The 41,941-nt window shown below is 70.2% G+C and carries 37 protein-coding genes; 25 read left to right on the top strand and 12 right to left on the bottom strand.

All coding sequences use genetic code 11. The annotated features are described in order from the left end of the window. Positions 1-218 precede the first annotated feature (218 nt). Positions 219-1,130 carry a carbohydrate kinase family protein gene (locus tag ACWGJB_RS11910; protein WP_453380051.1) on the bottom strand — a complete coding sequence of 304 codons (912 nt, stop codon included), beginning with the start codon at positions 1,128-1,130 and terminating at the stop codon, positions 219-221. Further along, a complete protein-coding gene (locus ACWGJB_RS11905) occupies positions 1,127-2,311 on the bottom strand; it encodes a LacI family DNA-binding transcriptional regulator (protein ID WP_453380050.1) in 1,185 nt (394 codons plus the stop codon). The genes ACWGJB_RS11910 and ACWGJB_RS11905 overlap by 4 nt, the downstream gene beginning before the upstream one ends. Positions 2,312-2,693: 382 nt before the next feature. Between ACWGJB_RS11905 and ACWGJB_RS11900 the strand changes: the two genes are divergently transcribed. Continuing rightward, on the top strand, positions 2,694-3,125 hold the full coding sequence (locus tag ACWGJB_RS11900) for a Rieske (2Fe-2S) protein (RefSeq protein WP_453380049.1): 432 nt from the start codon (positions 2,694-2,696) through the stop codon (positions 3,123-3,125). Between the two features lie 26 nt (positions 3,126-3,151). Here ACWGJB_RS11900 and ACWGJB_RS11895 read toward each other — a convergent pair whose 3' ends face one another. Next, the gene (locus tag ACWGJB_RS11895; protein ID WP_453380048.1) at positions 3,152-4,099 is read right to left on the bottom strand and encodes a hypothetical protein; all 948 of its coding nucleotides are present in this window, start codon (positions 4,097-4,099) and stop codon (positions 3,152-3,154) included. A gap of 889 nt (positions 4,100-4,988) precedes the next feature. Here ACWGJB_RS11895 and uvrC point away from each other — a divergent pair. The 12 genes from uvrC (at position 4,989) to pgi (ending at position 20,923) form a co-directional block, all read left to right on the top strand. Further along, a complete protein-coding gene (gene uvrC, locus ACWGJB_RS11890) occupies positions 4,989-7,241 on the top strand; it encodes an excinuclease ABC subunit UvrC (protein WP_453380047.1) in 2,253 nt (750 codons plus the stop codon). Next, on the top strand, positions 7,238-8,302 hold the full coding sequence (rapZ, locus tag ACWGJB_RS11885) for an RNase adapter RapZ (protein WP_453380046.1): 1,065 nt from the start codon (positions 7,238-7,240) through the stop codon (positions 8,300-8,302). Before uvrC ends, rapZ begins: the two co-directional genes overlap by 4 nt. Further along, positions 8,299-9,366, top strand: a complete 1,068-nt coding sequence (locus ACWGJB_RS11880; protein WP_453380045.1) for a gluconeogenesis factor YvcK family protein — start codon at positions 8,299-8,301, stop codon at positions 9,364-9,366. Before rapZ ends, ACWGJB_RS11880 begins: the two co-directional genes overlap by 4 nt. Next, positions 9,357-10,346, top strand: a complete 990-nt coding sequence (gene whiA / locus ACWGJB_RS11875) for a DNA-binding protein WhiA (RefSeq protein ID WP_360481844.1) — start codon at positions 9,357-9,359, stop codon at positions 10,344-10,346. The genes ACWGJB_RS11880 and whiA overlap by 10 nt, the downstream gene beginning before the upstream one ends. Before the next feature lie 168 nt (positions 10,347-10,514). Beyond that, a complete protein-coding gene (locus tag ACWGJB_RS11870; protein ID WP_453380044.1) occupies positions 10,515-13,469 on the top strand; it encodes a M14 family zinc carboxypeptidase in 2,955 nt (984 codons plus the stop codon). A 274-nt stretch (positions 13,470-13,743) separates the two neighbouring features. Beyond that, positions 13,744-14,754 carry a type I glyceraldehyde-3-phosphate dehydrogenase gene (gene gap, locus ACWGJB_RS11865; protein ID WP_351694911.1) on the top strand — a complete coding sequence of 337 codons (1,011 nt, stop codon included), beginning with the start codon at positions 13,744-13,746 and terminating at the stop codon, positions 14,752-14,754. Between the two features lie 151 nt (positions 14,755-14,905). Continuing rightward, positions 14,906-16,117: a phosphoglycerate kinase gene (locus ACWGJB_RS11860; RefSeq protein ID WP_453380043.1), complete on the top strand. Its 1,212-nt coding sequence runs from the start codon at positions 14,906-14,908 to the stop codon at positions 16,115-16,117. 6 nt (positions 16,118-16,123) lie between these two features. Then, the gene (gene tpiA, locus ACWGJB_RS11855) at positions 16,124-16,900 is read left to right on the top strand and encodes a triose-phosphate isomerase (protein ID WP_453380042.1); all 777 of its coding nucleotides are present in this window, start codon (positions 16,124-16,126) and stop codon (positions 16,898-16,900) included. Between the two features lie 142 nt (positions 16,901-17,042). Then, complete coding sequence (gene secG / locus ACWGJB_RS11850) at positions 17,043-17,273, top strand: preprotein translocase subunit SecG (protein WP_351733361.1); 231 nt, start codon at positions 17,043-17,045, stop codon at positions 17,271-17,273. A gap of 210 nt (positions 17,274-17,483) precedes the next feature. Further along, a complete protein-coding gene (locus tag ACWGJB_RS11845) occupies positions 17,484-17,819 on the top strand; it encodes an RNA polymerase-binding protein RbpA (RefSeq protein ID WP_003976875.1) in 336 nt (111 codons plus the stop codon). A 119-nt stretch (positions 17,820-17,938) separates the two neighbouring features. After that, positions 17,939-19,198 (top strand): MFS transporter, encoded by a 1,260-nt coding sequence (locus ACWGJB_RS11840; protein WP_453380041.1) that lies wholly within the window; start codon positions 17,939-17,941, stop codon positions 19,196-19,198. Between the two features lie 72 nt (positions 19,199-19,270). Then, positions 19,271-20,923, top strand: a complete 1,653-nt coding sequence (pgi, locus tag ACWGJB_RS11835) for a glucose-6-phosphate isomerase (protein WP_453380040.1) — start codon at positions 19,271-19,273, stop codon at positions 20,921-20,923. Positions 20,924-20,993: 70 nt separating this feature from the next. On the opposite strand, the gene pgl is transcribed toward pgi, so the two are convergent. The 5 genes from pgl to tkt are packed head-to-tail and all read right to left on the bottom strand — an operon-like array spanning position 20,994 to position 27,637. Next, the gene (gene pgl, locus ACWGJB_RS11830) at positions 20,994-21,776 is read right to left on the bottom strand and encodes a 6-phosphogluconolactonase (protein ID WP_453380039.1); all 783 of its coding nucleotides are present in this window, start codon (positions 21,774-21,776) and stop codon (positions 20,994-20,996) included. Continuing rightward, positions 21,773-22,876, bottom strand: a complete 1,104-nt coding sequence (gene opcA, locus ACWGJB_RS11825; protein WP_453380038.1) for a glucose-6-phosphate dehydrogenase assembly protein OpcA — start codon at positions 22,874-22,876, stop codon at positions 21,773-21,775. The genes pgl and opcA overlap by 4 nt, the downstream gene beginning before the upstream one ends. Further along, on the bottom strand, positions 22,873-24,396 hold the full coding sequence (gene zwf, locus ACWGJB_RS11820) for a glucose-6-phosphate dehydrogenase (RefSeq protein WP_453380037.1): 1,524 nt from the start codon (positions 24,394-24,396) through the stop codon (positions 22,873-22,875). The genes opcA and zwf overlap by 4 nt, the downstream gene beginning before the upstream one ends. Before the next feature lies 1 nt (position 24,397). Next, positions 24,398-25,516 carry a transaldolase gene (gene tal, locus ACWGJB_RS11815; protein WP_453380036.1) on the bottom strand — a complete coding sequence of 373 codons (1,119 nt, stop codon included), beginning with the start codon at positions 25,514-25,516 and terminating at the stop codon, positions 24,398-24,400. A 33-nt stretch (positions 25,517-25,549) separates the two neighbouring features. Next, the gene (gene tkt / locus ACWGJB_RS11810; protein ID WP_453380035.1) at positions 25,550-27,637 is read right to left on the bottom strand and encodes a transketolase; all 2,088 of its coding nucleotides are present in this window, start codon (positions 27,635-27,637) and stop codon (positions 25,550-25,552) included. A 379-nt stretch (positions 27,638-28,016) separates the two neighbouring features. Here tkt and ACWGJB_RS11805 point away from each other — a divergent pair, with 379 nt between their 5' ends. The 4 genes from ACWGJB_RS11805 to ACWGJB_RS11790 all read left to right on the top strand — a co-directional run bounded on the left by ACWGJB_RS11805 (position 28,017) and on the right by ACWGJB_RS11790 (position 31,370). After that, a complete protein-coding gene (locus tag ACWGJB_RS11805) occupies positions 28,017-28,970 on the top strand; it encodes a heme o synthase (protein WP_453380275.1) in 954 nt (317 codons plus the stop codon). Between the two features lie 69 nt (positions 28,971-29,039). Next, positions 29,040-29,360 carry a hypothetical protein gene (locus ACWGJB_RS11800; RefSeq protein WP_453380034.1) on the top strand — a complete coding sequence of 107 codons (321 nt, stop codon included), beginning with the start codon at positions 29,040-29,042 and terminating at the stop codon, positions 29,358-29,360. A 147-nt stretch (positions 29,361-29,507) separates the two neighbouring features. Then, on the top strand, positions 29,508-30,614 hold the full coding sequence (locus ACWGJB_RS11795; protein ID WP_453380033.1) for an amidohydrolase family protein: 1,107 nt from the start codon (positions 29,508-29,510) through the stop codon (positions 30,612-30,614). Positions 30,615-30,632: 18 nt separating this feature from the next. Continuing rightward, positions 30,633-31,370, top strand: coding sequence for a nucleotidyltransferase domain-containing protein (locus tag ACWGJB_RS11790; RefSeq protein ID WP_453380032.1), 738 nt, complete (start codon positions 30,633-30,635; stop codon positions 31,368-31,370). Here the strand turns inward: ACWGJB_RS11790 and ACWGJB_RS11785 are convergent. The 4 genes from ACWGJB_RS11785 to ACWGJB_RS11770 form a co-directional block, all read right to left on the bottom strand. Continuing rightward, positions 31,325-32,344, bottom strand: coding sequence for a COX15/CtaA family protein (locus tag ACWGJB_RS11785; RefSeq protein WP_453380031.1), 1,020 nt, complete (start codon positions 32,342-32,344; stop codon positions 31,325-31,327). The two genes, ACWGJB_RS11790 and ACWGJB_RS11785, sit on opposite strands and share 46 nt — an antisense overlap. Before the next feature lie 208 nt (positions 32,345-32,552). Next, positions 32,553-33,323 (bottom strand): ABC transporter permease, encoded by a 771-nt coding sequence (locus ACWGJB_RS11780; RefSeq protein ID WP_453380030.1) that lies wholly within the window; start codon positions 33,321-33,323, stop codon positions 32,553-32,555. Next, positions 33,320-34,243, bottom strand: a complete 924-nt coding sequence (locus ACWGJB_RS11775; protein WP_453380029.1) for an ABC transporter ATP-binding protein — start codon at positions 34,241-34,243, stop codon at positions 33,320-33,322. The genes ACWGJB_RS11780 and ACWGJB_RS11775 overlap by 4 nt, the downstream gene beginning before the upstream one ends. 46 nt (positions 34,244-34,289) lie before the next feature. Next, positions 34,290-35,093: an aminoglycoside N(3)-acetyltransferase gene (locus ACWGJB_RS11770; protein ID WP_453380028.1), complete on the bottom strand. Its 804-nt coding sequence runs from the start codon at positions 35,091-35,093 to the stop codon at positions 34,290-34,292. Positions 35,094-35,265: 172 nt separating this feature from the next. On the opposite strand from ACWGJB_RS11770, the gene ACWGJB_RS11765 reads away from it, so the two are divergent. From ACWGJB_RS11765 to ACWGJB_RS11730, 8 genes are read left to right on the top strand one after another with little or no spacing between them, the layout of a single operon-like run. Continuing rightward, entirely contained in the window at positions 35,266-36,000 is a 735-nt protein-coding gene (locus ACWGJB_RS11765; RefSeq protein ID WP_453380027.1) for a helix-turn-helix transcriptional regulator, read from the top strand. Beyond that, positions 35,997-37,418 (top strand): Fe-S cluster assembly protein SufB, encoded by a 1,422-nt coding sequence (sufB, locus tag ACWGJB_RS11760; protein ID WP_359175812.1) that lies wholly within the window; start codon positions 35,997-35,999, stop codon positions 37,416-37,418. The genes ACWGJB_RS11765 and sufB overlap by 4 nt, the downstream gene beginning before the upstream one ends. A 56-nt stretch (positions 37,419-37,474) precedes the next feature. Then, positions 37,475-38,659, top strand: a complete 1,185-nt coding sequence (gene sufD, locus ACWGJB_RS11755) for a Fe-S cluster assembly protein SufD (protein WP_453380026.1) — start codon at positions 37,475-37,477, stop codon at positions 38,657-38,659. After that, positions 38,656-38,976, top strand: coding sequence for a non-heme iron oxygenase ferredoxin subunit (locus tag ACWGJB_RS11750; RefSeq protein ID WP_360481787.1), 321 nt, complete (start codon positions 38,656-38,658; stop codon positions 38,974-38,976). Before sufD ends, ACWGJB_RS11750 begins: the two co-directional genes overlap by 4 nt. Before the next feature lie 7 nt (positions 38,977-38,983). Continuing rightward, entirely contained in the window at positions 38,984-39,748 is a 765-nt protein-coding gene (gene sufC, locus ACWGJB_RS11745; RefSeq protein ID WP_453380025.1) for a Fe-S cluster assembly ATPase SufC, read from the top strand. Next, a complete protein-coding gene (locus ACWGJB_RS11740) occupies positions 39,745-41,001 on the top strand; it encodes a cysteine desulfurase (protein ID WP_365799009.1) in 1,257 nt (418 codons plus the stop codon). The genes sufC and ACWGJB_RS11740 overlap by 4 nt, the downstream gene beginning before the upstream one ends. Positions 41,002-41,019: 18 nt before the next feature. Next, complete coding sequence (sufU, locus tag ACWGJB_RS11735; RefSeq protein ID WP_360481778.1) at positions 41,020-41,490, top strand: Fe-S cluster assembly sulfur transfer protein SufU; 471 nt, start codon at positions 41,020-41,022, stop codon at positions 41,488-41,490. Beyond that, positions 41,487-41,819 carry a metal-sulfur cluster assembly factor gene (locus ACWGJB_RS11730; protein ID WP_037743875.1) on the top strand — a complete coding sequence of 111 codons (333 nt, stop codon included), beginning with the start codon at positions 41,487-41,489 and terminating at the stop codon, positions 41,817-41,819. Before sufU ends, ACWGJB_RS11730 begins: the two co-directional genes overlap by 4 nt. Positions 41,820-41,941 lie beyond the last annotated feature (122 nt).

Here is a 41,941-nt window from a genome sequence, read left to right as displayed (position 1 = left end):
CCGCTGGGGCGCCGGGGGGGGGTCGGCGCGCCGGGCCGCGGCGCCAAACCAAACCCCCCCCGCCGCCGCGGGCCCGACAGCCCCGGGGCGCCCCCCCCCGCTCGTTCCATCATCAGCCGCCCGATCCTCGCGGCGGCGACGAACCTTGACTCATCAACAGCGGAATCAGCGCGGTGTCAGCGGGACCCTTGAACAGGCGACGGAGAGCCGAACGTCCCTTACAAGTCCCCTAGTTCGGAGGCGTACGGCGGCTCCGCACCCGCCCGGGAGCAGGTGATCGCGGCCGCCCGCGCCGCGAATCGCAGCAGCCTGGTCCAGCCGTCGGCGCCCAGTCCCGCAAGCGCCTCGGCGGACAGGGCGTCCTGGGCGGCGAGTCCATGCAGCAGAGCCGCGTTCACGGTGTCCCCGGCACCGATCGTGTCCACGACGTCGACCTCCTCACCAGGAATGGCGTACACGGTGCCGTCGGGGGTGAAGGCGCTGAGACCGTCACCGCCGTGGGTGATCACCACTGCGGAGGGGCCCGACGCCAGCCACTCGCGCGGGGTACCGCCCAGCCACAGCGCGTCCTCCTCCGAGAGCTTGAGGAGAGTCACCGAGGGCAGCCAGCTCTTGAAACGCGCCCGGTAGGCGTCCGGATCCGTGATCAGACCTGCCCGGATGTTCGGGTCGAGGGCGGTGAACAGACCCTGCCCGGCCGCACCGCGCATCAGCTCCTCGTAGGCGCTCGCCCCCGGTTCCAGGACGAGCGAGAGCGTGCCGAAGGAGACGGCACGGGTCGTGGCGGGCAGGCCGGTTGGTGAGGTGAACAGACGGTCGGCGGTGCCGTCGACGTAGAAGGAGTAGGAGGCGGAGCCCTGTGCGTCGATCGTGGCGGCCGCGAGAGTGGTCGGCTCCGTGCCACGCACCACGAGGGAGACATCGACTCCCGCGCGCCGCAGCCCGTCCAGCAGGGCCTCGCCGAAGGCGTCGTGCGAGGTGCGGGAGCAGAACGCGGTGGGGGAGCCGAGGCGGCCGAGGGCCACGGCGGTGTTGTACGGGCCGCCGCCGAGCGCCGGCTGCAGGGCCGCGAGGGCGCCCGCGCCCTGCGGTACCAGGTCGATCAGTGCCTCACCGGCGACGACGATCACGAGACGGTTCCTTCCTCGGGGTACTCGGAATGCTGGTGGTGCTCTGACTGCTCGGACTGCCAGGACCGCCGGACCTGCTGGGAGCGTGCGGACCGCTGACGCGACCCCGCCGACGAGGCTGACCGGACCGACCGGGTCCGCGCGGTCGCCGCCGCCCCGCCGTCCTCCTCCTGACAGCCGCACGACGTCCGATGCACGAAGGTGCACGGAAGCCGTACGGTCCTGGCCGCCCGGTCCTTTGCGGACAGCCGTTCGAGAAGCACGCGGACCGCCTCGGCGCCGATCTCCCTGCTGGGCTGGGCGACGGCGGTGAGACGAGGCGAGAACAGATCGGCCCAGGCGAAGTCGTCGAAGCAGCACAGGGCGATGTCGTCCGGCACGGAGAGGCCGTGTGCGCGCAGGGCGCGCAGGGCGCCGATGGTCATCGCGTTGTTGGCGGTGACGAGCGCCGTGGGTGGCGCGGTGAGCGCCATCAGGGCGGCGGTGGCCCGCTCGGCTCCGGCGGACTCGGAGTTGCCGGGGACGACCAGACCGTCATCGAAGGGCAGCCCGGCGGTGGCGAGCCCCTGCCGGTAGCCGGTGATCCGTTCACCGGTGGTGCTGAGCCCGGGCAGCCCCGCGACCAGGCCGATCCGGCGGTGCCCGAGACCGGCCAGGTGGGTGACGAGCCGGGCCGTCGGTTCGGTGTTCTCGGCGCAGACCTGGTCGAAGCGCGGGGCGCTGTCCGCACGGCCGTCGATCACCCGGTCGAGGAGGACGGCAGGTACGGCGTGCCGGTCGAGGTAGGCGAGGAGCGCGCGCGGGTCGGCGGAGGGGGCGACGATCATGCCGTCGACGCGGCGCTCGTGCAGAAGCTGGACGACCTTGCGTTCATGTTCGGGGTCGTCGTGCGGATCGGCGATGAGCAGGCTGTAGCCGTGCTCCAGGGCAGCGGCCTCGACACCCTGAAGGATCTCCGTGAAGTAGGGGTTGCTGATCGCGGACACCGCAAGCCCGATCGAGCGGGTGCGGGAGGTCACCAGGGAGCGGGCGAGGGTATTGGGCGTGTAGCCCAGTTCCTCGATGGCGTCGAGCACCGCCTGACGTGTGTGGGGCAGCACGGGACGCGTCTCGTTCAATACATGGGAGACGGTCGCGACGGAGACGCCGGCACTCCGGGCGACGTCGGCCATGGTGGGCAAGGGGCTCCCCTCCTTCGCTTCCCGCTCTTCGGCAAGGCTCTGCGGTGCCCTCCCGGGCTGCGGTGTGCCTCGGCCGGGAAGTTACTCCATCCGGAACCGTCGCGTAAACGCTTACGCAAGCGTTTACGTCCGATCGGGTGAACTCTCCCCAGAGCATGCGCACACCTTCTCCGCCCGGACCGTCGGCGGTGCCGGGTGAGCCGCCCAAGCCCCACCGGCCTCCACCTCCGGCCCCGGGTGCCCCCAACCTCGCCAGCACCTCGTTCATACCCCGACCCACCTCGAAAGCTGGACGATCTGCCCGGGTATCGTCGCTCTGCCCCGCCACGGCCACCGCTGCAATCGATACACCCCACCCCACCCCACCCCGCTGGAGCCCCTGATGCCCGCCGCCCGATCCTCCGCCAGCCGCCGTACCGTCCTGCGGGGAGCGGCGGTCACACCGGTCGCCGGGCTCGGGCTGGCCGCCTGCTCGGCTCCCGGCGGCGGAGCCTCGGCGGACGCGACGCCGACCGCCCCGGTCGACCTCGGGGCCGAGAGCGAGGTCACCAAGGGCGGCGCGAAGCTCTACCGGGAGCACAACGTCGTCGTCAGCAGGTCCGCCGACGGTGCCCTGAAGGCGTACAGCACGATCTGCACGCACGCGGGGTGCCCGATCAACAAACTCCAGGGCACGACGCTGGTCTGCCCCTGCCACGGCAGCGAGTTCGACGCGGTCACCGGGAAGGTGGTGCGGTCACCGGCCACCGAGCCGTTGAACGAACTGCCGGTCAAGGCCCCGAACGGCCGGCTCGTGGCAGGCCCGGGCGCCTGACCCGAGGGAGACGGTTCAGCGCCTGGTCATTCCCAGTCCCAGCCGATCCCGAGAAGGCCCGGCCGTACCCGGGGCTCGACCAGGTGGACGGAGCGGTGCAGCCCGCTCAGCGGGAGGGCCTGCCGGCCACTGCGCGGGGCCGCCGCCGAGTGCTGGGCGAACCGGTGGCAGTGCGTCGGCAGCGCGTCCGCGGTGAAACGGACCTGGAGGGTGTACTGGCCGCCGGGAAAGCCGAAGTCGCGGACGTACTCGCGGGAGACACCTGCCGTGCCGTCCTCCACGGCGTAACGGAAGAGAAAGGTGTCGCCGGAGCGCAGGCGGGTGCCGAAGAGGAGTTCGGCGACGAGCAGGCCGGTCTCCGGGTCCGAACGGACGCGTCCGGTGCGGCAGTTCTCCAGGGCGCGCACGGTCATGTGCTGCGGGGTGCAGCCGGGGTCGCCGTGGTGGACGGCCACGAAGCGGTCGACACCGTCCCGGTGGGCGCGCACGATGTGCTGCGACTCACGGGCGGCCAGCTCGCGGTGGGCGCCGATCCGCACGCGCTCGTGGTGTCCCAGGGTGTGCAGACCGCCGTCGAGGGACCAGCCGAGTTCGGACTGCAGCCGGTCCAGGACGTCGGAGGCCTCGATCAGGGAGCGGTAGGAGCGGGCGGCGGGGCGGCGTACGGCGGGGCCCTGGTCGGCATCGGCGAGCAGCCGGATCAGGGACTCGTCCGGGAGCTGGAGTATCTCCTCCAGCGCCCGGACGGCCCGCAGTGACTCCGGGCGCTGCGGGCGACGGGCTCCCTGCTGCCAGTAGCTCAGGCTGGTGACGCCCACTTTGACCCCGTAGCGCGAGAGATGGTGCTGTACGCGCTGGAGCGGCAGCCCGCGGGCGGCGATCGCGGCGCGCAGGGCCACATGGAAGGGGCCGCCCCGCAGGGCCGAGTCCAGTTCCGCGGTGGCGACGTCCGCGTGCTGTGTGCCGTGCCGCATGCAGGAGGGCCTTTCTCTTGGGGTTCACCACGGCTGGTCAGGCCGTTGGCGGGGGTCCGGGGCCACCCCGTCGGCGTCGGGGCGGCCGCACCTGGGTACGCCGCGTCCGCAGGCCGCTGCTCAGGGCCCCGAGTTCCCCCGCATTGAAGCGTGTTGACCAATCCCCGACAACACCTTCGGCCGGCCGAGGGCGTCCACCTGGCCGAGGCGTGACCTCGGCGCCGGAAGGATCGCGCGGGGGAGAGGGCGCCGTGGCTGCCCGGGGGGACCGAAGCGTGTTCGCACGCACGGCGCCGATTTGGGGAGGAAGCCGCGCAAGGTCCGTTGCGATCGGCCCGGCGGTTCCGTGCCGGTCACGGGCCGGGTATGGGCCGGGTATGGGCCGGGCACGCGTTGGCGGAGTGCCGGGTCGGCTCGCGATGCCACCGAGGTGGCCGATTCCGAGATGCGCTTCCGGAGCGGGCAGGGCTGGCCGCGCCAGGAAGCGCGGGTCCCTCGCTCTGACAGCGGAGAGCCGCACGGCGACGGGGCTGCACCGCGACGGAGGCTGCACCGCGACGAGGGCCGCACGGCCGCCCCGGGGCAGATGCAGATGCCGCCGGCCCCCTTGCCGTTGCCGGTCCCGCCCCCCTGGCCCCAGCGCCCCAGCCGGTACGCCGCCTCCGGACACCCGGCAGCCCCCCGCCCTGTCAGCCCCCGGACGCGCACCGGCCCAACCCGGTCCGACCGACCCAACCCGGTCCGACCGGTCCTGCCGGTTCGACCGGTTCGACCGGTCCTGCCGGTTCGACCGCTCCCGCCCATCCAACCGGTCCGGCGGCCCACCGGCCCCGTCGGGGTTGTCCACAGGCTCGTCGCGGTGTCGGTGCGCGCCAGTAGGGTGTGAGACATGGCCGACCCCTCCAGCTACCGCCCCAAGCCGGGACAGATCCCGGACTCTCCCGGGGTGTACAGGTTCCGCGACGAGCACCGCCGGGTGATCTACGTCGGAAAGGCGAAGAGCCTGCGCCAGCGCCTGGCGAACTACTTCCAGGACCTGGCGGGCCTGCACCCCCGCACCCGGACGATGGTCACCACCGCCGCGTCCGTGGAGTGGACCGTGGTGTCCACGGAGGTCGAGGCGCTTCAGCTGGAGTACTCCTGGATCAAGGAGTACGACCCCCGGTTCAACGTCAAGTACCGCGACGACAAGAGCTACCCGTACCTCGCGGTGACGATGAACGAGGAGTTCCCGCGCGTCCAGGTGATGCGCGGTCACAAGAAGAAGGGCGTTCGCTACTTCGGGCCGTACGGCCACGCGTGGGCGATCCGGGACACCGTCGACCTGCTGCTGCGCGTGTTCCCGGTGCGCACCTGCTCCGCCGGGGTGTTCAAGAACGCCACCCGCACCGGCCGCCCCTGCCTGCTCGGCTACATCGGCAAGTGCTCCGCCCCCTGCGTCGACCGGATCTCCCCGGAGGACCACCGCGACCTGGCCGAGGATTTCTGCGACTTCATGGCCGGCCGCACCGGCACCTACCTCCGCCGTCTGGAGAAGCAGATGATGGAGGCCGCCGAGGAGATGGAGTACGAGCGGGCCGCCCGCCTGCGCGACGACATCGAGGCCCTGAAGAAGGCCATGGAGAAGAACGCGGTCGTGCTCGCCGACGCGACCGACGCCGACCTGATCGCGGTCGCCGAGGACGAGCTGGAGGCGGCCCTCCAGATCTTCCACGTGCGCGGCGGGCGCGTGCGCGGTCAGCGCGGCTGGGTGACGGACAAGGTGGAGGACGTCACGACCGGGGCGCTCGTGGAGCACGCCCTCCAGCAGCTCTACGGCGAGGAGAGCGGGGACGCCGTCCCGAAGGAGGTGCTGGTCCCGGCCCTGCCCGAGCCGGTCGAGCCGGTCCAGGAGTGGCTCACCGGCCGCCGCGGGTCGAACGTCTCGCTGCGCATCCCGCAGCGTGGCGACAAGAAGGCCCTGATGGAGACCGTGCAGCGCAACGCCCAGCAGGCGCTCGCCCTGCACAAGACGAAGCGTGCCTCCGACCTCACCACCCGTTCCCGGGCCCTGGAGGAGATCGCCGACGCCCTGGACCTGGACAGCGCTCCGCTGCGCATCGAGTGCTACGACATCTCGCACCTCCAGGGCGACGACGTCGTGGCTTCCATGGTCGTCTTCGAGGACGGCCTGCAGCGCAAGAGCGAGTACCGCCGCTTCCAGATCAAGGGCTTCGCCGGCCAGGACGACGTGCGCTCCATGCACGAGGTGATCACCCGTCGCTTCCGCCGCTACCTCGCCGAGAAGGAGCGGACCGGCGAGTGGGCGGAGGAGGACGGCACGGATAGCCCCGTCCCGGACGCCGGCGCACCCTCGGACGCCGATGCGCGTACGGATGCCGGCGCCCTCACAGCCTTCGGCGCACCCACGCCTTCCTTCGGCGAACCCACACCTTCCGGCGCATCCCTGGCCGCCGGTACTCCCACGACCGCCAGCACCTCCACGGCCGACGCCGCCGACGCCGCCGACGGCGACAACGGCCCGATCAACGGATTCAAGGACGACGACGGTCGGCCCAGGAAGTTCGCCTACCCGCCCCAGCTCGTGGTCGTCGACGGTGGCCAGCCCCAGGTCGCGGCGGCCAAGCGGGCGCTCGACGAGCTGGGCATCGACGACATCGCGGTCTGCGGCCTCGCCAAGCGCCTCGAAGAGGTCTGGCTGCCCGAGGACGACGACCCCGTGGTCCTGCCCCGCACCAGTGAGGGTCTCTACCTGCTCCAGCGTGTCCGCGACGAGGCGCACCGCTTTGCCATCACCTACCAGCGCACCAAGCGCGCCAAGCGATTCCGCTCCGGCCCGCTGGACGACGTTCCGGGCCTCGGCGAGACTCGCAAACAGGCGTTGATCAAGCATTTCGGCTCGGTGAAGAAGCTGCGATCCGCCACAATCGAGCAGATCCAGGAGGTGCCGGGGATAGGCCGCAAGACGGCCGAGACCATCGCCGTGGCCCTCGCCCAGGCGGCCCCGGCCGCGCCTGCCGTGAACACGGCGACCGGAGAGATCATGGATGACAGGGAAGACGAGGCGCCCGAGACGACGGCGGACGCCTCGGGGGAGCCCGTACCCGCGGGTGCCCCGGACGATCGGGGGCAGGAGAGATGACCGAGCGCGACGCACAGCCCACAGCCCGGCGAGATCCGGCGCTCAGCGAAACACAGGGCGCGCGCGAAACACAGGGCGCGCCCAAGGAAACGCACAACGAGGCGGGCCAGGATCAGCCGCAGCAGACGGAAGCGGAAGCGGTCCAGGAAAACGGAGCAGAAGTGAGTACCGATGCCACTCCGGCCGGAGTGCCTGAGGCGGCCATCCCCGAGCTGGTGATCATCTCCGGCATGTCCGGAGCGGGCCGTTCGACGGCGGCCAAGTGTCTGGAGGACCTCGGCTGGTTCGTCGTGGACAACCTCCCACCAGCCCTCATCCCCACCATGGTCGAGCTGGGCGCCCGCTCCCAGGGCAACGTGGCCCGGATCGCGGTCGTCGTCGATGTGCGCGGCCGGCGCTTCTTCGACAACCTGCGCGAGTCCCTCGCCGACCTCGACAGCCGGGGCGTCACCCGCCGGATCGTCTTTCTGGAGTCCTCGGACGACGCGCTGGTCCGCCGCTTCGAGTCGGTGCGGCGCCCGCACCCCCTGCAGGGCGACGGCCGGATCGTGGACGGCATCGCCGCCGAGCGCGAGCTGCTGCGCGAGCTGCGCGGCGACGCCGACCTGGTGATCGACACCTCCAGCCTGAACGTGCACGAGCTGCGCGCCAAGATGGACGCCCAGTTCGCCGGCGAGGAGGAGCCCGAGCTGCGGGCCACCGTGATGTCGTTCGGCTTCAAGTACGGCCTGCCGGTCGACGCCGACCTGGTCGCCGACATGCGGTTCCTGCCCAACCCGCACTGGGTGCCGGAGCTGCGCCCGTACACCGGCCTCAACGAGGAGGTGTCGGCGTACGTCTTCAACCAGCCGGGCGCCAAGGAGTTCCTCGACCGGTACGCCGAGCTGCTGCGGCTGATCGCGACCGGGTACCGGCGCGAGGGCAAGCGTTATGTGACCATCGCCATCGGCTGCACGGGCGGCAAGCACCGTTCGGTCGCCGTCTCCGAGAAACTCGCCGCCCGTCTGGCCGCCGAGGGAGTGGAGACCGTAGTCGTGCACCGGGACATGGGGCGCGAGTGACCGGACGCTCTCCACGGCTGAGCAGGCTGCGCCGGGTCGTACCCGAGTCCCGTTCGGGCCGCCCCGTCGAGGCCCGCGGCGCCCGGCCGCGCCGGCGCGGTACCCAGCCCAAGGTGGTCGCCCTGGGCGGCGGCATGGGCCTGTCCGCCTCGCTCGCCGCGCTGCGCCGGATCACCGGCGACCTCACCGCCGTCGTCACCGTGGCCGACGACGGCGGCTCCAGCGGGCGCCTTCGTGACGAACTCGGTGTGCTTCCTCCGGGTGATCTGCGCAAGGCACTCGCCGCGCTGTGCGGTGACGACGACTGGGGCCAGACCTGGGCCCGGGTCATCCAGCACCGCTTCCAGTCCAAGGGCGACCTGCACGAGCACGCGGTCGGCAATCTGCTGATCGTCGCCCTGTGGGAACAGCTCGGCGACCACGTCCAGGCCCTGGACCTGGTCGGCAAGCTGCTCGGCGCGCACGGGCGGGTGCTGCCCATGTCCGCCGTGCCGCTGGAACTGCAGGCCCTGGTCAAGGGGCACGATCCGGAGCGGCCGGAGGAGGTGGACATCGTCCGGGGGCAGGCCACGGTGGCGCTGACGCCCGGCGAGGTGCAGTCCGTGCACCTGGTGCCGCACGGCCCGCCGGCGGTGCCGGAGGCCGTCGCGGCGGTCCTGGACGCGGACTGGGTGGTACTGGGCCCCGGGTCCTGGTTCTCCTCGGTGATCCCGCACCTGCTGGTCCCCGATCTCCTCGACGCGCTCACCGAGACCAAGGCCCGCAAGGTCCTGTCGCTGAACCTCGCACCGCAGCCGGGTGAAACCGAAGGCTTCTCCCCGCAGCGTCATTTGGAGGTTTTGGGCCGACACGCCCCTAAACTCGCCCTGGACGTGGTGCTGGCCGACGAGGCCGCCGTGCCCGACCGCGACTCGCTCACCGAAGCCGCCAAGCGGCTGGGAGCCGCGGTCGAGCTGGGCCCCGTGGCCCGGACCGACGGATCACCCCGGCATGATCCGGAGCTGTTGGCCGCCGCGTACGACCGTATTTTTCGGATGCATGGAAGGATCGGCCCATGGCGATGACGGCAGCGGTGAAGGACGAGATCTCCCGGCTACCCGTCACCCGGACCTGCTGCCGGAAGGCCGAGGTCTCCGCCATCCTGCGGTTCGCGGGCGGCCTCCACCTGGTGAGCGGGCGCATTGTGATCGAGGCGGAGCTGGACACCGCGATGGCGGCTCGGCGCCTCAAGCGGGACATCCTGGAGATCTTCGGACACAGCTCCGAGCTGATTGTGATGGCGCCCGGCGGACTGCGCCGCGGCTCGCGCTATGTGGTGCGCGTGGTTGCGGGCGGCGACCAGCTGGCCCGCCAGACCGGGCTCGTGGACGGGCGGGGCCGCCCGATCCGGGGCCTGCCTCCGCAGGTGGTCTCCGGGGCGACCTGCGACGCGGAGGCGGCCTGGCGCGGCGCCTTCCTGGCGCACGGTTCGCTGACCGAGCCCGGCCGCTCGTCCTCCCTGGAGGTGACCTGCCCCGGCCCGGAGGCCGCGCTCGCCCTGGTCGGGGCGGCCCGTCGGCTGTCCATCGCCGCGAAGGCCCGTGAGGTGCGCGGGGTGGACCGGGTGGTCGTCCGGGACGGTGACGCGATCGGCGCGCTGCTCACCCGCCTCGGCGCGCACGAGTCCGTGCTGGCCTGGGAGGAGCGCCGGATGCGCCGCGAGGTGCGGGCCACCGCGAACCGCCTCGCCAACTTCGACGACGCCAACCTGCGCCGCTCGGCGCGCGCGGCCGTCGCCGCCGGTGCCCGGGTCCAGCGGGCCCTGGAGATCCTCGCCGACGAGGTCCCCGAGCACCTCGCGGCGGCCGGCCGGCTGCGGATGGAGCACAAGCAGGCCTCCCTGGAGGAGCTGGGCGCGCTCGCCGACCCGCCGCTCACCAAGGACGCCGTCGCGGGCCGGATCCGCCGCCTGCTGGCGATGGCCGACAAGCGCGCGTCCGACCTGGGCATCCCGGGCACCGAGGCCAACCTCAGTGAGGAGATGGCCGACAACCTCGCAGGCTGAGTCACCGTCAGCACACCGGTGCCGACGACCCCTTCGGCCGTCGGCACCGGTGTTTGCGTCTCTTTTAGGCCACCGTGAACTGTCTGTGAGGCGCCCTTGACTCGATCATGGAGTGTCATGAGCCTGGCAGGGGTTCGCCGCCGTGGCGGACCACTGCTAGGGGGGTTCATGAGACACAGAGCGAGATCGATCCTCGCTGTCGGCGCGCTCCTGATCGGCGGAGCCGCACTCGCACCCATGGCCCAGGCGCAGACCGGGGGTTCGGCGAAGCCCGACCCCGACGAGGTCAAGGTCTTCCACGCCGACGTCACCAAGAAGCAGATTCCCCTGCTGCTCAAGGCCGGCCAGGACGGCCATGAACTCGGCGACCAGGTCAGCGGATCCGGCAAGACCGAAGTCGAGGTCTATCTCACCGACGGGCAGGCCCGGACCCTGGAGAAGCAGGGTGTCGACCTCACCGAGCACACGCTGTCGGCCAAGGCGGAGACGCGGGTCGCGGACGCCTCCCAGGGCGTGTTCCGCCCGTACGGCGGCAGCGGCGGGCTCAAGGAGGAGATCCTGCGGACCGCGCAGGCCAACCCCGGCCTCACCAAGGTCGAGTCCATCGGCAAGACGCTGAACGGCCAGGACATCCTCGCGCTCAAACTGACCAAGGGCGCGAAGAACTCCAAGGATGGTTCCAAGCCCGCCGTGCTCTATGTGTCCAACCAGCACGCGCGTGAGTGGATCACGCCGGAGATGACCCGCCGGCTGATGCACTACTACCTGGACAACTACAGCACCGACAAGCGCATCAAGAAGATCGTCGACTCGACCGAGCTGTGGTTCGTGCCGTCCGCCAACCCCGACGGCTACGACTACACCTTCCAGAACTCCGACACCCGCCTGTGGCGCAAGAACCTGCGGGACGTCAATGGCGACGGTGTCATCAGCACCGGTGACGGCGTCGACCTCAACCGGAACTTCGGCTACAAGTGGGGCTACGACGACGAGGGTTCGTCCCCCAACCCCACCAGCGAGACCTACCGCGGCGCGAGCCCCGAGTCCGAGCCCGAGACCAGGGCGCTGGACGACTTCGAGAAGCGCGTCGGGTTCACATACGGCATCAACTACCACTCGGCCGCCGAACTCCTCCTCTACGGGGTCGGCTGGCAGGTGGCCACGCCGACCCCGGACGACGTCCTCTACAAGGCGCTGGCCGGCACCCCGGACAACCCGGCGATCCCCGGCTACCACTCGCAGGTCTCCTCGGAGCTGTACACCACCAACGGCGAGGCGGACGGCCACGCGTCGAACGTCAACGGGATGGCGATGTTCACCCCCGAGATGTCGACCTGTCAGACGGCCTCGAACATAGACCCGAACGACGCCTGGAACGCCGCCGACTGCCAGTCGGTCTTCAACTTCCCGGACGACGAGACGCTGATCCAGGACGAGTTCGCGAAGAACGTGCCGTTCGCGCTCTCCGTCGCCGAGACCGCCGCCCACCCCGACCAGCCGGTCTCCGCGGTCGGCCTGAGCGCCGCCGACTTCACCCCGGCCGCGTTCTCCACGTCGTACTCGCGCGGCGCCGACCAGGAGGTCTCCGTCGTCGTCCGCAAGGCGATCCGCGACAAGGAGCTGAAGTACCGCGTCAACGGCGGCCGTACGCTCGACATGGCGCTCAAGCGCTGGAAGGGCGGCGAGACCTACGGCGGTGAGGACAACCTCTACTTCGACGAGTACCGGGCCAAGGTGAAGGACGGCGTGCCGGGCGACAAGGTCGAGGTGTGGTTCACCGGGGAGACCAGGAGCGGCAAGAAGGTCTCCAGCTCGCACTTCACGTACACCGTCGCCGAGCGGCCCAAGGCGGACACCCTGGTGGTCGCCGAGGAGGGCGCCAAGGCCACCCAGGCGCAGACCTACGTCGACGCGCTGAAGGCGGCCGGGCACAAGGCGGTCGTCTGGGACGTCGCCACCCAGGGCGCGCCCGACGCGCTCGGCGTGCTGAAGCACTTCAGGACGGTCGTGCACTACTCGGGCACGAGCGGCCCCGGCAACGACACCCAGCTCCAGCTGCGCGCCTACCTCAACGAGGGCGGCAGGCTGATCGAGGCGGGCGAGCTGGCCGGCGGCAGCGTGAACCTCGGCGACGGCACCCCGTCGAACGACTTCAGCCAGTACTACCTGGGCGCCTACTCCCGCACCTCGACCAGCGGGGCCACCGGATTCACCGGCTCCGGCGCGCTGGACGGCTCCGGCGGCGCGCTCAGCGGCACCTCCGCCAACCCGCTCGACAAGGCCGGGACCTACGCCGTCACCTCCGACGAACTCGCCGCCGACACCTACCCGCAGTTCGCCAGCGCGGGCGGGGGCCAGTTCGCCGGGACCGTCAACCCATACGGGCCGTACTCGGGGTCGTACATGGCCGCCGCGGTCCACACGGACGACGCCTACAAGCGCCTCACCCGCACCATCGACCTCACCGGCGTCACCGCGGCCGACCAGCCGGCCCTGAGCGCCAAGCTGCTCTGGGACACCGAGCCCGGCTACGACCACGCGGTGGTCGAGGCGCACGTCGTGGGCGCCGACGACTGGACGACCCTGCCCGAGGCGGGCGGTGCCACCAGCGACGCCGTGCCGAGCGAGTGCGGGGCCGGGTTCCTGATCGCCGAGCACCCGTGGCTCAAGCACTACCTGACCATCACCGGCAACCAGTGCGCCGCGAGTGGCACCAGTGGCTCCTGGCACAGCTTCACCGGCAGCTCGGCGGGCTGGCAGTCCGTGAAGTTCGACCTGAGCGCCTACGCCGGGCGGACCGTCGAGGTCTCCATCGGCTACATCACCGACCCGAGCACCGGCGGACACGGCGTCCTCGTCGACGACGCCTCGCTCCTGACCGGTGGCAAGGCCACCGAGACCGAGGGCTTCGAAACCTCCCTCGGCCCCTGGAGCGTCAGCGGACCGCCGGCGGGCAGCCCGGCCGTCCTCAAGGACTGGGAGCGCACCGGAGCCCTGTTCAGGACCTACGGAGCCGTCACCACCGACCGCACCGTGCTGCTCGGTTTCGGCCTGGAACAGGTCAGCTCGGCCGCCGATCGTGCCGCTCTGGTGAAGAAGGCGTTGACGGCACTCGACAACTGACGGCGACGGCACTCGACATGTGAGCCGACCCGCTCACGAACGAGTGACAACGGGCTGAAACGCGGTCGGCATTCCGTGACAAAACCGCGTGATACGACCCCCGATCCGGGGCGGTCCGTACCCCTACTGGCGGGTACGGACCGCCTCGCCGTGTATGGGGCATCTGGATGTCACCTCGGGAGCCTCAGGGAGGTAGGGTCGTGGGTGGTCGGGGACATCCCAAATACAGCTCGCCGGCACCGCATGGCCGGCGTACCAACGAGGAGATCGGTTCGTGACGATCCGCGTAGGCATCAACGGCTTCGGTCGTATTGGTCGCAACTACTTCCGCGCGCTGCTGGAGCAGGGTGCTGACATCGAGATCGTGGCTGTCAACGACCTGGGTGACACCGCGACCACCGCCCACCTGCTCAAGTACGACACGATCCTTGGGCGTCTCAAGGCCGAGGTCTCGCACACCGCCGACACCATCACGGTCGACGGTCACACCATCAAGGTCCTGTCCGAGCGCAACCCCTCCGACATTCCGTGGGGTGAGCTGGGCGTCGACATCGTCATCGAGTCGACCGGCATCTTCACCAAGAAGGAAGACGCCGCCAAGCACATCGCCGGTGGCGCGAAGAAGGTCCTCATCTCGGCTCCGGCCAAGGACGAGGACATCACCATCGTGATGGGCGTCAACCAGGACAAGTACGACCCGGCGAACCACCACGTCATCTCCAACGCCTCCTGCACCACCAACTGTGTGGCGCCGATGGCGAAGGTCCTCGACGAGAACTTCGGCATCGTCAAGGGCCTGATGACGACGGTGCACGCGTACACGAACGACCAGCGGATCCTGGACTTCCCGCACAAGGACCTGCGTCGCGCGCGTGCCGCCGCCGAGAACATCATCCCGACCACCACCGGTGCCGCGAAGGCCACCGCCCTGGTCCTGCCGCAGCTCAAGGGCAAGCTCGACGGCATCGCGATGCGCGTCCCGGTCCCGACCGGCTCGGCCACCGACCTGGTCGTGACGCTGCAGCGCGAGGTCACCAAGGACGAGGTCAACGCCGCGTTCAAGAAGGCCTCCGAGGACGGCGACCTGAGCGGCTACCTGGCCTACACCGAGGACGAGATCGTCTCCTCGGACATCGTCGGCGACCCGGCCTCCTGCACCTTCGACTCCTCCCTGACCATGGTCCAGGAGGGCAACACGGTGAAGATCCTCGGCTGGTACGACAACGAGTGGGGCTACTCCAACCGCCTCGTCGACCTCACGGTCTTCGTCGGCAACCAGCTCTGATCGGCCAAGCAGGCACCTCGATGCGGTAGCAGGGCTCGGGCAGCGCACGGTCGCGCTGCCCGAGCCCTGACGCACGTAAGGATCGACCCGGCATCTACGGTTCGATCAGCCCTCGTACGATCAAGAGCCCTCCTGTAGGAGTCCCCAAACCATGAAGACGATCGACGAACTCCTCGCCGAAGGGGTCGACGGCAAGCGGGTCTTCGTCCGCGCCGACCTCAACGTGCCGATGTCCGACGGCCTCATCACCGACGACGGCCGTATCCGCGCCGTCCTGCCCACCGTCAAGGCCCTCGCCGACGCGGGCGCCAAGGTGGTCGTCGCCTCCCACCTGGGCCGTCCCAAGGGCGCCCCGGACCCCAAGTTCTCGCTGCTCCAGGCCGCTGAGCGGCTCGCCGAACTCCTCGGCGCCCCGGTCGCCTTCGCCCAGGACACCGTCGGCCCCGCCGCCCACGACGCGGTGAACGGCCTGCAGCCCGGTCAGGTCGCGGTCATCGAGAACCTGCGTTTCAACGCCGGCGAGACCGCCAAGGACGACACCGAGCGCGGTGAGTTCGCCGACCAGCTGGCCGCCCTCGCGGACGTCTACGTCGGCGACGGCTTCGGCGCCGTGCACCGCAAGCACGCCTCCGTCTACGACCTCCCGGCCCGGCTGCCGCACTACGCCGGTTACCTGATCGCCACCGAGGTCGGCGTCCTGAAGAAGCTCACCGAGGACGTCAAGCGCCCCTACGTGGTAGTCCTCGGCGGCGCCAAGGTCTCCGACAAGCTCGCCGTCATCGACGAACTGCTCGGCAAGGCCGACCGCCTCCTCATCGGCGGCGGCATGGTCTACACCTTCCTCAAGGCCAAGGGGTACGAGGTTGGCAGCTCCCTCCTCCAGGAGGACCAGCTCGGCACCGTCACCGAGTACCTGGAGCGCGCCGAGAAGACCGGCGTGGAGATCGTCCTGCCCGTCGACACGCTGGTCGCTCCCGAATTCCCGGACCTGTCGGGCAAGGCCCCGTCCCACCCCGCCACGGTCGCCGCGGACGCCATGCCGGCCGGCCAGATGGGCCTGGACATCGGCCCGGAGACCAGCAAGCTGTACGCCTCGAAGCTCGCCGACGCCGCCACCGTCTTCTGGAACGGCCCCATGGGCGTCTTCGAGCACCCCGACTACGCCGCGGGCACCCGGGCGGTCGCCCAGGCTCTCGTCGAGTCCAAGGGCTTCACCGTCGTCGGCGGCGGTGACTCCGCAGCCGCCGTGCGCATCCTCGGCTTCGACGAGAACGCGTTCGGACACATCTCGACCGGTGGCGGCGCCTCCCTCGAATACCTCGAGGGCAAGACGCTCCCCGGCCTCGCCGCACTGGAGGACTGACCCCGTATGACCACTCGCACGCCGATCATGGCGGGCAACTGGAAGATGAACCTCAACCACCTCGAGGCCATCGCGCACGTCCAGAAGCTCGCCTTCGCCCTGGCCGACAAGGACTACGAGGCCGTCGAGGTCGCCGTCCTGCCCCCCTTCACCGACCTGCGTTCCGTGCAGACCCTGGTCGACGGCGACAAGCTCAAGATCAAGTACGGCGCCCAGGACCTCTCGGCGCACGACTCCGGCGCCTACACCGGCGAGATCTCCGGCCCGATGCTGACCAAGCTGAAGTGCACGTACGTGGTCATCGGCCACTCCGAGCGCCGGCAGTACCACGCCGAGACCGACGAGATCGTGAACGCCAAGGTCAAGGCCGCCTACAAGCACGGTCTGACCCCGATCCTGTGCGTCGGCGAGGAGCTGGAGGTCCGCGAGGCGGGCAACCACGTCTCCCACACCCTCGCCCAGGTCGAGGGCGGTCTGAAGGACGTCCCGGCCGAGCAGGCCGAGTCCGTCGTGATCGCCTACGAGCCCGTCTGGGCCATCGGCACCGGCAAGGTCTGCGGTTCCGGGGACGCCCAGGAGGTCTGCGCCGCGATCCGCGGCAAGGTCGCCGAGCTGTACAGCCAGGAGCTGGCCGACCAGGTCCGTATCCAGTACGGCGGCTCCGTCAAGGCCGGCAACGTGGCCGAGATCATGGCGCAGGCCGACATCGACGGCGCGCTGGTCGGCGGCGCCTCGCTGGACGCCGACGAATTCGTCAAGATCGTGCGCTTCCGCGACCAGTGAGCAGAACTGCGAGTAGGCGGTAGCGGCGATCCGTCGTACCCTTGCGGGGCCGAAACTGTTATTGGAGCTGCGTTCCGAGCTTCCATACGAGATTCGGCCCCGCAGTCCATCCGTTTCCGAGGAAGTTGGTCCAGCCGTGGTTTTGGGGTTCTCGATCGCCCTGATCGTCTTCAGCCTGCTGATGATGCTGCTGGTGCTGATGCACAAGGGCAAGGGCGGCGGCCTTTCCGACATGTTCGGTGGTGGCATGCAGTCCTCCGTCGGCGGCTCCTCGGTCGCCGAGCGGAACCTGGACCGGATCACCGTGGTGATCGGTCTGCTGTGGTTCGCGTGCATCATCGTCCTCGGCATGCTGATGAAGACGAACAGCTGATCCGCGACTCGCACACACGCACAATCCGCACGTAAGGCCCCATGTTCGGTACGCGCACCTGAGCGCGGCCTATCATGGGGCTTGCGTCTAGGTGCGGGGGCGGTAACTCCCAACACTGGACGCGCGTTGGGCCTTACGTAGACTGAGGCGCTCGCAACGAAGCGACACGCCGACTCGCTTCGCGGCACCATCACGCAGGGAGTTACGACCGTGGCAAGTGGCAACGCGATCCGAGGTAGCCGGGTCGGGGCGGGGCCGATGGGCGAGGCCGAGCGCGGCGAGTCCGCGCCGCGTCTGCGCATCTCCTTCTGGTGCTCCAACGGGCACGAGACGCAGCCGAGCTTCGCCAGCGACGCGCAGGTGCCCGAGACCTGGGACTGCCCGCGCTGTGGCTTCCCGGCCGGTCAGGACCGGGACAACCCGCCGGACCCGCCGCGCACCGAGCCGTACAAGACGCACCTCGCGTATGTACGGGAGCGGCGCAGCGACGCGGACGGCGAGGCGATCCTCGCCGAGGCGCTCGCCAAACTGCGGGGCGAGATCTAGGAGTTGAGGCCGGCCGGGTGCCCGAGGGCGCCTGGCCGGAGCTGTCTTCGCGGCCGGGCTCCGGGCCGTTGTCAGTGGTGCCCTCTACGGTTTGTGCATCGGCGAATCGTGAGGGGGCGATGATGACGGTGCAGGAGCGGGCGCCCGCGTGGCGCGGGGGATTCGGGCGGCTGTGGACGGCCGCCGTGGTCTCCCGGTTCGGAGACGCGTTACGGACGTCCGCGCTGCCGCTGCTGGCCGTGCGCCTGACCGACGACCCGCTCGCCATCGCCTCGGTGACCGCCTGCGGCTATGTGCCGTGGCTGCTGTTCGGACTGCTCGGCGGCGCCGTCGCGGACCGGGTGGACCAGCGGCGCGCGATGTGGGCCGTGGACACGGTACGAGGGCTGCTCGTCGCCGCCTTCGCACTCGCCGTGGGGCTCGGCCACGCCTCGATCCCGCTGCTGCTCCTGCTCGCCTTCGCGCTGACCACGCTCCAGACGCTCTTCGACAACGCGTCCACGGCCCTGCTGCCCTCCCTGGTCGACCGGCAGACACTGGGTGGGGCCAACGCCCGGCTGATGACCGGACAGCAGATCGCCGGCGGCCTGCTCGGCGCCCCGCTGGTTCCGCTGCTCCTGACGGCCGGCGCGTTCATGCCCTTCGCGGCCGACGCGAGCACCTACCTGGCGGCCGCCGCCCTGGTCGCCTCCTTGCGGACACGGCCACCCGAGCGGGCGCCACGCCCGGCCGGCAGCACCCTGCGCACCGAGATCTGCGAAGGCCTGCGCGCCCTGTGGCAGGACCGCGCCCTGCGCGCCACCTGCGTGGCCACCCTGCTCTGCAACATCGGCATGGGCGCCCTGATCGCCACCCTGGTGCTGCACGTCACGCGCTGGCTGCATGCCGGCACCGCGGGATACGCGGCGGCCATGACCGCGTACTCGGTCGGCAGCATCACCGGCGGCCTCCTCGCCCAGCGCATCGCCCGCCGCACCGGGCGGGTGGGCGCGCTGCTGGTCGCCGGGACCGTCCAGACGTCGTCCCTGCTCCTCATCGGCACCGTCCGCCACCTCGGCGCGCTCGTCGCCGGGATGTTCCTGCTCGGCGCGATGAACATGGTGTGGAACGTCAACCAGGTCACGCTGATGCAGCAACGCGCGCCCGAGTCGATGACCGGCCGGATCGCCGCCGCCTTCCGCACCTCCTCCACGTCCGGCGCGCCGCTCGGCGCCCTCCTCGGCGGAGCCGTCGCCGGGGCGTACGGCCTGAACGGGCCCGCGCTGCTCGCCGCCGTCCTGTTCGGTCTGGCCGTCACCTCGTTGATACCGGTGCGCAAGCCGGACGTACCTGTTGTTGCGCCGCGGGACGGCGCGACAGCAGGCCGCGTCCCACGCTGATCAATTAGGTTGGAACGGCAGCGGGGCAGGTACGCAACAGGACAGGTGCAAGGAAGAAGGCTGAAGTCGTACATGAACGCAGACGGCCGTACCAGGCTCAACCAGACGCCCGAGTGGACCGCGCTCGCCAAGCACCGGGAGGAGCTCGCCGACACCCATCTGCGGGACCTGTTCGCGGCCGACCCGGCGCGCGGCACGGGCTACACCCTCCAGGTCGGTGACCTCCACATCGACTACTCGAAGCACCTGGTCAACGACGAGACGCTGCGGCTGCTGCGCGAGCTGGCCGCCGCCACCGACGTCTTCGGCCTGCGGGACGCCATGTTCCGCGGCGAGAAGATCAACGTCACCGAGGACCGCGCGGTGCTGCACACGGCGCTGCGTGCCCCGCGAGACGCGGTGATCGAGGTCGACGGCGAGAACGTCGTACCGCAGGTGCACGCGGTCCTGGACAAGATGAGCGGCTTCGCGGACCGCGTCCGCTCCGGCGCCTGGACCGGCCACACCGGCAAGCGCATCAAGAACGTGGTCAACATCGGCATCGGCGGCTCCGACCTCGGTCCGGCGATGGCCTACGAGGTGCTGCGCGGCTTCACCGACCGCGATCTCACGGTCCGCTTCGTGTCCAACGTGGACGGCGCCGACCTGCACGAGGCGACCCGCGACCTGGACGCGGCCGAGACGCTGTTCATCATCGCCTCGAAGACGTTCACGACGATCGAGACGATCACCAACGCCACCTCGGCCCGCAACTGGCTGCTGGGCGGGCTGAAGGCCGGTCAGGACGCCGTCGCCAAACACTTCGTGGCCCTGTCGACCAACTCCGAGAAGGTCGCCGACTTCGGCATCGACACGGAGAACATGTTCGAGTTCTGGGACTGGGTCGGCGGCCGCTACTCCTACGACTCCGCCATCGGGCTCTCGCTGATGATCGCGATCGGCCCGGACCGTTTCCGTGAGATGCTCGACGGCTTCCACCTGGTCGACGAGCACTTCCGCACCGCCCCCGCCGAGTCCAACGTCCCGCTCCTGCTGGGACTGCTGGGCATCTGGTACGACAACTTCCACGACGCCCAGTCGCACGCGGTCCTGCCGTACAGCCATTACCTGTCGAGGTTCACGGCGTACCTCCAGCAGCTGGACATGGAGTCCAACGGCAAGCACGTGGCGCGGGACGGCAAGGAGGTCGAGTGGACCACCGGCCCGGTCGTCTGGGGCACGCCCGGCACCAATGGGCAGCACGCCTACTACCAGTTGATCCACCAGGGCACGAAGCTGATCCCGGCGGACTTCATCGGCTTCGCCGAGCCGGTCGCCGAGCTGAGCGGTGAACTCAAGGCGCAGCACGACCTGTTGATGGCGAACTTCTTCGCCCAGACCCAGGCGCTGGCCTTCGGCAAGACGGCCGAGGAAGTCCGTGCGGAGGGCGTGCCGGAGGAGCTCGTTGCGCACAAGACCTTCAAGGGCAACCGCCCGACGACCACCATCCTCGCCCGCGAACTGACCCCGTCGGTCCTGGGCCAGCTCGTCGCCCTCTACGAGCACAAGGTGTTCACCCAGGGCGCCGTCTGGAACATCGACTCCTTCGACCAGTGGGGCGTGGAGCTCGGCAAGGTCCTCGCCAAGCGCGTGGAACCGGCACTGACGGAGGGCGCGAAGGTACCCGGCCTGGACCCGTCGACAACGGCCCTGGTGGCCAAGTACCGGGAGCTGCGCGGGCGTTAGGCCCGGTCATGAAAGAACCCGTACGGCCACCGGGCCGTACGGGTCTTTCGCGGGTTCCTTCAGGGCTTCGTCACGGCGAAGCCGGTGGGTACAGCGAGCGGGGTAGCTGGGCCGCCGCCGCCGCGTCCAGGAGCCAGAGGGTGCGCTGGCGGCCGCGGGCGCCCGCGGCCGGGGCCTGGATCTCGCCCGCGCCCGAGAGGGCGATGGCGACGGCCTCGGCCTTGTCCTCGCCCGCCGCCAGCAGCCAGACCTCGCGGGCCGAGCGGATGGCGGGGAGGGTGAGGGAGACCCGGGTCGGCGGCGGCTTCGGGGAGCCGTGGACGCCCACCACCGTGCGCTCCGTCTCCCGGACCGCGGGCAGCTCCGGGAAGAGCGAGGCCACGTGGGTGTCCGGGCCGACGCCCAGCATCAGGACGTCGAATGTCGGCACCGAGCCATGGTTCTCCGGGCCGGCCGCGCGGGCCAGCTCCGCCGCGTAGGACTCGGCGGCCGCCTCCACGTCCGCGCCCCAGGGACCGTCCGACGCGGGCATGGCGTGCACGCGCTTCGGGTCCACCGGGACCTGGTCGAGCAGGGCCTCGCGGGCCTGGGTGTCATTGCGCTCCGGGTCGCCCTCGGGCAGGAAGCGTTCGTCGCCCCACCACAGGTCGATCCGGCTCCAGTCGATGGCGTCCCGCGCCGGTGCCGCCGCGAGGGCCGCGAGCAGGCCGTTGCCGTTGCGGCCGCCCGTGAGGACCACGGATGCCTCGCCCCGGGAGGCCTGGGCGTCCACGATCTTCGTGATCAGGCGGGCCGCGGCGGCCTGCGCCATCAGCTCCTTGTCATGGTGCACGACCAGCTGGGGGGTGCTCATGGCGACTTCACCCTCTTCTTCAGCGGTTCCTTCGCCGCCGCTTCGGGCGCAGCAGCTTCCGGGGCAGCGGCTTCGGCGGCCGGTTCTCCTTTGGCAGGCGCCTCCGGAGCCGGAGCGGCCGGCGCCTCTGGCGCCTGAGCGGCCGGAGCCTCCGGTTCCGCGGCCGGCGAGGCCGACACGTTCAGCCGCTCCACACCGAACCTCAGCGCCGACGCGTAGGTGTCGTCCGGGTCGAGCCGCCGCAGTTCCTCCGCGATCAGCTCGGCCGTCTCCCGCCGCTTCAGCGCCACCGCCCGGTCCGGCTGGCCGTCGATGGACAGGGTGGCGAGGGAGCCGTCCGCGCGGTCGAGCGCGATCGCCCCCTGGCTGGTGTCGAGACGGACCGCCGTCAGGCCGGGGCCCGACGAGAGGGAGCGCTTGACGGGGACGTCCAGCCGGTCCGCGAGCCACATCGCCAGCAGCTCACAGCTCGGGTTGAACTCCTCGCCCTCCACCTCGACGGCCTTGACCTCGCAGACCACCTGGTCCAGAGCCGCCGCCAGCATCGAGCGCCAGGGCGTGATCCGGGTCCAGGACAGGTCCGTGTCGCCGGGGGTGTAGGCGTCCGCGCGGGCGGACAGCTCCCGTACCGGCTGCTCGGAGGAGTAGGTGTCGGTGACCCGGCGCTGGGCGAGGGCGCCCAGCGGGTCCTTCGCCGGGTCGAGCGGGGCGTTGACCGGCCACCAGACGACGACCGGCGCGTCCGGCAGCAGCAGCGGAAGCACGACCGAGTCGGCGTGGTCGGCGACCTCGCCGTACAGCCGCAGCAGCACCGTCTCGCCGGAGCCCGCGTCCGCGCCCACCCGGACCTCGGCGTCCAGGCGGGACGCCGTACGGTCGCGGGGGGAGCGGGAGACGCGCTTGATGACGACCAGCGTGCGCGAGGGGTGCTCGTGCGAGGCGTCGCCGGCGGCCTTCAGGGCGTCGTACGCGTTCTCCTCGTCGGTGACGATGACGAGGGTGAGCACCATGCCGACGGCGGGCGTGCCGATGGCCCGGCGGCCCTGTACCAGCGCCTTGTTGACCTTGCCGGCCGTGGTGTCCGTGAGGTCTATCTTCATGGCCGGCGCCAGCTCCGTCCGTCTCGTGCGAGCATCTCGTCGGCCTCGGCGGGACCCCAGGTGCCCGACGGGTACTGGGCGGGCCTGCCGTGCTGGTCCCAGTAGTCCTCGATCGGGTCGAGGATCTTCCAGGACAGCTCGACCTCCTCCGTGCGCGGGAAGAGGTTGGCGTCGCCGAGCAGCACGTCCAGGATCAGCCGCTCGTACGCCTCCGGCGAGGACTCGGTGAACGACTCGCCGTAGGCGAAGTCCATCGACACGTCCCGGATCTCCATCGAGGTGCCCGGAACCTTGGAGCCGAAGCGGACCGTGATGCCCTCGTCGGGCTGGACGCGGATGACGATCGCGTTCTGGCCCAGCTCCTCCGTCGCCGTGTGGTCGAAGGGGGAGTGCGGGGCCCGCTGGAAGACCACCGCGATCTCGGTGACGCGGCGGCCCAGACGCTTGCCGGTGCGCAGGTAGAAGGGGACGCCCGCCCAGCGGCGGTTGTCGACCTCCACCTTGATCGCGGCGTAGGTGTCGGTCTTCGACTTGCCGTCGATGCCGTCCTCTTGGAGGTAGCCGGTGACCTTCTCGCCGCCCTGCCAGCCGGCCGCGTACTGGCCGCGCACGGTGTGCTTGCCCAGGTCGTCCGGCAGCCGTACCGCGCCGAGCACCTTCTCCTTCTCGGCGGCCAGCGCGTCCGCGTCGAAGGAGGCGGGCTCCTCCATCGCGGTCAGGGCCATCAGCTGGAGCAGGTGGTTCTGGATGACGTCACGGGCGGCGCCGATGCCGTCGTAGTAGCCGGCGCGGCCGCCGATACCGATGTCCTCGGCCATGGTGATCTGCACGTGGTCCACGAAGGACCGGTTCCAGATCGGCTCGAACATGGTGTTGGCGAAGCGCAGCGCAAGGATGTTCTGGACGGTCTCCTTGCCGAGGTAGTGGTCGATCCGGAACACCTGGTCCGGTTCGAACACCTCGTGCACGACCTTGTTGAGCGCCTCGGCCGACTTCAGGTCGTGGCCGAAGGGCTTCTCGATGACCGCGCGCCGCCAGGAGCCGCCGCTCTGGTCCGCCAGGCCGTGCTTCTTCAGCTGCTGGATGACGACAGGGAAGGAGCGCGGCGGGACGGACAGGTAGAAGGCGAAGTTGCCGCCGGTGCCCTGTGCCTTGTCCAGCTCCTCGATGGTGGAGCGGAGCCGCTCGAAGGCGTCGTCGTCGTCGAAGGTGCCCTGGACGAAGCGCATCCCCTGGATGAGCTGCTGCCAGACCTCCTCGCGGAACGGGGTGCGGGCATGTGCCTTGACGGCGTCGTGGACCTCGGCGGCGAAGTCCTCGTTGGCCCACTCGCGGCGGGCGAAGCCGACCAGGGAGAAGCCCGGCGGCAGCAGACCCCGGTTGGCGAGGTCGTAGACCGCGGGCATGAGCTTCTTGCGGGAGAGGTCGCCCGTGACGCCGAAGATGACCAGACCCGACGGTCCCGCGATACGCGGGAGCCGTCGGTCTGCGGGGTCACGCAGCGGGTTGCTGCTCGACAATTTAGCCCTCCGAGGGGGCCAGGCGCTCCAGCTCCGCCTGGGTCGACTTGAGCAGGTCGTTCCAGGAGGCCTCGAACTTCTCGACGCCCTCGTCCTCCAGAACCTGGACCACGTCGTCGTACGAGATGCCCAGCCGCTCGACGGCGTCGAGGTCGGCGCGGGCCTGCTCGTAGGTGCCGGTGATCGTGTCGCCGGTGATGTCGCCGTGGTCCTCGACCGCGAAGAGGGTGGCCTCCGGCATGGTGTTCACCGTGTTCGGCGCGACCAGGTCGTCGACGTACATGGTGTCCTTGTACGCCGGGTCCTTCACACCGGTCGACGCCCACAGCGGACGCTGCTTGTTGGCGCCCGCGCTCTCCAGCGCGCTCCAGCGGGGGGTCGAGAAGACCTCCTCGTACGCCTGGTAGGCGAGCCGGGCGTTGGCGACGGCGGCCTTGCCGCGCAGCGCCTTGGCCTCGTCGGTGCCCAGGTCGTTCAGGCGCCTGTCGATCTCGGTGTCCACACGGGACACGAAGAACGACGCCACCGAACGGATGAGCGAGAGGTCCAGGCCGCGCTCCTTGGCCTTCTCCAGGCCGGAGAGGTAGGCGTCCATGACCTCGCGGTAGCGCTCCAGCGAGAAGATCAGCGTGACGTTGACGCTGATGCCGAGGCCGATGACCTCGGTGATCGCCGGCAGACCCGCCTTGGTGGCCGGGATCTTGATGAGCGTGTTGGGGCGGTCCACCAGCCAGGCCAGCTGCTTGGCCTCGGCGACGGTCGCCTTGGTGTTGTGCGCCAGGCGCGGGTCGACCTCGATCGACACGCGGCCGTCCTGGCCGCCGGTCGCGTCGAACACCGGGCGCAGGATGTCGGTGGCGTCGCGGACGTCCGCCGTGGTGATCATGCGGATGGCCTCTTCGACGGTCACCTTGCGGGCAGCGAGGTCCGAGACCTGCTGCTGGTAGCCGTCGCCCGAAGAGATCGCCTTCTGGAAGATCGTCGGGTTGGTGGTGACGCCCACGACGTGCTGCTGGTCGATCAGCTCGGCGAGGTTGCCGGACGTGATCCGCTTGCGCGACAGGTCGTCCAGCCAGATCGCGACGCCTTCCTCGGAGAGGCGCTTGAGTGCGTCTGTCATGGGATTACATCTCCTACGTGTCGTATGTGAGCGTCAGCGCTGGGCGGCGGCGATGGATTCCCGGGCCTTGGCGGCCACATTCTCGGCAGTGAAGCCGAACTCGCGGAAGAGCACCTTGCCGTCGGCGGAAGCACCGAAGTGCTCCAGGGAAACGATGCGGCCGGCGTCCCCGACGTACTTGTGCCACGTGAGGCCGATACCCGCCTCGACCGACACCCGCGCCCTGACGGACGGCGGCAGGACGCTGTCCCGGTACCCCTGGTCCTGCTCCTCGAACCACTCCACGCAGGGCATGGAGACGACCCGGGTGGGCACGCCGTCGGCCTCCAGCTGCTCGCGCGCCTCGACGGCGACGTGCACCTCGGAGCCGGTGGCGATGAGGATGACCTCGGGGGTGCCGTTCGACGCCTCGAAGAGGACGTACCCGCCCTTGACCGTGTCCTCGTTGGACTCGTACACCGGCACGCCCTGGCGGGTCAGCGCCAGGCCGTGCGGAGCGCCCTTGCCGAAGACCTTGGTGTAGCGCCTGAGGATCTCGCGCCAGGCGATCGCGGTCTCGTTGGCGTCCGCCGGACGGACCACGTTCAGACCGGGGATGGCGCGCAGCGAGGCGAGGTGCTCGACCGGCTGGTGCGTCGGGCCGTCCTCGCCGAGACCGATGGAATCGTGGGTCCACACGTACGTCACCGGCAGGTGCATCAGCGCCGACAGCCGCACGGAGTTGCGCATGTAGTCGGAGAAGACGAGGAACGTACCGCCGTAGACACGGGTGTTGCCGTGCAGGGTGATGCCGTTCATCTCCGCGGCCATGGAGTGCTCGCGGATACCGAAGTGGATGGTGCGGCCGTAGGGGTCCGCACCCGGCAGCGGGTTGTCCGCCGGCAGGAACGAGCTGTCCTTGTCGATGGTCGTGTTGTTCGACCCGGCGAGGTCGGCGGAACCGCCCCACAGCTCCGGGATCACGGCACCGAGCGCCTGGAGCACCTTGCCGGAGGCCGCGCGGGTCGCGACGCCCTTGCCGGGCTCGAAGACCGGGATCTTCTCCTCCCAGCCCTTGGGCAGCTCGCCGGCGGCGATGCGGTCGAAGTCGGCGGCCCGCTCGGCGTTGCTGTCACGCCACAGCTGGAACGACTTCTCCCACTCGGCCTTCGCCGCGGCACCGCGCTCGCCCGCCTGGCGGGTGTGGGCGATGACCTCCTCGGCGACGTCGAAGCTCTTCTCCGGGTCGAAGCCGAGGACCCGCTTGGTGGCCGCGACCTCGTCCTCGCCGAGCGCCGAGCCGTGCGCGGCCTCGGTGTTCTGCGCGTGCGGGGCGGGCCAGGCGATGATCGAGCGCATCGCGATGAAGGACGGCTTGTCCGTCACCTTCTTCGCGGCCTCGATCGCGTTGTAGATGGCGTGCGGGTCCAGGTCGCCGTCCGGCTTCGGGGCGATGCGCTGCACATGCCAGCCGTACGCCTCGAACCGCTTGACGGTGTCCTCGGAGACGGCCGTCTCGGTGTCGCCCTCGATCGAGATGTGGTTGTCGTCCCACAGCAGGACCAGGTTGCCGAGCTTCTGGTGACCGGCCATCGAGGACGCCTCGGCGGAGATGCCCTCCTGGAGGCAGCCGTCACCGGCGATGCAGTAGATGTAGTGGTCGAAGGGGGACTCGCCCTGCGGCGCGTCCGGGTCGAACAGGCCGCGCTCGTAGCGGGCGGCCATGGCCATGCCGACCGCGTTGGCGACACCCTGGCCGAGCGGTCCCGTGGTGGTCTCCACGCCCTTGGTGTGGCCGTATTCCGGGTGGCCCGGGGTCTTCGAGCCCCAGGTCCGGAAGGACTCCAGGTCTTCCAGCTCCAGGCCGAAGCCGGCCAGGTAGAGCTGCGTGTAGAGGGTCAGCGACGAGTGACCGGCGGACAGCACGAAACGGTCGCGGCCCACCCAGTCGGGGTCGGACGGATCGTGCCGCATCACCTTCTGGAAGAGGGTGTACGCGGCCGGCGCCAGGCTCATCGCCGTACCCGGATGGCCGTTGCCGACCTTCTGTACGGCGTCGGCGGCCAGGACGCGGGCGGTGTCGACGGCCCGCTGGTCCAACTCGGTCCAGTCGAGGTCTGTGGTGGTCGGCTTGGTGCTCACCCTGGGTCAGGGCTCCTCTCCACATGTTCGGTTACCGGTCCACGGGCACACGCCCGCACCGGCTGCCGGTGTACTGGGTGCCCACCGGCCGCTGTCGAGCCTACCCCCGTAAGGACGTGCGTTTTTTCGAGTGTTTCCAGACTGCCGGGCCTTGCGGGGATCCGCCTCCCGACTGGCCGGGAAGGCATTCGGCACATGAATACGGAGCCGCTCATCTGACTGCTCAACCGAGCCCTCTGCCGGCTCTCCCGAGACGCCCGCCAACACGACCCCACCCCCGCGAAGGTCGGGGTATGGGCAACGTCTAAAGTGGCGTGGTACGCGCGAGCCTTTACCGGGACTTCACACGGGGAGGCTTGCTGGGATGTCTCTGTCAGGGGTGTGCGTGACGGCCGTCGAATCCCGTCCAGCGGGGGTGCTCGGTGCGAGCGAGAGCCCGAGCCACCGGCCGTTCGGGGCCCGTGTCAAAGCTTTCGTGGCGCTGACCAAGCCACGGATCATCGAGCTGTTGCTCATCACCACCGTTCCGGTGATGTTCCTGGCCCAGCAGGGCGTGCCCGATCTGACGCTGGTGCTGCTCACCTGCGTCGGCGGGTACCTCTCGGCTGGCGGCGCCAACGCGCTGAACATGTACATCGACCGGGACATCGACGCGCTGATGGACCGCACCTCGCAGCGCCCGCTGGTGACCGGCATGGTCAGCCCGCGCGAGTGCCTCGCCTTCGGCATCACCCTGGCGGTCGTCTCCACCCTGTTGTTCGGTTTCACCGTCAACTGGCTGAGCGCCTGGCTGTCACTCGGAGCGCTCCTCTTCTACGTCGTCGTCTACACGATGATCCTCAAACGCCGTACCTCGCAGAACATCGTGTGGGGCGGCATCGCCGGCTGTCTGCCGGTGCTGATCGGCTGGTCGGCCGTCACGGACTCGATGTCGTGGGCGCCGATCATCCTCTTCCTCGTCATGTTCTTCTGGACGCCGCCGCACTACTGGCCGCTGTCCATGAAGGTGAAGGACGACTACGCGCGCGTGGGCGTGCCGATGCTGCCGGTCGTCGCCTCCAACAAGGTGGTCGCCAAGCAGATCGTCGTCTACAGCTGGGTGATGGTCGCGGTCTCCCTGCTCCTGACCCCTCTCGGCTATACCGGCTGGTTCTACACGCTGGTCGCCCTGGTGGCGGGCGGCTGGTGGCTCTGGGAGGCGCACGGGCTGCAGAACCGCGCGAAGGCCGAGGTGACAGGCGGGAAGCTCAAGGAGATGCGCCTGTTCCACTGGTCCATCACCTATGTGTCGCTGCTGTTCGTGGCGGTGGCCGTGGACCCCTTCCTGCACTGACCCCGCGCGGGCCCACATCACACCGCCCTGCCCTCGCCAGTCGATCTACTCGTGAGTAGCATCCTGTTCATGGCAGACACGCAGCAGGTTGACCAGAAGGCCGAGCGCAAGGTCGCGCGCCTCGCCAGGCAGATCAGCACCTTCGCCAAGGCCCACGGCGGCGCCGAGGGCCAGGTGGCCCACATCGGCGAACGCGGCGCGCGGATCGTCCTCGTGGGTGAGGACGGCGGCTGGGGCGACCTGGTGGCCCCGAGCACCGAGATCGCCCAGCAGGCGGTGGAGAAGGCGGGCATCACCGTCCACGAGTCCTTCGACGGCGAGTTCGCGGCGAAGGTCCGGACGGGCCCGTACGAGTGGAAGCGCATGGCGGGCATCCAGATCGGCGGCTGATCAGCTGTTTTCAGGGGCACGGGGAACGGCGCGAGCAACCACCCACGAGCGGTGGCCGCCGAACAACCCGTACCCCCGAGCTGAACCGCGACCTCCGTCCCGGTTCACCCGTTAAGACGGTATGCAGCCGTCCACGGGGGAGCCCGGATGATCGAAACGCCGTCCCTGGTGGACCAGTACTGCCACGGAGTGCTGCGTACGGAGCTCGGCCTGGGCACCTTCGAGGCCCAGCTCGCCCGCACCGAAGGCCCCCCGGCTCCCGGCACCACCCTCTTCGACACCCAGACCGGTTTCGCGGTACGGCGCTGGTGCCCCCCGCTCCTCGGCCTGGAACCCCACTGCCCGCCGGCCCGCTACCTGGCCCGGCGCCGCGAACTCGGCGTCCTGGAGGCGGGCCGCCGGCTGCTGCGCGGCAGCGGCATCACCACCTACCTGGTCGACACCGGCCTCCCCGGCGACCTCACCGGCATCGCCGAGATGGCTTCCACCGGGGCCGCCGAGGCCCGGGAGATCGTCCGCCTGGAGCTCCTGGCCGAACAGGTCGCCGACACCTCCGGCACCGTCGAATCCTTCCTCGCCAACCTCGCCGAGTCGGTGCACGGCGCGGCGGCGAACGCGGTCGCCTTCACCTCCGTCGCCGGACTGCGGCACGGCCTCGCCCTGGCCCCCGAGCCGCCCGGACCCGGTGAGGTGCGAGGCGCCGCGGGCCGCTGGCTGGCCGCCCGCCGGGTCGGCGGCGAGCTGAGCGACCCGGTTCTCCTGCGGCACCTGCTGTGGATCGCCGTGGCCTCCGGTCTCCCGCTCCAACTGCACGCGGGCCTCGGCGAGCCCGGCGCCCGGATCGACCGTACCGACCCGGTCCTGCTGACCGACTTCGTCCGGGCCACCGCGGGCCTGGGCACCGACCTGGTCCTGCTGCACGGCTACCCCTACCACCGCCACGCCGCCCACCTGGCCGGCGTCTTCCCGCACGTGTACGCCGACTCGGGCGCGGCCCTGGTGCGCACCGGCGCCAGGGCCGCGACGATCCTCGCCGAGATCCTGGAACTGGCCCCCTTCGGCAAGATCCTCTTCTCCAGCGGCGCCCACGGCCTGCCCGAACTGCATGTCGTCGGCGCCCGCCTCTTCCGCGAGTCCCTCGCCCGGGTCCTCGGCGGCTGGGTCGCCGAGGACGCCTGGTCGCTGGGCGACGCGCAGCGCGTGGCCAGGCTGATCGCGGCGGGGAACGCGAAACGCGTGTACGGGCTGGGGTGACCTGTACAGACTGGGCGCATGGACACCGAGACGTTACTGACCCGATTCGTCGGTGAACTGTCGGCGCTGGCCCCGGTCGCCGTCTGGGCGCACGGCTCGCTCGCCGCCGGTGACTACCAGGAGGGCCGCAGCGACCTGGACCTGATCGCGGTGCTGCCGGGGCCGGTGACCCCGGCCGTCGTATGGAAGGTCGGCGTGGCGCACGCCCGGCTGCGCGCGCTGCCCCTCGCCACCGTCCTGCACTGCACCTATCTGACCCCGTCGACCGCGGCCGATCCCGCCCGGCGCCATCTGACCTGGGCGTACGAGCAGTTCTTCAAACGGCCGGTCAGTCCGGTGACCCGGCGTGAGCTGCACGCCTTCGGGCGGGTGCTGCACGGGAAGGCGCCCGCCGGGCTGCTGCCGCCGGTGACGGACCGGGAACTCGGCGACTTCGTCGTCCGCGAACTGCGGGACTACTGGCGGCCCGCAGTCGGCAAGGCCCCGCTGTGGACGCGGGACGTTTGGGTCGACGTCGGGATGACCACGTTCGCCCGGGCCACGGTCACCGCGCGCGAAGGCCGCCTGATCTCCAAACGCGAGGCGCTGGACCTGCTGCCCGGCCTCGGGGCGCCCGTCGAGGTCGTCGAGGACATCCGCAGCCGCCGTTACGACGACCCCGCCCCGCCCACCGAGGAGTGGACGGCGCGCCGGGCCCGGCTGACCCGGGACTACTTGGGCCCGGCGATCGAGGCGCTCACGGCGTCGTACGACTGAGCGGGCACCTCGGCCGTCACCTCGGCGCGTTCCCGCAGGGAGAGCAGGACGCGCAACACGCCGATCCACACCAGGCAGGAGCCGAACATGTGGAGGCCCACCAGGACCGTGGGCAGGTGCGTGAAGTACTGGACGTAACCGATCACGCCCTGGCTGAGCAGGATCAGGAAGAGGTCACGGGTGCGGTCGCGCGGACCCTGCGGCGCGTTGACGCCCCGCAGGAAGAACCAGAGCGCGAAGGTCAGCGACACCACGATCCAGGCCAGCACCGCGTGCAGCTCGGCGACGCCCTCCCAGCTGACGTCGATGCGCTCCACCTCGCCCGAGTCGCCCGGATGCGGTCCGGCGCCGGTCACCACCGTGCCCACCGCGATGAGCAGCAGCGACACCGTCAGCAGGGCCCACACCAGCTGCTGTACGGCCTTGCCGACCAGCGGGCGCGGCTCGCCGTCGCCCTCGCGGGTGCGCTGCCACATCAGGACGGCGACCGTGATGAGGGCGGTCGCCAGCAGGAAGTGCGCGGCGACGGTGTACGGGTTGAGGCCGACCAGCACCACGACACCGCCGAGGATCGCGTTGCTCATCACGATCCAGAACTGCGCCCAGCCCAGCCGGGTCAGGCTGCGCCGGTACGGCTTCTCGGACCGGGCGGCGATGATCGCCCAGCCGACGGCCGCGCACAGCACGTAGGTCAGCATGCGGTTCGTGAACTCGATGGCGCTGTGGTAGCTCAGCGCGGTCGTCGGGGTCAGCGAGCCGGCGGTGCACTCGGGCCAGGTCGGGCAGCCGAGGCCGGAACCGGTGAGCCGGACCGCGCCGCCGGTGACCACGATGACCACCGACATCACGAGTGCGGCGAGGGCCGCGCGCCGGACGGTCCGGGGATCCGGGGTCCAGCGGTCGGCGATGAAGGCGAGCGGGTTGCGCACGGCCGCTACGGCGTCGGCGGGGGTCAGCTTTGGCACGCCCACCATCGTAGGGCGCCGCTTGTGCATGAATTCACGTGGGTGCCCCGCCGGGCGCGACCGCCGGCTGCGACGCGCTGCCGAGCAGGTGACGGTCCCGCCTGTGGTGACGAGGACGGCGCCGAGGCGGGAGAGGGTCTTGGCCCGGTAGGGGTGCCCGGCGTCGTAGGACCGGGAGCAGATGGGCCGCGCAAGACCGGACCGCGTCATTCGCACGTCATTCCCAGCGGAAGAACCGCCCCGCCGCCCCCAGCCCCAGCACCGCCCACACCGCAAGGATCCCCAGGTCGCCCCACGGCATTCCGGCGCCGTGCCGGAGCACGTCCCGCAGGCCGTCCGAGAGGGCCGAGATGGGCAGCAGGCCGAGTACCTGCTGGGCCCCGCCGAACTTGTCCAGCGGGACGATGACCCCGCCGCCCACGAGGAGCAGCAGGAACACCAGGTTGGCGGCCGCCAGCGTCGCCTCCGCCTTGAGGGTGCCCGCCATCAGCAGGCCGAGGCCGGAGAACGCGGCCGTGCCCAGGACCAGCAGGAGCAGGACGGTCAGCGGGTTGCCGTGCGGGGACCAGCCGAGCGCGAGGGCGATCACCGTCAGCAGGACCACCTGGAGGATCTCGGTGACCAGGACCGAGGCCGTCTTCGCCGTCATCAGGCCCCAGCGGGGCAGCGGGGAGGAGGCGAGCCGCTTCAGGACGCCGTACCGGCGCTCGAATCCGGTCGCGATCGCCTGGCCCGTGAAGGCCGTGGACATGACGGCGAGGGCGAGGATGCCCGGGGCCAGGAAGTCGACCGACTTTCCGGTGCCCGTGTCCACGACGTCCACCGAGCTGAACAGGACCAGCAGCAGCGTCGGGATCACGACCGTCAGCAGCAGCTGCTCGCCGTTGCGCAGCAGCATCCTGGTCTCCAGGGCCGCCTGCGCGGCGATCATGCGAGGCAGCGGGGCGGCACCCGGCTGGGGGGTGTAGGTGCCCGTCGCGGTGGTCATGAGCGCAGCTCCTTGCCGGTCAGCTCCAGGAAGACGTCCTCCAGCGTGTGGCGTTCGACCGAGATGCGGTCGGGCATCACCCCGTGCTGGGCGCACCACGAGGTCACCGTCGCCAGCAGCTGTGGATTGACCTTGCCCATGACCCGGTAGGAACCCGGCGTCAGCTCGGCGGCCGCGGAGTCGGCCGGGAGCGCCTTGAGCAGCGAGCCGACGTCGAGGCCGGGGCGGCCGGTGAACCGCAGGGTGTTCTCGGCGCCGCCCTTGCACAGCTCCTCGGGGGAGCCCTGGGCGATCACCCGGCCGGCGTCGATGACGGCGACGTCGTCGGCGAGCTGCTCGGCCTCCTCCATGTAGTGGGTGGTGAGGATGACCGAAACGCCGTCGGTGCGCAGGTCCCGCACCAGGTCCCAGGTGGCCCGGCGGGCCTGCGGGTCGAGTCCGGCGGTCGGCTCGTCGAGGAAGACCAGTTCCGGACGGCCCACGACGGCCATGGCCAGCGCCAGCCGCTGCTGCTGGCCGCCGGAGAGCCGGCGGTAGGACGTACGGCCGCAACCGCCCAGGCCCAGCCGCTCGATCAGCGCGTCCACGTCCAGCGGATGCGCGTGCAGCTTCGCCACGTGTCGCAGCATCTCGTCCGCGTGGGCACCCGAGTAGACCCCGCCGGACTGGAGCATCACGCCCACTCTGGGGCGCAGCTCGGCGGACTGACGTACGGGATCGAGGCCCAGGACGCGCACCGAGCCGGAGTCCGGCCTGCGGTACCCCTCGCAGGTCTCGATCGTCGTCGTCTTGCCCGCTCCGTTGGGGCCGAGTACGGCGGTCACACCCGGGCGGGCCACCAGGTCGAGGCCGTCCACGGCGGATTTCGTGCCGTACCGCTTCACCAGGTTCCGCACCTGGACCACGGGCTCACTTCGCATGGTGACAGAGTCTAAGTACGGCTGCCGTCACCCGGACGGCCGGGTGCTAGATCTCCTCCTCACGGGGTCGATGTACGGCCAGCCATCGCTCGGCGTAGGCCACCGCCTCACGCACGGGAAAGAGCCGGGCCTCGGCCGCGCCGACCGGTCCGCGCGCGACGACGGGCCGGTCGCGTTCGAAGTCGTAGCCCAGTTCGTCGAAGCGGTCGGAGGTGATCGACACCTCGGTCACCACCTCCCAGCCGCCGCCCCGGGCGGGCCGGCCGACCGCGACACGGGGCGACGGTATGCGGTATTCGGCCAGGTGGAAGCCGGTGCAGGTGGCATAGCCGGTGCCGAGCATCAGCACGCGCGCGTCCAGCTTCTCCAGGCGGGCCAGCGGGCTCTGCTCGCCGAGCCGGCAGTCGGGGGCGTGGCCGTCGACGATCGCGGCCGCCCGGGGACCGACGGCCGCGAAGGAGGTCTGCGGGTGCGCGCTGCGCAGGGCGCCCGGCCAGGTCCGCACGGTCTCCGGGATCACGCCGACGCCGCGCGCGGGGGTGATCCGGGGGTCGTACGACGGCATGGTCGCCCGGATGTCCGCCCACCACTCCTCCGGTACCGGAGGGTCGCGCCACACCGCCGGGTCCGAGAGGTCGCCGGTCTGGGTGGGGACCACCAGGGTGCCGTCCGGACCGAGCGCGTCGAGAAGACTTTTCACGACCGCCACGGCTCCGCCGTTGACCCAGCCGAGGGAACTGAGCGAGGTGTGCGCGAGGAGGGTTTCGCCAGTCTTGACACCGAGCAGCCGAAGCTGCTTCGCGAGGGTGTCCCGAGTGACAAGAGGGCCGGTCGGAGGGGGTGTGGGCATGGTTGTGGAGTGTTGCGGACGGGGCCGCCGACCGCCACCGGATTGCCTGAGGGATGATCGATCAAAGATCGTTTGTGCAGGTCAGATTAGGTATGCCTAAGTGACGCAGGGCACCGTTCGCCGGGCTGGACGCCGCTTGCCTGCCTCTGAGGAATTACGCAACAATGGCGTTGTGAAAAACGTCGGCGAGGCTCGGGAGACCCCCACGGGGACCCCGCAGGAGGAACTCGCGACCGGTGAGCGTTCGACGCGCAACCGGGTCGCGCGGTCGATCCTGGACCACGGCCCCTCGACCGTCACCGAGCTGGCCGGCCGCCTGGGCCTGACCCCCGCGGCCGTACGCCGGCACCTGGACGCCCTGGTCGCCGACGACGTCGTGGAGCCGCGCGAGCAGCGGGTGTACGGCGCGCGGACGCGCGGCCGGCCCGCCAAGGTCTTCGCCCTCACCGACTGCGGCCGAGACGCCTTCGACCAGTCCTACGACACCCTCGCCGCCGACGCGCTGCGCTGGATCGCCGAGCAGGGGGGCGGCCAGGAGGCGGTCGCCGCCTTCGCGCGGGCCCGGATCGCCGCACAGGCGAGCGCCTACCGCAAGGCGATCGAGGCAGTGAGCCCCGACGACCGCACGGAAGCGCTGGCCAAGGCCCTGAGCCATGACGGGTACGCTGCAACGGCGCGCAGCGCACCGGTCGGCGAACAGCTGTGCCAGCACCACTGCCCGGTCGCCCATGTCGCGGAGCAGTTCCCGCAGCTGTGCGAGGCGGAGACGGAGATCTTCGCCGAGCTGCTCGGCACGCACGTCCAGCGACTGGCGACCATCGCGCACGGCGACGGCGTCTGCACGACGTTCATCCCCAAGATTTCCACTGACGCATCTGCTAGCACGGCCGGGAGGAACCCCGCATGACTCTCCCCACGGAGACTGCCCACCCCGAACTCGAGGGTCTGGGCAAGTACGAATACGGCTGGGCCGACTCCGACACGGCCGGCGCCTCCGCCAAGCGCGGCATCAACGAGGACGTCGTCCGGGACATCTCCGCGAAGAAGTCCGAGCCCGAGTGGATGACCAAGCTCCGCCTCAAGGGCCTGCGCCTCTTCGAGAAGAAGCCGATGCCGAACTGGGGTTCCGACCTGTCGGGGATCGACTTCGACAACATCAAGTACTTCGTGCGCTCCACGGAGAAGCAGGCGGAGTCCTGGGAGGACCTGCCCGAGGACATCAAGAACACCTACGACAAGCTGGGCATCCCGGAGGCGGAGAAGCAGCGCCTGGTCGCCGGTGTCGCCGCCCAGTACGAGTCCGAGGTCGTCTACCACCAGATCCGCGAGGACCTGGAGGAGCAGGGCGTCATCTTCCTCGACACCGACACCGCGCTGAAGGAGCACCCGGAGCTCTTCAAGGAGTACTTCGGGACCGTCATCCCGGTCGGTGACAACAAGTTCGCCTCCCTGAACACCGCCGTGTGGTCGGGCGGCTCCTTCATCTACGTGCCGAAGGGCGTGCACGTCGAGATCCCGCTCCAGGCCTACTTCCGGATCAACACCGAGAACATGGGCCAGTTCGAGCGGACCCTGATCATCGTCGACGAGGGTGCCTACGTGCACTACGTCGAGGGCTGCACCGCCCCGATCTACAAGTCGGACTCGCTGCACTCCGCGGTCGTCGAGATCATCGTCAAGAAGAACGCCCGCTGCCGCTACACGACCATCCAGAACTGGTCGAACAACGTCTACAACCTGGTCACCAAGCGCGCCGTCGCCTACGAGGGCGCGACCATGGAGTGGATCGACGGCAACATCGGCTCCAAGGTGACGATGAAGTACCCGGCCGTCTACCTGATGGGCGAGCACGCCAAGGGCGAGACCCTCTCCATCGCCTTCGCGGGCGAGGGCCAGCACCAGGACGCCGGCTCCAAGATGGTCCACATGGCGCCGAACACCTCCTCCAACATCGTCTCCAAGTCGGTGGCGCGCGGCGGCGGTCGTACGTCCTACCGCGGTCTCGTCGAGATCGGCGAGGGCGCCCACGGCTCCAAGTCGAACGTGCTGTGCGACGCGCTGCTCGTCGACACCATCTCCCGCTCCGACACGTACCCGTACGTCGACGTCCGCGAGGACGACGTGTCCATGGGCCACGAGGCGACCGTCTCCAAGGTCTCCGAGGACCAGCTCTTCTACCTGATGAGCCGCGGTCTCTCCGAGTTCGAGGCGATGGCGATGATCGTGCGCGGCTTCGTCGAGCCGATCGCCAAGGAACTGCCGATGGAGTACGCCCTCGAGCTCAACCGGCTGATCGAGCTCCAGATGGAAGGCGCGGTCGGCTAAGCGACCGCCGGTCACCGTCAAGCCACTCACGTAAGAAAGCGAGCAGACCGACAGCCATGGCTGAGGCTCAGAACATCCCCGTGGGGTCGACCACCGCGGGCCAGATCGCGGTGGCCGCCGAGTCGACCGTCGCCACGCGCATGAGCGCGCCCCCGTCCTTCGACGTCGCGGACTTCCCGGTCCCGCACGGCCGCGAGGAGGAGTGGCGGTTCACCCCGCTGGAGCGCCTGCGCGGGCTGCACGACGGCACGGCGGTCGCCACCGGCGACGGCCTGAAGGTCGCGGTGGAGGCCCCCGAGGGCGTCATCGTCGAACTGGTCGGCCGCGACGACCCCCGGCTCGGCCGGGCCGGCACCCCGGTGGACCGGGTCGCCGCCCAGGCGTACTCCGCCTTCGAGCAGGCCGGCGTGGTCACCGTCCCCAAGGAGACGGTGCTCACCGAGCCGATCCGGATCGCCGTGCACGGCCAGGGCGGGGTCTCCTACGGCCACCAGATCATCGAGCTGGGCGCCTTCGCCGAGGCCGTCGTCGTCATCGACCACACCGGCGACGTGGTCACCGCCGCCAACGTCGAGTACGTCCTGGGCGACGGCGCCAAGCTCACCGTCGTCTCCGTCCAGGACTGGGACGACAAGGCCGTGCACGTGGCCCAGCACAACGCGCTGATCGGCCGGGACGCCTCCTTCAAGTCGGTCGTCGTCACCTTCGGCGGCGACGTCGTACGACTGCACCCGCGTGTCTCCTTCGCCGGCACCGGCGGCGAGGCCGAGCTGTACGGCCTGTACTTCACGGACGCCGGGCAGCACCAGGAGCACCGGCTGCTCGTCGACCACAACACCCCGCACTGCAAGTCGAACGTGGCCTACAAGGGCGCGCTCCAGGGCGAGCAGGCGCACGCGGTCTGGATCGGCGACGTCCTCATCGAGGCCAAGGCCGAGGGCACCGACACCTACGAGATGAACCGCAACCTGGTCCTCACGGACGGCGCGCGGGTCGACTCGGTGCCGAACCTGGAGATCGAGACCGGCGAGATCGTCGGCGCCGGCCACGCCTCCGCCACCGGCCGCTTCGACGACGAGCAGCTCTTCTACCTGATGGCCCGTGGCATCCCGGAGTACGAGGCCCGCCGACTGGTGGTCCGCGGCTTCTTCGCCGAGCTGGTCCAGCAGATCGGTGTCGCCGACATCGAGGAGCGGCTGCTCGCCAAGATCGAGGAGGAGCTGGAGGCCTCGGTCGCATGACCACCTTCGTACGCGCTTGCGGCCTGAGCGAGCTGGAGGACGACACCCCGAAGCGGGTGGAGCTCGACGGCACGCCGGTATCGGTCGTCCGCACCGAGGGAGAGGTGTTCGCGATCTACGACATCTGCTCCCACGCCAACGTCTCGCTCTCCGAGGGCGAGGTGGAGGACTGCCAGATCGAGTGCTGGCTGCACGGCTCCAGCTTCGACCTGCGCACCGGCAAGCCGTCCGGCCTCCCGGCCACCCGCCCCGTCCCCGTTTACCCCGTAAAGATCGAAGGGGACGACGTGCTCGTCTCCCTCACCCAGGAGTCCTGAGGCACCCATGGCAACGCTTGAAATCCGAGACCTGCACGTCACCGTCGAGGCCGACAACGCCACGAAGGAGATCCTCAAGGGCGTCGACCTCACCGTGAAGCAGGGCGAGACGCACGCCATCATGGGCCCCAACGGCTCCGGCAAGTCGACCCTCGCCTACTCGCTCGCGGGTCACCCGAAGTACACGATCACCGGCGGCACCGTCACCCTCGACGGCGAGGACGTCCTGGAGATGTCCGTCGACGAGCGCGCCCGCGCCGGCCTGTTCCTGGCGATGCAGTACCCGGTCGAGGTGCCCGGCGTCTCGGTCTCCAACTTCCTGCGCACCTCCGCCACCGCCGTCCGCGGCGAGGCCCCCAAGCTGCGCACCTGGGTGAAGGAGGTCAAGGAGACCATGGAGCGCCTTTCCATGGACCCCGCCTTCGCCGAGCGCAACGTGAACGAGGGCTTCTCCGGCGGTGAGAAGAAGCGCCACGAGATCCTTCAGCTGGAGCTTCTCAAGCCGAAGATCGCGATCCTCGACGAGACCGACTCCGGCCTGGACGTCGACGCCCTGCGCGTCGTCTCCGAGGGCGTCAACCGCGTCCGTGAGACCGGCGAGGTGGGCACCCTGCTCATCACGCACTACACGCGCATTCTGCGCTACATCAAGCCCGACTTCGTCCACGTCTTCTCCGCCGGACGCATCGTCGAGTCCGGCGGTGCCGAGCTCGCCGACAAGCTGGAGAACGAGGGCTACGAGGCTTACACGAAGGGTGGCGTATCCGCGTGACGCAGCTGCCGGGCCTCCTCGACACCGAGGCGATCCGCAAGGACTTCCCCATCCTGGACCGCCTGGTCCACGACGACCGGAAGCTCGTGTACCTGGACAATGCGGCGACCTCGCAGAAGCCGCGCCAGGTGCTGGACGCACTCAGTGAGTACTACGAGCGCTACAACGCCAACGTCCACCGCGGTGTGCATGTGCTCGCCGAGGAGGCCACGGCGCTGTACGAGGGCGCGCGCGACAAGGTCGCCGAGTTCATCAACGCGCCCAGCCGCGACGAGGTGATCTTCACCAAGAACGCCTCCGAGTCGCTGAACCTCGTGGCGAACATGCTCGGCTGGGCCGACGAGCCCTACCGCGTGGACCACGAGACCGAGATCGTCATCACGGAGATGGAGCACCACTCCAACATCGTGCCGTGGCAGCTGCTGGCGCAGCGCACGGGCGCGAAGCTGAAGTGGTTCGGCCTCACCGACGACGGCCGCCTCGACCTGTCCAACATCAACGAGATCATCACCGAGAAGACGAAGATCGTCTCCTTCGTGCTGGTGTCGAACATCCTGGGCACGGTCAACCCGGTCGAGGCGATAGTCCGTCGCGCCCAGGAGGTCGGCGCGCTGGTCTGCATCGACGCCTCGCAGGCCGCACCTCACATGCCCCTCGACGTCCAGGCCCTCCAGGCCGACTTCGTGGCCTTCACCGGCCACAAGATGTGCGGCCCGACGGGCATCGGCGTCCTCTGGGGCCGCCAGGAGCTCCTGGAGGATCTGCCCCCCTTCCTGGGCGGCGGCGAGATGATCGAGACCGTGTCGATGCACTCCTCGACCTACGCCCCGGCGCCCCACAAGTTCGAGGCGGGCACCCCCCCGATCGCCCAGGCGGTCGGCCTCGGCGCGGCGATCGACTACCTGAACTCCATCGGCATGGACAAGATCCTCGCCCATGAGCACGCGCTGACCGAGTACGCGGTACGGCGGCTCACTGAGGTCCCCGACCTGAAGATCATCGGCCCCACCACGGCCGAGGACCGGGGCGCCGCGATCTCCTTCACCCTCGGGGACATCCACCCGCACGACGTGGGTCAGGTCCTCGACGAGCAGGGCATCGCGGTCCGGGTCGGCCACCACTGCGCCCGTCCGGTCTGCCTGCGGTACGGAATTCCTGCGACCACGCGAGCGTCGTTCTATCTGTACTCCACGCCGGCCGAGATCGACGCACTGGTCGAGGGGCTGGAGCACGTACGGAACTTCTTCGGCTGAAGGGCGTGAACTGAGACCGTGAAGCTGGACTCCATGTACCAGGAAGTCATCCTGGACCACTACAAGCACCCCCATGGGCGTGGTCTCAGGGATGGCGACGCCGAGGTGCACCATGTGAACCCGACGTGCGGCGACGAGATCACCCTCCGAGTGAAGTACGACGGCACGACGATCGAGGACGTCTCGTACGAGGGCCAGGGCTGCTCGATCAGCCAGGCGAGCGCCTCCGTACTGAACGACCTCCTGGTCGGCAAGGAGCTGGGCGACGCGCGGCAGATCCAGGAGACCTTCCTGGAGCTGATGCAGTCCAAGGGCAGGCTCGAACCCGACGACGCGATGGAGGAGGTGCTGGAGGACGCGGTCGCGTTCGCCGGTGTCTCCAAGTACCCGGCCCGGGTCAAGTGCGCTCTCCTGAGCTGGATGGCGTGGAAGGACGCGACGGCTCAGGCGCTGGGTGGCGCGGCCGACGCCGAAAGGAAGACGGCATGAGCGAGACCGTTGAGATGAAGCCGGCCTCGGAGGAAGAACTCCGCGAGGCGCTGTACGACGTCGTCGACCCCGAGCTGGGCATCGACGTCGTCAACCTCGGCCTGATCTACGGCATTCACATCGACGACGCGAACATCGCGACGATCGACATGACCCTGACCTCGGCGGCCTGCCCGCTGACGGACGTCATCGAGGACCAGGCCAAGTCCGCCACGGACGGCCTCGTCAACGAACTGCGCATCAACTGGGTCTGGATGCCCCCGTGGGGCCCGGACAAGATCACCGACGACGGCCGGGAGCAGCTGAGGGCGCTCGGGTTCAACGTCTGACACCCGCGTAGCGAAAAGCGGCGGCCCCGGGCAGGTGCCCCCGCGTTCGCGGGTTGAGGCCCGGGGGTCCACCAGGCGGGACCCGGAGTGCGCGCGGGTGAGGTCGCTGTTGTGGTTGGAGA

This window comes from Streptomyces sp. NPDC054813, assembly GCF_053611365.1.
This window is presented reverse-complemented; position numbering and strand designations above follow the sequence as displayed.

Excerpts from the sequence above, each read along its gene's own strand:
- ACWGJB_RS11785 (WP_453380031.1), bottom strand. The coding sequence starts at position 32,344 with ATGGTGGGCGTGCCAAAGCTGACCCCCGCCGACGCCGTAGCGGCCGTG.
- pgi (WP_453380040.1), top strand. The coding sequence starts at position 19,271 with ATGAACGCAGACGGCCGTACCAGGCTCAACCAGACGCCCGAGTGGACC.
- ACWGJB_RS11730 (WP_037743875.1), top strand. The coding sequence starts at position 41,487 with ATGAGCGAGACCGTTGAGATGAAGCCGGCCTCGGAGGAAGAACTCCGC.
- sufC (WP_453380025.1), top strand. The coding sequence starts at position 38,984 with ATGGCAACGCTTGAAATCCGAGACCTGCACGTCACCGTCGAGGCCGAC.
- tpiA (WP_453380042.1), top strand. The coding sequence starts at position 16,124 with ATGACCACTCGCACGCCGATCATGGCGGGCAACTGGAAGATGAACCTC.
- ACWGJB_RS11775 (WP_453380029.1), bottom strand. The coding sequence starts at position 34,243 with ATGCGAAGTGAGCCCGTGGTCCAGGTGCGGAACCTGGTGAAGCGGTAC.
- pgl (WP_453380039.1), bottom strand. The coding sequence starts at position 21,776 with ATGAGCACCCCCCAGCTGGTCGTGCACCATGACAAGGAGCTGATGGCG.
- ACWGJB_RS11770 (WP_453380028.1), bottom strand. The coding sequence starts at position 35,093 with ATGCCCACACCCCCTCCGACCGGCCCTCTTGTCACTCGGGACACCCTC.
- ACWGJB_RS11895 (WP_453380048.1), bottom strand. The coding sequence starts at position 4,099 with ATGCGGCACGGCACACAGCACGCGGACGTCGCCACCGCGGAACTGGAC.
- rapZ (WP_453380046.1), top strand. The coding sequence starts at position 7,238 with ATGACCGAGCGCGACGCACAGCCCACAGCCCGGCGAGATCCGGCGCTC.
- ACWGJB_RS11750 (WP_360481787.1), top strand. The coding sequence starts at position 38,656 with ATGACCACCTTCGTACGCGCTTGCGGCCTGAGCGAGCTGGAGGACGAC.
- ACWGJB_RS11860 (WP_453380043.1), top strand. The coding sequence starts at position 14,906 with ATGAAGACGATCGACGAACTCCTCGCCGAAGGGGTCGACGGCAAGCGG.
- whiA (WP_360481844.1), top strand. The coding sequence starts at position 9,357 with ATGGCGATGACGGCAGCGGTGAAGGACGAGATCTCCCGGCTACCCGTC.
- ACWGJB_RS11870 (WP_453380044.1), top strand. The coding sequence starts at position 10,515 with ATGAGACACAGAGCGAGATCGATCCTCGCTGTCGGCGCGCTCCTGATC.
- tal (WP_453380036.1), bottom strand. The coding sequence starts at position 25,516 with ATGACAGACGCACTCAAGCGCCTCTCCGAGGAAGGCGTCGCGATCTGG.
- sufD (WP_453380026.1), top strand. The coding sequence starts at position 37,475 with ATGGCTGAGGCTCAGAACATCCCCGTGGGGTCGACCACCGCGGGCCAG.
- ACWGJB_RS11900 (WP_453380049.1), top strand. The coding sequence starts at position 2,694 with ATGCCCGCCGCCCGATCCTCCGCCAGCCGCCGTACCGTCCTGCGGGGA.
- sufB (WP_359175812.1), top strand. The coding sequence starts at position 35,997 with ATGACTCTCCCCACGGAGACTGCCCACCCCGAACTCGAGGGTCTGGGC.
- ACWGJB_RS11795 (WP_453380033.1), top strand. The coding sequence starts at position 29,508 with ATGATCGAAACGCCGTCCCTGGTGGACCAGTACTGCCACGGAGTGCTG.
- ACWGJB_RS11800 (WP_453380034.1), top strand. The coding sequence starts at position 29,040 with ATGGCAGACACGCAGCAGGTTGACCAGAAGGCCGAGCGCAAGGTCGCG.
- ACWGJB_RS11780 (WP_453380030.1), bottom strand. The coding sequence starts at position 33,323 with ATGACCACCGCGACGGGCACCTACACCCCCCAGCCGGGTGCCGCCCCG.
- ACWGJB_RS11790 (WP_453380032.1), top strand. The coding sequence starts at position 30,633 with ATGGACACCGAGACGTTACTGACCCGATTCGTCGGTGAACTGTCGGCG.
- uvrC (WP_453380047.1), top strand. The coding sequence starts at position 4,989 with ATGGCCGACCCCTCCAGCTACCGCCCCAAGCCGGGACAGATCCCGGAC.
- ACWGJB_RS11840 (WP_453380041.1), top strand. The coding sequence starts at position 17,939 with ATGATGACGGTGCAGGAGCGGGCGCCCGCGTGGCGCGGGGGATTCGGG.
- opcA (WP_453380038.1), bottom strand. The coding sequence starts at position 22,876 with ATGAAGATAGACCTCACGGACACCACGGCCGGCAAGGTCAACAAGGCG.